Origin of the sequence: Ectopseudomonas chengduensis, from assembly GCF_900102635.1 — a bacterium.
Lineage (GTDB): Bacteria > Pseudomonadota > Gammaproteobacteria > Pseudomonadales > Pseudomonadaceae > Aquipseudomonas > Aquipseudomonas chengduensis.
On the sequence record NZ_FMZQ01000005.1, the window covers coordinates 170,442 to 225,495 of the forward strand.

The following is a 55,054-nucleotide window of genomic DNA, read 5'->3' on the forward strand; positions in this document are numbered from 1 at the left end:
GATCATCGATACCCTGCGTGCCGAGCGCGGTCGCCGCAAGGAGGCCGCCGAACGCCTGGGGATCAGCCCGCGCACCCTGCGCTACAAGCTGGCGCAGATGCGCGATGCCGGGATGGATGTCGAGGCTTATCTGTACGCCAGCTAATGTTGCTGTGCTGAAGGGGATGCGACGGAGGGGGACGCTGCCTGGGTTCCCGCCTTCGCGGGAATGACCTCGAATGATCCATCGCCGTCATCCCCGCGAAGGCGCAGCTACCGTCATCCCCGCGAAGGCGGGGATCCAGCCGCGGTGCTAAAGTTGCCCTGGCTTGTAGGAGCGATTTTTCGTTCGGGCTCAAATCAATCGCTGAATAGGCCTTCATACCTATGGAGGGCCCAATCTGCAAAGGACTGCAGCATGAAACAACCCGCCGTTTACATTATGGCCAGTCAGCGTAATGGCACGCTCTATACCGGAGTTACAGCGGATCTGCTGCGGCGTGTCTGGCAGCATAGAGAGGGAGTCGTTGAGGGCTTTACACTCCGCTATGGAGTGAAGTTGCTGGTGTGGTACGAGCAGCATGAAAGTATGAGTGGCGCGATAGCCAGGGAGAAGGCGATCAAGAAATGGAATCGTGCCTGGAAGCTGCGCCTGATCGAAGAGCGAAATCCGCAAGGGCGCGATCTTTGGTCAGAGATTGTTGGTGAGTCGTCTGGTGCTGCTGGGGCCCCGCCTTCGCGGGGATGACGGTGGCTACCCCATCTATCTGCGTGTTCCCGATCTGATTCCCATAAGCCGCTTTGTTGGCACCCTTGTTGCAGATACCCCTGCATAGCGCCGCTAGTGTCAAAAAGCGGGCAGTGGAGGAAGTCATGAGCCAGGGTGTCGAATTCAATCGCTTGATGCTGGAAATGCGTTCCATGCAGGCTGAGGCCATGGCGCGTCAGAAGCCTGCTGCGAGCGAGCCAGTGCAAGGGGCGCCGAGTTTCTCGGAAATGCTCGGCCAGGCGGTGAACAAGGTCAACGAGACCCAGCAGGCTTCCAATAAACTGGCGACCGCTTTCGAGATGGGCCAGAGCGGGGTCGACCTGACCGACGTGATGATCGCCTCGCAGAAAGCCAGCGTATCCTTCCAGGCCATGACTCAGGTGCGCAACAAGCTGGTCCAGGCTTATCAAGACATCATGCAGATGCCGGTCTGAGGGTTGATTCATGGCTGAAGCAGCAGTAGCAAACGTACCGGCCAAGGCCGAGTCAGGTGAGCCGAAGAAGCCCCTGCTGGGCCTTAGCTTCCTGGAAAATCTCGCCGAAATGTCGGTGCTGCGTCAGCTCGGCCTGCTGGTCGGCCTGGCTGCCAGCGTGGCCATCGGTTTTGCCGTTGTGCTGTGGTCGCAGCAGCCGGATTACCGTCCGCTCTATGGCAGCCTCAACGGTATGGATGCTACCCAGGTGGTCGAAACCCTGACCGCTTCCGGTATCGACTACACCATCGAACCCAACTCCGGCGCCCTGTTGGTCAAGGCTGACGATCTGGCGCGTGCGCGTATGCGCCTGGCAGCTGCCGGCGTGGCGCCGACCGATAACAGTGTCGGTTTCGAGATTCTCGACCGTGAGCAGGGGCTGGGTACCAGCCAGTTCATGGAGGCGACCCGCTATCGCCGCGGTCTCGAGGGCGAGCTGGCACGTACGGTGGCCAGCCTCAACAACGTCAAGGCGGCGCGTGTACACCTGGCCATGCCCAAGGCGTCGGTGTTCGTGCGTGACGAACGCAAGCCGTCTGCCTCGGTGCTGGTCGAACTCTACCCGGGGCGCGCATTGGAGCCCAGCCAGGTCATGGCCATCGTCAACCTGGTGGCGACCAGCGTGCCTGAGTTGGACAAGGGCCAGGTCACGGTGGTCGACCAGAAGGGCAACCTGCTCTCCGACCAGCAGGAACTGTCCGAGCTGAGCATGGCCGGCAAGCAGTTCGACTACACCCGCCGTATGGAAACGCTGTTCACCCAGCGTGTGCACAACATTCTGCAGCCGGTGCTGGGCACCGGTCGCTACAAGGCGGAAGTGTCGGCTGATGTGGATTTCAGTTCGGTTGAATCCACTTCCGAAATGTTCAATCCGGATCAACCCGCGCTGCGCAGTGAGCAACAGGTCAACGAACAGCGTCAGAGCAGTCTGCCGCCGCAAGGCGTGCCGGGCGCGCTGTCCAATCAACCGCCGGGCCCGGCTGCCGCTCCGCAGCAGGCTGCAGGCGCTGCCGCTCCCGCCGGTCCGATAGCGGCTGGTCAGCCGCTGGTCGATGCCAACGGTCAGCAGATCATGGATCCGGCCACCGGCCAGCCGATGCTCGCCCCGTATCCGGCCGACAAGCGTGAGCAGTCGACCCGCAACTTCGAGCTGGACCGGTCCATCAGCTACACCCGGCAGCAGCAGGGGCGCCTGCGTCGTCTGTCGGTGGCGGTGGTGGTGGACGACCAGTTACGTGTCGACCCGGCCACCGGCGAAAGCAGCCGGGTGCCTTGGACCGCCGATGACCTGGCGCGCTTCACTCGTCTGGTGCAGGACTCGGTGGGCTTCGATGCCAGTCGCGGCGACAGCGTCAGCGTGATCAACACGGCGTTCACCGCGTCGATGGGCGAAGAAATTCCGGATATTCCGTTCTACACCCAGCCCTGGTTCTGGGACATCGTCAAGCAGGTGCTCGGCGTGCTGTTCATCCTGGTGTTGGTGTTCGGCGTGTTGCGTCCGGTGCTCAACAACATCACCGGCGGTGGCAGGGGCAAGGAGCTGGCAGGCTCCGGTGATGTGGAGCTTGGCTCGATGGCAGGTCTGGATGGCGAGCTGTCCGATGACCGTGTCAGCCTTGGCGGCCCGCAGAGCATCATGTTGCCTAGGTCTAGTGAGGGGTATGATGCGCAACTGAACGCTATCAAGAGCCTAGTGGCGGAAGACCCTGGCCGCGTCGCCCAGGTCGTGAAAGAGTGGATCAACGCCGATGAGTGACAATCGCACTGCTACCAAGCTGAACAAGGTCGACAAGGCCGCGATTCTGCTGCTTTCGCTGGGCGAAACCGATGCCGCGCAGGTGTTGCGTCACCTCGGGCCGAAGGAAGTGCAGCGCGTCGGCGTGGCCATGGCCGGCATGCGCAATATCCATCGCGAGCAGGTCGAGCAGGTGATGGCCGAGTTCGTCGAGATCGTCGGCGACCAGACCAGCCTCGGTGTGGGTTCCGATGCCTACATCCGCAAGATGCTCACCTCTGCGCTGGGCGAGGACAAGGCGGGCAACCTCATTGACCGTATTCTCCTCGGTGGCAGCACCAGTGGTCTGGACAGCCTCAAGTGGATGGAGCCGCGTGCCGTTGCCGATGTGATTCGCTACGAGCACCCGCAGATTCAGGCCATCGTCGTCGCCTACCTCGACCCGGACCAGGCGGCCGAGGTGCTCAGTCACTTCGATCACAAGGTACGCTTGGACATCGTTCTGCGGGTGTCGTCGCTGAACACCGTGCAGCCGGCCGCGCTGAAGGAGCTCAACCAGATTCTCGAGAAACAGTTCTCCGGCAGCGCCAATGCCACGCGCGCCGCCATGGGCGGCGTCAAGCGTGCGGCGGACATCATGAACTTCCTCGACAGCTCGGTGGAAGGTCAACTGATGGACTCCATCCGCGAAGTGGACGAAGACCTGTCGACACAGATCGAAGACCTCATGTTCGTCTTCGACAACCTGGCCGATGTCGACGACCGTGGCATCCAGGCGCTGATGCGCGAGGTCTCCTCCGAAGTGCTGGTGCTGGCACTCAAAGGGGCCGATGACGCGATCAAGGACAAGGTGTTCAAGAACATGTCCAAGCGCGCTGCCGAGCTGCTGCGCGACGACCTGGAGGCCAAGGGGCCGGTGCGGGTCAGCGATGTGGAAGCGGCGCAGAAGGAAATTCTTACCATTGCCCGCCGTATGGCCGAGGCCGGCGAGATCGTGCTTGGCGGCAAGGGTGGCGAGGAGATGGTTTGACAGGGTCTATTCCCGTTTCGCCACGGCCGCGCCGGAGCCAGTTTTTGCGCGGGGCAAGGCATGAGGAGAGAAGTTTGGTCATTCCAAATGAGCGACGAATAACGCCGCAGCGCGCAAAAACTGGCCCGGCCCTCCGGGTTGCGCGGCAAATGGCGCCATGCTGTGTTGCGGGACTTGGCAAGGGAGCAACCATTCCCTGCGTCCCGCGCCTGCGGAACGCCGCCCGACCATGGCGCCATTTGGCGCAGCAACGCGGCTCGCGTCGAAACGAGAATAGACCCTGATGGCTGCCAAGGAGCCTGATAGCGAGCTGATTCGCGCCAAGGATCTCGGCACGTTCGATCGCTGGGCGCTGCCCAGCTTCGACGCGCCGGGTGACGAACCGGCAGAAGCCGAGGCCGCTGCTGAAGAACATATGCAGCCTCCAGCTGAATCCGAGCAGCAGGACGCCGCACAGGTCGAAGAGGTCGCACTCGAAGATGTCAAACCACTGACGCTCGATGAACTCGAAGCCATTCGCCAGGATGCCTATAACGAAGGCTTCGCCACGGGCGAGAAGGACGGCTTTCACGCCGGCCAGATCAAAGCCAAGCAAGAGGCCGACGCGGCCTTGGCGCTGAAGGTCGGCAGCCTGGAAAAACTCATGACGCAGTTGCTCGAGCCGATTGCCGAGCAGGATCAGCAAATGGAAGTGGCCATGGTACGTCTGGTCAGCCATATGGTGCGCGAGGTGATTCAGCGCGAGCTGAACACCGACTCCAGCCAGATCCGCCAGGTGCTGCGCGAGGCGCTCAAACTGCTGCCAATGGGCGCGCAGAACGTGCGCATTCAGGTCAATCCGCAGGATTTCGACACGATCAAGGCCTTGCGTGAGCGTCACGAGGAAAGCTGGCGCATCCTCGAGGATGACAGCCTGCTGCCCGGCGGTTGCCGTATCGAGTCCGAGCACAGTCAGATCGACGCCAGTGTCGAAACGCGCATGGCGCAGGCGCTCAAGCAATTGTTCGAGCAGCAGCGCGCGCAAGTCTCTCAGCCGCCGGAAGCGGACATCGACCTGGATCTGGATGCCGTCGATGCGCCTTGAGCGGATCAGTTTCGCCAGACGCCTGGCGGGCTATGTCGAAGCGATCAACCTGCCCAGCCAACCCGTGGTGGAAGGGCGCCTGCTGCGTATGGTCGGCCTGACCCTGGAGGCCGAAGGTTTGCGCGCCGCCATCGGCAGCCGTTGTCTGGTGATCAACAGCGACAGCTATCACCCGGTGCAGGTCGAGGCTGAGGTCATGGGCTTCTCCGGTGGTAAGATCTACCTGATGCCGGTAGGCAGTCTCGCCGGTATCGCACCGGGGGCGCGTGTGGTGCCGTTGCCGGATACCGGGCGCCTGCCCATGGGCATGTCGATGCTCGGGCGAGTGCTTGATGGCGCCGGGCGTGCGCTCGATGGCAAGGGCGGGATGAAGGCCGAGGACTGGGTACCGATGGATGGCCCTGCTATCAACCCGCTCAACCGCGACCCGATCAGCCAGCCGCTGGATGTTGGTATTCGTTCGATCAACGGTTTGCTTACCGTCGGGCGTGGCCAGCGCTTGGGCCTGTTCGCCGGTACCGGCGTGGGCAAGTCCGTGTTGCTGGGCATGATGACCCGTTTCACAGAGGCGGAAATCATCGTTGTCGGCCTGATCGGCGAACGTGGGCGTGAGGTCAAGGAGTTCATTGACGAGATCCTCGGCGAGGAGGGCATCAAGCGTTCGGTGGTGGTGGCATCACCGGCCGACGATGCGCCGCTGATGCGCCTGCGCGCGGCGCAGTACTGCACGCGCATCGCCGAGTATTTCCGCGACAAGGGCAAGAACGTCCTGCTGCTGATGGATTCGCTGACCCGTTACGCCCAGGCCCAGCGCGAAATCGCCCTGGCCATTGGTGAGCCGCCTGCAACCAAGGGGTATCCGCCTTCGGTCTTTGCCAAGCTGCCCAAGCTGGTCGAGCGTGCCGGCAATGCCGAAGCCGGCGGTGGTTCGATCACCGCGTTCTACACGGTGCTGAGTGAGGGTGATGATCAGCAGGACCCCATCGCCGATGCTGCCCGTGGTGTGCTCGACGGACACTTCGTCCTGTCCCGCCGTTTGGCGGAAGAGGGGCACTATCCGGCGATCGACATCGAGGCCTCGATCAGCCGGGTCATGCCGCAGGTGGTGCCGCCGGAGCAGCTCAAGCAGGCGCAGCGCTTCAAGCAGTTGTGGTCGCGCTATCAACAGAGTCGCGATCTGATCAGTGTCGGTGCCTATGTCCCGGGCGGCGACGCGGATACCGATCAGGCCATCGCCCGTCAGCCAGTCATGGCTCAGTACCTGCGTCAGGGCCTCGACGAGAACGTGTCAATGGCGCAGAGCCGCGAGCAGCTGGCCGGGGTGTTGGGACAGTGACCTGTTACCGTAGGGCGGGTGTAACCCGCCAGGGCGATCTGGCGGGTTGCACCCGCCCTACGGGGCGCGGATGAGCCTGAGCCGCGCAAAGCGTCTGCAGCCGGTCGTCGAGATGGCAGAAAAGGCCGAGCGCGAGGCCGCGCGCCAGCTCGGGCATTGCCAAGGGCTGGTGGGGCAGGCTGAGGCCAAGCTGGGCGAGCTGGAGCGTTTTCGTGGCGACTACCAGCAGCAGTGGATCAGCGAGGGCAGCAAGGGCGTTTCCGGCCAGTGGCTGATGAACTACCAGCGCTTTCTGGCGCAACTGGAGACGGCGGTCGGCCAACAGCAGCAAAGTCTGGAGTGGCATCGCGCCAATCTTGAAAAGGTGCGCGCTGTTTGGCAGCAACGCTATGCGCGTCTCGAGGGGCTGCGCAAACTGGTCCAGCGCTACATTGACGAAGCCCGATTGGCCGAGGACAAGCGCGAACAGAAACTGCTCGACGAGCTGGCGCAACGCCTGATCGACCGTGGTGAACCCTGAATAGTGGTTGTTTCGTCGCCGACCAGATGCTACACCTTCAAGCGTGAATTGCCCTATCTGGCAAAGTCTCGACAAAGGAGTAGACATGGCCATTACCTCGCAGCCCTCGGCCGACGGGCAAGAGCTGACCATTGTGATTCGAGGACGCTTCGACTTCGCCTCCCACCAGGAATTTCGTGACGCCTACGAGCGCGTCAACCTGACGCCCAAGCGTTATCAGGTCGACCTGCGTGACACCAGCTATCTGGATAGTTCGGCACTGGGCATGCTGTTGTTGTTGCGTGACCATGCTGGCGGCGATTCGGCGCAGATCAGCCTGCTCAACTGCAGCAGTGACGTGCGCAAGATCCTCGCCATCTCCAACTTCGAGCAGTTGTTCAAGATCAGCTGAGCATGCCTGAGCGACTTGCCATTCTGATTGCCGAGGACAACGCGGCCGACCGCATGCTGTTGTCCACCATCGTCAGTCGTCAGGGCCACCGCGTATTGACCGCCAGCAATGGCCTGGAGGCGGTCGCTCTGTTCGAGCAGGAGCGTCCGCACCTGGTGCTGATGGATGCGCTGATGCCGGTGATGGATGGCTTCGAGGCGGCGCGGCGGATCAAGGATCAGGCCGGCGAGGCGCTGGTGCCGATCATCTTCCTCACTTCGCTGACCGAGGGTGAGGCGCTGGTACGCTGTCTCGAGGCCGGTGGCGACGACTTTCTCGCCAAGCCCTACAACCGGGTGATACTCGAGGCGAAGATCGGTGCAATGGATCGTTTGCGCCGCCTGCATGACACCGTACTGCAACAGCGCGACCTGATCGCCCGGCACAACGAGCATCTGCTGCGTGAGCAGCGCGTTGCCAAGGCCGTATTCGACAAGGTGGCGCATTCCGGCTGCCTGGATGCACCGAACATCAGTTACATGCAGTCGCCCTTCGCCCTGTTCAATGGCGACCTGCTACTGGCGGCCTACAAGCCGTCCGGTGGTATGCATGTGATGCTGGGGGACTTCACCGGTCATGGTTTGCCGGCGGCTATTGGCGCGATGCCGCTGGCCGAGGTGTTTTATGGCATGACCGCCAAGGGGCATGCGCTGGCTGAGATCCTCCGCGAGATCAATGCCAAGCTCAAGCGTATCCTGCCGGTGGGGGTTTTCTGCTGCGCCACCTTGCTCAATATCAGCAGCAAGCGCGGTTTGCTCGAGGTGTGGAACGGCGGGCTGCCCGATGGCTACCTGCTGCATGCCGATGGCCGCCCACAGCAGCCGCTGGTGTCCCGTCATCTGCCATTGGGGATTCTCGAGCAGGCAGCCTTCAGTGATCGTTGCGAGGTCTATCCACTGGCGCCGGGGGATCGCATCTTTCTGCTCAGCGACGGCGTACTCGAGGCCAGCGACCGGCATGGTCAGTTGTTCGGTGAGGCGCGCCTGCTCGAGTTGCTGCAAGCCAATCGGCAGCCGCAGGCATTGTTCGATGAGATCCAGCAGGCACTACTGGCCTTTCGAGGCGAGCAGCAAGACGACGTCAGCATGGTTCAGGTCGGGCTTGCCGACGATGAGGAGCGTCCCCGCCCGCTGGCCTTTGCCGACAGTGGGCAGGTCAGTGTGATGGACTGGTCAGCCAGCTTTGAGTTTCGTGCGCTGAGTCTGCGTCACTTCAATCCGCTGCCGTTTCTGTTGCAGCTGCTGCTCGATGTCAGGGCGCTGCGCCCGCGTGGCGGCGAGCTGTATACCGTGCTGGCCGAGCTCTATTCCAATGCCCTGGAGCATGGGGTGATGAACCTGGATTCCTCGCTCAAGCGCGATGCCAGGGGCTTTGCCGAGTACTACCGGGAGCGGCATCTGCGCCTGGCCTCACTGGATGAGGGGTATGTGCGCTTTCACCTGCAGATGCTGCCGCAGGAGCAGGGCGGCCGCCTGATCGTACAGGTGGAGGATAGCGGGCCAGGTTTCGACCCGGCTGGCCTCCCCAGTGCGGCCGACGATGCTCTGTGTGGGCGAGGGCTGGCACTGGTGCGTGAGCTCAGCGATGGCCTCGAGCTTTACCCTGACGGCCGTGGCGTTCGCGTGGAGTTTTGCTGGCTCACTGAGGCATAATCGGCCTCTTGATGTTCAGGGAGTGACCCGGTGTCCGATATCCATCTCGACGATGCTGTGCTGGCTGCCTTGCAGGATGTCATGGAAGACGAATACCCGACATTGCTCGATACCTTCGTCGTTGACTCCGAAGAGCGTTTGCGTATGTTGCATCAGGCGCTGGACGAGGGTAACGCACAGGAGCTGCGCCTGGCTGCGCACAGCTTCAAGGGCAGTTGCAGCAACATGGGTGCGGTATTGTTGGCCGGCCTGTGCAAGGAGCTGGAGGATGCAGGTCGGCGCGAGGCGCTGGAACTGGCTCCGGCCCTGATCGAGCAGATCGAACGTGAGTTCGCCATCGTCCGCATCCTGTTCAAATCCGAGCGTCAGCGCTATCGCGTCTGAGGCCTTTGCCGAAGTTGGCCCGTCCCTTGCTCTGATCCCGTCACGATTCAATCAGACGGAGAGCGTCCATGTCCGCGTTGCCCGATTTACGCCTGCAGGCCACGCCTGAGGTGAAGAGTAAAGCGAAGCAGCCGGCCAAAGCGCCGGAACCCAGGAATAACGGTGCTTCCAGCTTTGCCGAGGTCTATGCAAGGGAGCGTCAGGCCAAGCCTGGCGAGGGTGCTGGCAGCACTGATAAAACCAGCCCGGAGCAGAGCGCTGATACCGCCAGGGAAGAAACCGAGGCTGCCCCGGCTGCCGCCGAGCAGCCTGTGGTTGCCGCGCCCGGCAACTCCTTGCCGGCCCAGGAAGGGGGGGAAGAAGAGCTCGATCCACTTCTGGCGATGGCGCTGGGTGGTATTCAGGTTCCGCTGGAGGAGGCTCCGTTAGCCGAAGTGGCGTCGGATGTGCCGGCTTTGATCATTAGCGGCGCCGCCCCGGCTGCCGCCGAGCAGGGCGAGCCTGTGCTGGAAAATGATGCGCTCGACCCACTGGCGCTGCTCAAGCAGTCGATGGAGGAGGCAGGCAAGGCCCAGGCACCACAGGATGCAGCGGCCAAAAGTACCCGAGTGGCGACCAGTACGGATTTCGCCGCCGCCATGGCAGCCATGGGCAAGGGCGAGCCGCTTGCTGAGAGCAGCGAGGAGTCGATGCTTGAGCTGCCGCTGGAAAGCCTGACCAAGGAAGCATTGGAAAGCCTCAAGGACAGCGTGCAGCCCAATCGCCCGGATCAGTTCGTCAGCAAGCTCAATGCGCTGACGCAGGCGCTCAACCATCAGGCTGGCGCCGCGCAACGCCTGCCACTGGTACCCGGTCAGCCGGTCGCCATGCAACAGGGCGGCTGGAGCGAGGCGGTGGTGGATCGTGTCATGTGGCTTTCCAGTCAGAACCTCAAGTCGGCTGAGATTCAGCTGGACCCTGCCGATCTTGGGCGTCTCGAAGTGCGGGTGAATCTGTCTCAGGATCAGGCCCAGGTGACGTTTGCCAGCCCCAATGCCGGGGTGCGTGATGCGCTGGAAGGTCAGATGCATCGCCTGCGTGAGCTGTTCGCCCAGCAGGGTATGAACCTGGCTGACGCCAATGTTTCCGATCAGTCGCTCAATCGCGGCTGGCAAGGACAGGGCGAGGGTGGGCGTGGCAGTGTGGCTGGACGCGATGAGCGACTGGGCAGTGAGGAATTGCTCACGGGTGTTCAGCAGGAGGTGCATGGCGAGCGCCTGGTTGCCGGTCGTGGGCTGGTTGACTATTACGCCTGAGTGGCACGCGCACCGGATGGCGTTACACAGCATGGCCCGACGATGGGCGTTGCTCCGCTAGACTTGCATTCGCCCGGGTCATCGAAAGGTGCCCGGGCGCATGTATTTTGGGTGACAGCAAGGGCGCGGCGCTGTTAAATCCGCAGCCCGGAGTTAGACAAATCAGCTCATCTGCTGGCATAACACTTGCTCCTAACCCTTTGAATGCGGAATGAACTCCGATAGTGACGGATTATTGGCATGGCTAAGAAAGAAGCGGCATCGGCTGGCGATGGGCAACCCGCCGGCAAGAGCAAGCTCAAACTGATCATCCTCATCGTGCTGGGGTTGCTGCTGGCCGTCGGTCTTTCCGTGGGCGGTACCTGGTTCATCCTCAGCAAGGGTGACAAGAGCGAGGAGGCCAAGCCGGCAGAAGCGGCCGCGCCAGCGGCTCCGGTACAACAGCCAGCTATTTATCAGGACTTGATGCCGGCCTTCGTGGTCAATTTCAATTATCAGAATCGCACCCGCTACCTGCAGGTGAGCATGGCCCTGATGAGTCGCGATGCCGCAGGGATGGAGAAGCTCAAGGTACACATGCCGGTACTGCGTAATCGCCTGGTGATGCTGCTCTCCGGTCAGGACTTCGCCGTGCTGCAAACACCGCTGGGCAAGGAAATGCTGTTGCAGCAGGCGCTGGCCAGCGTGCAGGAGCTGGCGCAGAAGGAAACCGGCAGCACTGTGGTCGAGCAGGTGCTGTTCACCAATTTCGTGTTGCAGTAGCGGGAGCCGAAGATGGCCGTGCAAGACCTGCTTTCCCAGGACGAGATCGATGCGCTGTTGCATGGCGTCGATGACGGCCTGGTGGAAACCGAGGACGCTGCCGAGCCGGGTAGCGTCAAGCAATATGACCTGACCAGTCAGGATCGCATCGTCCGTGGGCGCATGCCGACGCTGGAGATGATCAACGAGCGCTTTGCCCGTTATACCCGCATCAGCATGTTCAACCTGCTGCGCCGCTCGGCCGACGTCGCCGTCGGTGGTGTGCAGGTGATGAAGTTCGGCGAATACGTGCATTCGCTGTACGTGCCTACCAGTCTCAACCTGGTGAAGATGAAGCCGTTGCGCGGCACCGGTCTGTTCATCCTCGATGCCAAGTTGGTATTCAAGCTGGTCGACAATTTCTTTGGCGGTGACGGCCGTCACGCCAAGATCGAGGGGCGCGAGTTCACCCCCACCGAACTGCGCGTGGTGCGCATGGTGCTCGACCAGGCGTTCGTCGACCTGCGTGAGGCCTGGCACGCGGTGATGGATATCAACTTCGAGTACGTCAACTCCGAGGTCAACCCGGCGCTGGCCAATATCGTCAGCCCGAGCGAGGTGGTGGTCGTGTCGACCTTCCATATCGAACTCGACGGCGGTGGTGGTGACCTGCATATCACCATGCCGTACTCGATGATCGAACCGATCCGCGAGATGCTCGATGCCGGCTTTCAGTCCGATGTCGACGATCAGGACGAGCGCTGGATCAAGGCGCTGCGTGAGGACATCCTCGATGTCAGCGTGCCGCTCGCGGCCACGGTCGCGCGCCGCCAGTTGAAGTTGCGCGACATCCTGCACATGCAGCCGGGCGATGTGATTCCGGTGGAATTGCCGGAGCATGTGGTCATGCGTGCTAATGGCGTACCGACTTTCAAGGTCAAACTAGGCGCACACAAGGGCAATCTGGCCCTGCAGGTGCTGGAACCAATCGAACGCCAGCGCTGAAGTGCTGGTCATGCTTCAGGGCCGCTAGGCCCGATGTGAGCGAATAGCTGAAGCCAGGCGAGGAAAAACGATGGCAGACGAAGAAAATACCTCTCCCGAGGAACAGGCTCTGGCCGATGAGTGGGCGGCAGCGCTGGCCGAGGCGGGCGATGCCGGGCAGGACGACATCGATGCGATGCTGGCTGCGCAGGAGACTCCTGCGCCTGCGGCACCGGCCGCTCCGCGTGCGCCGATGGAAGAGTTCGGCAGTGCGCCGCCAAGCAACCTGCCGGCCAATCTCGATGGGCCGAACCTGGATGTGATTCTCGACATTCCGGTGTCCATTTCCATGGAGGTCGGCAACACCGATATCACCATCCGCAACCTGCTGCAGCTCAACCAGGGCTCGGTGATCGAGTTGGATCGCCTGGCTGGTGAACCGCTCGATGTGCTGGTCAACGGCACCCTGATCGCTCACGGTGAGGTGGTGGTGGTCAACGAGAAGTTCGGCATCCGCCTGACGGATGTGATCAGCCCCAGCGAACGTATCAAGAAGCTGCGCTGATTATGACCCGACTTTTAGCGTTGTTGCTTGCGCTGCCCGGGCTTGCGCTGGCAGCAGAGCCTGCGGACAAGGTCGCCACGCCCATGGCCGGCAGCGATGTGGCCGGCCAGCTGGGGCAGTTGCTGCTGGGGTTACTGCTGGTCATCGGCCTTATCTTCGTTCTGGCCTGGCTGTTGCGCCGCGTGCAGCAACTGGCGCCACGCAGCGGGCAGGTGATCAAGCTGTTGGCCACGCAACCGCTGGGGCCGCGTGATCGCCTGGTGCTGGTGCAGGTGGGCAACGAGCAGATTCTGCTGGGATTGTCTGCCGGGCGTATCGCACCTCTGCATGTGCTCAAGGAGCCCGTGCACCTGGCCGATGCCGAGCCCGCTACGCCGGAGTTTGCCCAGCGCCTGATGGAGCTGCTGGGCAAGGATCAGAAGGACAAATCCTGATGTTGCGTTTGTTGCTGGTAGTGCTGCTGAGCCTGGCTGCTTCACTGGCGTTCGCCGAAGATCCGCCGAGTGCCAGTTCGCTGATTCAGCAGGGCAGCAACCCATTGTCGATCCCGGCCATTACCCTGTCGACGGATGCCGAGGGGCAGCAGGAGTATTCGGTCAGCCTGCAGATTTTGCTGATCATGACGGCGCTGAGTTTCATACCGGCGTTCGTCATGCTGATGACCAGCTTCACCCGCATCATCATCGTCTTTTCCATCCTGCGTCAGGCCCTGGGTCTGCAGCAGACCCCCTCGAACCAGATTCTCGTTGGCTTGGCGCTGTTTCTGACGATGTTCATCATGGCGCCGATCTTCGACCGGATTAACACCGATGCCCTGCAGCCCTACCTGAACGAGGAAATCATCGCTCAAGAAGCGCTGAGCCGGGCAGAGGTGCCGATTCGCGACTTCATGCTGGCGCAGACCCGTGAGAGCGACCTGGCCCTGTTCGTGCGGCTGTCCAAACGCACCGACCTGGCCAGCGTGGAGGACGTGCCGCTGACCATTCTGGTGCCGGCCTTCGTCACCTCCGAGCTGAAGACCGCGTTCCAGATCGGCTTCATGATCTTCATCCCGTTTTTGATCATCGACATGGTGGTCGCCAGTATCCTCATGGCGATGGGCATGATGATGCTCTCGCCACTGATCATCTCTTTGCCGTTCAAGATCATGCTGTTCGTCCTGGTCGATGGTTGGGCGCTGATCATGGGCACACTGGCCGCCAGTTTCGGCACCTTATAGCGAGGCTGATGATGACTCCCGAGGTTGCGGTTGATCTGTTTCGTGAAGCGCTCTGGCTGATCGTGCTGATCGTCGGTCTGGCCGTGGTGCCGAGTCTGGTGGTGGGGTTGATCGTGGCCATGTTCCAGGCGGCCACGCAAATCAACGAACAGACGCTGAGCTTCCTGCCGCGCCTGATCGTGATGCTGGTTACCCTGATCTGGGCCGGCCCCTGGCTGGTCAGTCAGCTGATGGAGTACACCCAGACGCTGATCCAGAACATTCCCTACCTGATCGGCTGAGGGTGCCATGTTGGAGTTGAGCGATGCGCAGATCAGCAGCTGGGTGGGCCAGTTTCTGCTGCCGTTGTTCCGCATCGCCGCGATGTTGATGGTCATGCCGATCATCGGCACCCAACTGGTTCCGACCCGTGTGCGCCTGTATCTGGCGCTGGCCATCACCATCGTGCTGGTGCCGGTATTGCCGCCGATGCCGCAGGTTGATGCGCTGAACTTGCGCAGCCTGTTGCTGATACTTGAACAGGTGCTGATCGGCGCCATGTTCGGCTTCATCCTGCAGTTGTTCTTCCACCTGTTTGCCGTGGCCGGGCAGATTATCGCCATGCAGATGGGCCTGGGCTTCGCCTCCATGGTGGACCCGACCAATGGCGTGTCGGTGCCGGTGCTTGGCCAGTTCATGCTGATGCTGGTGACCCTGCTGTTTCTGGCGATCAACGGTCATCTGGTGGCGTTGGAGATTCTGGCGGAGAGTTTCGTCACCTTGCCTTACGGCCAGGGTTTCATGGTCAACCATTACTGGACACTGGCGGGCAAGCTGAGTTGGGTGATCGGCGCGGGCCTGCTGTTGACCTTGCCGGCAGTGACTGCGTTGCTGGTGATCAACCTGGCATTTGGCGTGATGACGCGCGCAGCGCCACAGCTCAATATCTTTTCCATCGGTTTCCCGTTGACGCTGGCCCTGGGCCTGGTGATCTACTGGATCAGCCTTTCCGATTTCGGCAGCCTGTTCCAGGCGCTGGCCAGCGATGCTTTGCAGCAGCTGGGTGAATTCGCTCTGGTGAGGTAGCCATGGCCGAAAGCGAGAGCGGTGCCGACAAAAGCGAGGAACCCACAGGCAAGCGACTTGAAGAGTCGCGCAAGAAAGGTCAGATCGCCCGTTCCAAGGAGCTCAATACCCTGGCGGTCACCCTCACCGGCACCATGGCCCTGATTATCTTCGGTGCCTACATGGGCAACGTGCTGATGGACATCATGCGCGGCAATTTCAGCCTGCCGCGTGAGGTGTTGATGAGCGAGCGCAGCATGGCGCTTTACCTGCTGGCTTCCGGCAAGGAAGCCCTGCTGGCGATGCAGCCATTCTTGATCGCCTTGCTGATCGCCTCTATCGTCGGCCCCATCGCTTTGGGCGGCTGGCTATTTTCCACGGAAGCACTGCAGCCCAAGGCCAGTCGGATGAATCCGCTGGCGGGGCTCAAACGCATGTTCTCGGTTCAGGCGCTGGTCGAGTTGCTCAAAGCGTTGGCCAAGTTCCTGGTCATCCTCGCCGTGGCGCTGGTGGTACTTTCGGTGGATCAGGACGATTTGCTGGCCATCGCCAATGAGCCCATCGAGCCGGCCATCCTGCACAGTCTGAAGGTGGTCGGCTGGAGCGCTTTTTGGCTGTCCTGTGGCCTGATCCTGATCGCCGCCGTGGATGCGCCATTCCAGCTGTGGAGTCACAAGCAGAAGCTGAAGATGACCAAGCAGGAGGTCCGCGACGAGTACAAGGACACCGAGGGCAAACCCGAGGTCAAGGGACGCATTCGTCAGTTGCAGCGTGAAATGGCTGAACGCCGCATGATGCAGGCCGTACCGCAGGCCGATGTGGTGATTACCAACCCGACGCACTTCGCCGTGGCGCTCAAGTACGACCCGGAGAAGGGAGGGGCGCCGCTGTTGCTGGCCAAGGGCGGCGACTTCCTGGCGCTGAAGATTCGTGAGATCGCCCAGGAGCACAAGGTGATGGTGTTGGAATCACCGGGGCTGGCGCGGGCCGTTTACTACTCTACCGAACTCGATCAGGAAATCCCCGCCGGTCTCTATCTGGCGGTGGCGCAGGTGCTGGCCTACGTCTATCAGCTGCGTCAGTACCAGGCCGGCAAGGGCAAGCGCCCCGGCCCGTTACCGGATTTGCCCATCCCGCCAGATCTGCGTCGTGATTCGTAACGTGCGTCTTGGGCGCTGCCCTGTCATTTATGGAACGCTTCTTGCCATTACCCCTTCAGGACGCACTTTCGCGTCAAAAGATTGAATGGTTTGGGGTAGGGACGTGGCAGTAGATCGCGCACAGCTAATCGGTGACGTACGCAGCAACCTTGCAGGTTTGCGCCACGGCAACCTGGGTATCCCCCTGCTGCTGCTGGTCATGCTCGGCATGGTCATGCTGCCGATCCCGCCGTTTCTGCTCGACACTCTGTTCACCTTCAGCATCGCGCTGTCCATCGTCGTGCTGCTGGTCAGCATCTATGCGTTGCGACCGCTGGATTTCGCCGTGTTCCCTACCATCCTGCTGGCGGCCACGTTGTTGCGTCTGGCGCTGAACGTGGCTTCGACCCGCGTGGTGCTGCTCAACGGCCACGAGGGCCACGGCGCGGCGGGGCAGGTGATCCAGGCCTTCGGTGAGGTGGTGATCGGCGGTAACTACGTGGTCGGTATCGTGGTGTTCGCCATCCTCATGATCATCAACTTCGTGGTGGTCACCAAGGGTGCCGGACGGATTTCCGAAGTGAGCGCGCGCTTCACCCTCGATGCCATGCCTGGCAAGCAGATGGCTATCGACGCCGACCTCAATGCTGGCCTGATCGATCAGAACGAAGCCAAGAAACGCCGCAGTGAAGTGGCGCAGGAGGCAGATTTCTACGGCTCGATGGACGGTGCCAGCAAGTTTGTCCGCGGCGACGCCATCGCCGGCCTGCTGATTCTGTTCATCAACCTCATCGGCGGTATCGCCATCGGCGTGCTGCAGCACGGCCTGCCGTTCGCCGAGGCGGGCAAGGTCTACACCCTGCTGACCATCGGCGACGGCCTGGTCGCACAGATTCCCTCCCTGCTGCTGTCCACCGCCGCCGCGGTGATGGTGACCCGTGTTTCCAGCTCCGAGGACATGGGCGCCCAGGTCAACCGGCAGATGTTTGCTTCGCCGCGGGCGTTGGCGGTGGCGGCGGCGATCATGATTGCCATGGGTCTGGTGCCCGGCATGCCGCATTTCTCCTTTATCAGCCTGGGCCTGGTGGCCGCTGGCGCCGCCTACTGGATCGCTAACAAGCAGCGCAAGACCAAGGAAGAGGAGGTCAAGGAGGTACAGCGCCAACAGGAGCTGCTGCCGGCGCAGAAGGCGCAGGAGGTCAAGGAACTGGGCTGGGACGACGTCACCCCGGTGGACATGGTCGGCCTGGAGGTCGGCTACCGGCTGATTCCGCTGGTCGATCGCAACCAGGGTGGCCAGTTGCTGGCGCGGATCAAGGGTGTGCGCAAGAAGCTGTCGCAGGAAATGGGCTTTCTCATGCCCTCGGTGCATATTCGCGACAACCTCGATCTGGCGCCCAACGCCTACCGCTTGACGCTGATGGGCGTCAGCGTGGCCGAGGCCGAGGTGTATCCGGATCGCGAACTGGCGATCAACCCCGGCCAGGTGTTCGGCCCGCTCAATGGTATTGCCGCCAAGGATCCGGCGTTCGGTCTGGAGGCCGTGTGGATCGACCCCACTCAGCGCGATCAGGCGCAGTCGCTGGGCTATACCGTGGTCGATGCCAGTACCGTGGTTGCCACTCACCTCAACCAGATCCTGCACAAGCATGCCCACGAGCTGCTGGGGCACGAGGAAGTGCAGCAGTTGATGCAGTTGCTGGCCAAGAGTTCGCCGAAGCTGGCCGAAGAGTTGGTGCCGGGTTTGGTATCGCTGTCGACGCTGCTCAAGGTGTTGCAGGCGCTGCTGCAGGAGCAGGTGCCGGTGCGCGACATGCGCACCATCGCCGAGGCCATCGCCAGCGTCGCGCCGAAGAGTCAAGATCCCGCCGCGATGGTCGCCGCGGTGCGCGTGTCGCTGGCCCGCGCCATTGTGCAAAGCATCGTGGGGCTAGAGCCGGAGCTGCCTGTGATCACCCTGGAACCAAGGTTGGAACAGATTTTGCTGAACAGTCTGCAGAAGACCGGTCAGGGCAGCGAGGATGGCATCCTCCTCGAACCGGGCATGGCCGAGAAGCTGCAGCGTTCCCTGGTGGAAGCGGCGCAGCGCCAGGAAATGCTCGGCAAGCCGGTGATTTTACTGGTGGCCGGACCGATCCGGGCGATGTTGTCGCGCTTCGCGCGGCTGGCGGTACCCAGCATGCACGTGCTGGCCTACCAGGAAATTCCGGACAACAAGCAGGTCACCATAGTCGCTACGGTTGGCCAGAACTGAGGTAAAGGGTCATGCAGGTCAAACGCTTCTTCGCCGCCGATATGCGGACCGCCATGAAACTGGTGCGTGATGAATTGGGCGCCGATGCCGCGATCATCGGCAATCGCCGTGTCGCCGGTGGTGTCGAACTGACTGCTGCGCTGGATTATCAGGTGCCGGCACCCGTGCGTCCGAACCCGGCGCTGGAAGCCGAGCTGCGCAAGACCCAGGCGCGCATCGCCAGCGCCCAGGCGGAGCTGAGCACGCGTGCCGAGCAGGATGCTGGCAAGGATCGCCAACTGTTCGCCAACGAGTCGTTGTTGGCACCCGAGCTGCCGGCGACTCCGGTCAAGCCGCAGCGCCCGGTCGAGGCCGTAGCGCCTGCTGCGCCGGCGGTCGATCCACGTGCGCTGGATGCCATGCGCTTCGAGCTCAACGGCCTGCGTGAGCTGATCGAAGTGCAACTGGGCTCCATCGCCTGGGGACAACTGCAGAACCGCCGCCCGCAGCAGGCCAATCTGTGGCGCCGCCTGCAGCGCATGGGGCTGTCTGCCGAGCTATCGCAGGCGCTGCTGAGCAAGGTGGCCGGTGTGGCCGAGCCGCGTCAGGCCTGGCGCATGCTGCTGGCGCATCTGGCTCACGCGATCACTACGCCCAAGGTCGAGCCGCTGGAAGAGGGTGGTGTGATCGCGCTGGTTGGCCCGGCCGGCATGGGCAAGACCACTACCCTGGCCAAGCTGGCTGCGCGTTATGTGCTTAAGTACGGCGCGCAACAGGTCGCTCTGGTGAGCATGGACAGCTTTCGCATCGGCGCACAGGAGCAGCTCAAGACCCTGGGGCGCATTCTCGGCGTGTCGGTGACTCAGATCGACCCTGGTCAGTCTCTGCTGCAGGCTCTGGCGCCGCTGGCCAAGAAACGCGTGGTGCTGGTCGATACCGCTGGCCTGCCAGGCAACGATCCGGCGCTGCGTCTGCAGTTGGAGAGCCTGGCCTCGGCACGCATCAAGGCGAAGAATTATCTGGTGCTGGCCGCAACAAGTCAGAGCCAAGTGCTCAAGGCGGCCTACCATAGTTACAAGCGTTGTGGCCTTTCAGGCTGCATACTGACGAAACTGGACGAAGCCGCGAGTCTGGGTGAGGTTTTAGGTCTGGCTATAGGCCAGCAACTGCCGGTAGCCTATGTGACGGACGGGCCGCGGATTCCGGACGATCTGCAGGTGCCGCGTAGCCATCAGCTGGTCAGCCGTGCCGTGGGGCTGCAGGCAGTTGAGGAACCGAGTGAAGACGCCATGGCGCAGATGTTCGCCGGTCTCTACCACAACCCGGCGCAGCGCGCCGGCTGAAATAGCGACAGTGTTGCACCCTCTCGCGCAGGTGCGTGGGAGTGAACGGCCCGAGGGCCACGTCGAAGTTAGACAAGGTGTAGAAAGAACATGGGTATGCATCCCGTACAGGTGATCGCAGTGACCGGCGGCAAGGGCGGTGTCGGCAAGACCAACGTATCAGTCAATCTGTCCATGGCCCTGGCTGACCTTGGTCGTCGGGTGATGTTGATGGACGCTGACCTGGGCCTGGCCAATGTCGATGTATTGCTGGGCCTGACCCCCAAACGCACCCTGGCCGATGTGATTGCCGGTGAGTGCGACCTGCGCGACGTCCTCCTGCAGGGGCCGGGCGGCATCCGTATCGTGCCGGCTGCTTCTGGCACGCAGAGCATGGTCAGCCTCACGCCGATGCAGCATGCCGGGCTGATCCAGGCCTTCAGCGACATCAGCGAGAACCTCGACGTGCTGGTGATCGACACCGCCGCCGGCATCGGTGATGCCGTGGTCAGCTTCGTCCGTGCCGCGCAGGAAATTCTCGTGGTGGTCTGCGATGAGCCGACCTCGATCACTGATGCTTATGCGTTGATCAAGCTGCTCAATCGTGATCACGGCATCAGCCGCTTCCGTGTTCTGGCCAACATGGCGCACAGCCCGCAGGAAGGCCGCAATCTCTTTGCTAAGCTGACCAAGGTGACGGATCGCTTCCTCGATGTCGCCCTGCAGTATGTTGGCGCCGTGCCCTACGATGAGTGTGTGCGCAAGGCCGTGCAGAAGCAGCGCGCCGTCTATGAAGCCTTCCCTCGATCCAAGTGCGCTCTGGCGTTCAAGGCGATCGCTCAGAAGGTCGATACCTGGCCGTTGCCGGCCAATCCCCGTGGCCATCTGGAGTTTTTCGTCGAGCGTCTGGTGCAACAACCGACTGCAGACTCGGCCATATGACAGCAGCTTCTGGACTTCGCATGTACAACAAGGCTCAGGCGCAGGACTCCCAGCACCAGTTGATCGAGCGCTATGCACCGCTGGTCAAGCGCATTGCCTTCCACCTGCTGGCTCGTCTGCCGGCCAGCGTGCAGGTTGATGATCTTATCCAGGCCGGCATGATCGGCCTGCTCGAAGCCTCGCGCAAATACGACTCCGGCAAGGGTGCCAGTTTCGAGACCTTCGCCGGTATCCGTATTCGCGGCTCCATGCTCGACGAGGTGCGCAAGGGTGATTGGGCGCCGCGTTCGGTGCACCGCAACAGCCGTATGGTCAGCGATGCGATTCGTGTCGTTGAGGCAAGAACCGGGCGGGACGCTAAAGATCACGAGGTTGCGGCCGAACTCCAATTGAGTCTGGAAGATTACTACGGCATTCTTGGCGACACTTTGGGCAGCCGCCTGTTTAGTTTCGACGACCTGTTGCAGGACGGCGAGCATGGCGGGTTGCACGAAGACGCCGGACACACTCACCTCGAACCTTCGCGGAACCTCGAAGACGAACGCTTCCAGGCGGCCTTGGCCGATGCCATCGCCGGTTTGCCGGAGCGCGAACGTCTGGTGCTGGCGCTGTATTACGATGAAGAACTGAACTTGAAGGAAATCGGTGAAGTGCTGGGGGTTAGCGAGTCACGCGTGAGCCAGTTGCACAGCCAGTGCGCGGCGCGTTTGCGCTCGCGGCTGAGTGAATGGCGCGCTGGCTGAACGCGGCGTACTCGCAGGCGCAAAACGGTTTCACGATTAAAGGGCGTAGTTGCAAGCGCAATACGTTTGGGACTGTACGGAGGTCGACTTGGACAAGAACATGAAAATCCTCATCGTTGACGATTTCTCGACGATGCGACGGATCATCAAGAACCTCTTGCGGGACTTGGGTTTCACCAACACCGCGGAAGCCGATGACGGCACCTCGGCGCTGCCGATGCTGCAAAGCGGCAGTTTCGACTTTCTGGTGACCGACTGGAACATGCCCGGCATGACCGGCATCGACCTGCTGCGTGCGGTACGTGCCGACGATCGCCTCAAGCACCTGCCGGTGCTGATGGTGACTGCCGAAGCCAAGCGCGATCAGATCATCGAGGCGGCCCAGGCCGGTGTGAATGGCTACGTGGTCAAGCCCTTCACCGCTCAGGTGTTGAAGGAAAAGATCGAGAAGATCTTCGAGCGGGTCAACGGCTGATGTCAGCCGCGAGGGTGCTATGGAACATGATGACTCCACGCTGGGTGACCTCGAGTCGACCCTGAAAAGCAATGCCCGCGATCTGGTCGATAGCCTTGAGCAAGGTAATTTCGGCGCTGCGGTGCAACTGATCAACGAGCTGAACAAGGTCCGCGATCGCGGGCTGTATCACGAGGTCGGCAAACTGACCCGTGAACTGCACAACGCCATTGTCAATTTTCAGCTCGATCCGCGTATGCCGCATGCCCAGGAACTGTCGCAGATCGCCGACGCTACCGAACGCCTGAACTACGTCGTGACCATGACCGAAAAGGCTGCCAACCGGACCATGGATCTGGTGGAGCAGAGCGCGCCGCTGGTCAACGACCTGAGCGATGAAGCGCAAAGCCTGAGCGTCGAGTGGGGTCGTTTCATGCGCCGCGAAATCGGTGCCGATGGCTTTCGTGAGCTGGCCAAGCGTGTCGAGCTGTTCCTCGCCCGTAGCGAGCGAGATGGCGCCAAGCTCTCCGGTCATCTCAACGACATTCTGTTGGCGCAGGACTACCAGGACCTCACCGGCCAGGTGATCAAGCGTGTCACCCAACTGGTGACCGAAGTGGAAAGCAACCTGCTCAAGCTGATGCTCATGGCCAGCCAGGTCGACCGTTTTGCCGGCATTCAGCACAACCACGACGTGCTACGCGCCGAACAGGAAAAATTAAAAGAACCATCGCGGGGTGAAGGTCCGCAGATTCATGCCGATAAGCGTGATGACGTTGCCTCCAACCAAGACGATGTCGACGACCTGCTGTCCAGCCTAGGGTTCTAAGGAGCACACAATATGAGCTTCGGCGCCGATGAAGAGATCCTCCAGGATTTCCTGGTAGAGGCCGGCGAGATTCTCGAACAGTTGTCCGAACAGTTAGTCGAGCTGGAAAGCCGACCGGACGACATGAACCTGCTCAATGCCATCTTCCGCGGTTTTCATACCGTCAAGGGTGGAGCGGGTTTCCTCCAACTCAACGAGTTGGTGGAGTGCTGCCATATCGCCGAAAACGTCTTCGACATCCTGCGCAAGGGTGAGCGTCGCGTCGAGTCGGAGTTGATGGATGTGGTGCTCGAGGCTCTTGATGCTATCAATGGCATGTTCGGCGAGGTGCGTGAGCGCCGCGAGCCGACGCCCGCGTCGCCTGAACTTCTGGCGGCATTGGCACGCCTGGCCGAACCGGGCGGCGCCGAAGCGGCTCCTGCGCCGGTGCAGCAGGCCGAGCCGGAACCCGTGCCGGTGTCTCAGCCAGCTACGCCGTCCGCTGCCGCGGGCGACATCACCGACAGCGAATTCGAGCAACTGCTCGATGCCCTGGGTGACGCGCCGGCTGCCGCCCCGAGTGCACAGACCAGTGCCAGCGATGAGATCACCGATGACGAGTTCGAGTCGCTGCTCGATCAGTTGCACGGCAAAGGGCAGTTCGCCGGTACGGTCGAAACGCCTGCCGCTGCGGTAGTTGCTTCTGCGCCTGCTGGCGCAGCGGCAGGTGATGAGATCACCGATGACGAGTTCGAAGCGCTGCTCGATCAACTGCATGGCAAAGGCCAGTTCTCGGCCACCGCCGAAGCTGCTGCTCCGGTTGCAGCCGTTGCTGCAGCGCCCGCTCCGGCGGGTGATGAGATCACCGATGACGAGTTCGAGGCGCTGCTCGATCAATTGCACGGCAAGGGCAAATTCGTGCCGCCCGCTGAGCCGGCGCCAGCGCCTGCCGCCGCGGCCAAACCTGCAGCAGTGCCCAAGGCCGCCGCGCCTGCCAAGCCCGCAGCAGCCAAACCTGAGCCTGCTGCTGCTCGTGCTTCTGCCGCGCCCGCGCCGGCTGCTGACAAGGCGCCGGCCGCGAGCGAAGCGGAAACCACCGTACGGGTCGACACCGCGCGCCTCGACGAGATCATGAACATGGTCGGCGAACTGGTGCTGGTGCGTAACCGTCTGGTGCGCCTGGGGCTCAACAGCGGCGACGAGGCGATGTCCAAGGCAGTGTCGAACCTCGACGTGGTGACTGCGGATCTGCAGACCTCGGTGATGAAAACCCGCATGCAGCCGATCAAGAAGGTCTTCGGCCGCTTTCCGCGCCTGGTGCGCGATCTGGCGCGCAACCTGAAGAAGGAAATCAACCTCGAGTTGGTGGGCGAGGAAACCGACCTCGACAAGAACCTGGTCGAGGCCTTGGCTGACCCGCTGGTGCACTTGGTGCGCAACGCTGTCGACCACGGCGTTGAAACCCCGGAAGAACGCGAGAAGGCCGGCAAGGCTCGCGCAGGCCGCGTGGTGCTGTCCGCCGAGCAGGAAGGCGACCATATCCTGCTGTCGATCACCGACGACGGCAAAGGCATGGATGCTGACGTGCTACGTGCCAAGGCCGTCGAGAAAGGCCTGCTGGACAAGGACGCGGCCGATCGCCTCAACGAGTTCGAATGCTACAACCTGATCTTCGCCCCGGGCTTCTCGACCAAGACCGAGATCTCCGACGTGTCCGGCCGTGGTGTCGGCATGGACGTGGTGAAGACCAAGATTTCCCAGCTCAACGGCACGGTCAACGTGTTCTCGCAGAAGGGCCAGGGTTCGAAGATCGTCATCAAGGTGCCGCTGACCCTGGCGATCATGCCGACGCTGATGGTGATGCTGGAGAATCAGGCCTTCGCCTTCCCGCTGGTCAACGTCAACGAGATCTTCCATCTCGACCTGTCGCGTACCAACGTGGTCGACGGCCAGGAAGTGGTGATCGTGCGCGACAAGGCGCTGCCGCTGTTCTACCTCAAGCGCTGGCTGGTGCCGCAGGCATTCCAGGAGGGGCAGGGTGAAGGCCATGTGGTGATCGTCACCGTTGGCAGCCAACGCATCGGCTTTGTCGTCGATCAACTGGTCGGCCAGGAAGAAGTGGTAATCAAGCCGCTGGGCAAGATGCTGCAAGGCACGCCCGGGATGTCCGGCGCCACGATCACGGGCGACGGACGCATTGCATTGATTCTCGACGTACCGAGCATGCTCAAGCGCTACGCTCGACGGTTCTGATGTTTCGCGGCGTGGACCCGAGGTCCACGCCGTCTAGGAGTGTGTATGGTAGTCAAGGTCTTGGTGGTAGACGACTCCGGTTTCTTCCGTCGGCGCGTGTCGGAAATTCTGTCTGCTGACCCCAGTATTCAGGTCGTGGGCACGGCCACCAATGGGCGGGAAGCCATTGATCAGGCGTTGGCGCTCAAGCCCGACGTGATCACCATGGATTACGAGATGCCGATGATGGATGGCATCACTGCGGTTCGAAACATCATGCAGCGCTGTCCGACGCCGGTGCTGATGTTCTCCTCGCTGACTCATGAAGGCGCCCGCGTCACGCTCGATGCGCTGGATGCGGGGGCAGTGGATTTCCTGCCGAAGAACTTCGAAGACATCTCGCGCAACCCCGAAAAGGTCAAGCAGATGCTGTGCGAGAAGGTGCACAGCATCGCGCGCAGCAACCGCCGTTTCAGTGCGGCCGCGGTGGCTCCGGCGCCGACTGCGGCTAGTCCGAGCGCGGCGCCGACCAGTCGTCCTGCTGTCTCGACGCGACCTGCTGCACCGGCTCCTGTTGCTGCGCGTCCGGCGGCAGCGGCCGGTGGCGCAGCCCCTACGTCGTCAGCGCCCAAGCGCAAGGCCTACAAGCTGGTGGCCATCGGCACCTCGACCGGTGGCCCGGTGGCGCTGCAGCGCGTGCTGACCCAGCTTCCGGCCAATTTTCCGGCGCCGCTGGTTCTGATCCAGCACATGCCGGCGGCCTTCACCAAGGCTTTCGCCGAGCGCCTGGACAAGCTCTGCCGCATTCAGGTCAAGGAAGCTGAGGATGGCGATATCCTGCGCCCAGGCCTGGCGCTGCTGGCACCTGGTGGCAAGCAGATGATGGTCGATGCGCGTGGCGCGATAAAAATCCTGCCGGGTGACGAACGCCTCAACTACAAACCCTGTGTCGATATCACTTTCGGCTCTGCCGCCAAGTCTTACGGTGACAAGGTGCTGGCCGTGGTACTCACCGGTATGGGCGCCGATGGCCGTGAGGGTGCGCGCCTGCTCAAACAGGGCGGTAGCCAGGTGTGGGCGCAGGACGAGGCCAGTTGCGTGATCTATGGCATGCCCATGGCCGTGGTCAAAGCCAATCTGGCGGATGCGGTCTACGGCCTGGATGACATCGGCCGGCACCTGACCGAGGCCTGCCAGTGACGAACGCTAAGTCGGAAACATGCGCATGGATGTACTGAGCCTGATTGGCGTCATCCTGGCGTTCGTTGCCATTCTGGGCGGCAATTATCTCGAAGGCGGGCACGCTGGTGCCTTGCTCAACGGTCCGGCGGCGCTGATCGTCATCGGCGGCACGCTGGGCGCGGCTTTTCTGCAGGCGCCGGTGCAGGTGTTCAAGCGTGCCATGAGCATCATGCGCTGGATCTTTTTCCCGCCGCGTATCGATCTGGTCGGCGGTATCAATCGTGTGACCGGTTGGAGCATGGTGGCACGCAAGGAAGGCCTGCTCGGCCTGGAGGCAGTGGCCGATGCCGAGCCTGACCCCTATGCGCGCAAAGGTCTGCAGTTGCTGGTCGACGGCGCCGAGCCGGAATCCATTCGCAGCATTCTGGAGGTCGATCTCTATACCCAGGAGGCGCGCGATATCCAGGCCGCCAAGGTGTTCGAGAGCATGGGTGGTTATGCGCCAACCATCGGTATTATCGGTGCAGTGATGGGCCTGATTCACGTGATGGGCAACCTGGCTGATCCGAGCATTCTCGGCAGCGGCATTGCCGTGGCGTTCGTTGCCACCATCTACGGCGTCGGCTTCGCCAACCTGCTGCTGCTACCGATGGGCAACAAGCTCAAGTCCATTGCTCTGCGCCAGTCGCGTTACCGCGAGATGCTGCTGGAGGGCATCCTGTCCATCGCCGAGGGTGAGAACCCGCGCTCCATCGAACTGAAGCTGCAAGGCTTCATGGACTGATGGAGGTATGGCATGGCGCGCAGGCGGCATCATGAAGAGCACGAGAATCACGAGCGTTGGCTGGTCTCCTATGCCGACTTCATCACCTTGCTATTCGCCTTTTTTGTGGTGATGTACTCGATTTCCTCGATCAACGAAGGCAAGTACAAGATCCTCTCGGAGTCGCTGACGGGCGTGTTCAATCAGCCTGAACGCTCGATCAAGCCGATTCCGGTCGGTGAGGAACGGCCGCGCACCAGTGAGCCTGATAACACCTCGATGGACGACCCCAGCTCGGATTCGGCCCTGCAAAGCATCGCCTCCAGCGTGCGCGAGGTGTTTGGCGAGCTGATCAAGAGTGATCAGCTGACCATACGCGGCAACGAGATGTGGATCGAGATCGAGCTCAGCTCCAGTCTGTTGTTTCCCAGTGGTGATGCCATTCCAAACAATCAGGCGTTCGACATCATCGAGAAGCTCGCCAAGATTCTGGCGCCTTATCAGAACCCGATAAAGGTGGAAGGTTTCACCGACAACGTGCCAATTCAGACAGCGCAGTATCCGACCAACTGGGAGTTGTCTGCGGCGCGCGCGGCGAGCATCGTGCGTATGCTGGCCATGGATGGTGTCGACCCTTCACGTCTGGCTGCTGTCGGTTACGGCGAGTTCCAGCCGGTAGCGGACAATGCCACAGCCGAGGGCAGGGGGCGTAATCGCCGGGTCGTGCTGGTGATTTCGCGCAACCTCGACACGCGACGTGGCGCTGGCAGTGCCGCGACCCAGCAGTCAGAGGCTGGCACGCAACCTGCACCAGCGCCTACGTCGGGGGTTCCACAGTCGTGAGCCGTCAAATCCCAGTCGCCTGCTGCGTGCGTGCGATAGCCATTCTCGGCCTGAGCGCCTCTTGCCGGGAGGATGAGAGAAAATGAAAGTCTGGGCAGTAGCCAATCAGAAGGGTGGGGTCGGCAAGACCACCACCTCCATCGCCCTGGCAGGCCTGTTGGCCGATGCCGGCAAGCGTGTGGTCGTGGTCGATCTCGATCCGCATGGGTCGATGACCAGTTATTTCGGTCATGACCCCGATGCGCTGGAGCACAGTTGCTTCGATCTGTTCCTGCATCAGGGCAATGTGCCGCAAGGCCTGCCCAAGCAGCTGCTGCACAGCACCAGTCACGAGAATATCTCCCTGTTGCCGTCGAGCACCGCGCTGGCCACGCTCGAGCGCCAGTCACCGGGGCAGAGTGGCCTGGGTCTGGTAATCGCCAAGAGCCTGGCGCAGCTGTGGGAAGATTTCGATCATGCTGTCATCGACAGCCCGCCACTGCTCGGCGTACTGATGGTCAATGCCCTGGCAGCCAGCCAGCAACTGGTGATTCCGGTACAGACCGAGTTCCTCGCGGTGAAGGGCCTGGAGCGCATGATCACCACGCTGGCGATGATCAACCGTTCGCGCAAGCAGGCCTTGCCCTACACCATCGTGCCGACGCTGTTCGACCGTCGTACCCAGGCGTCCATGAGCACGCTGCGGGTGCTGCGCAATACCTATCCCGAGCACCTGTGGCCGGCCTATATTCCGGTCGATACGCGCTTGCGTGATGCCAGTCGGGCAGGGCGGACGCCTTCGCAGTTCGATGCGGGCAGCCGTGGCGTGATCGCCTATCGGGCACTGCTCAAGCATCTTCTGACTCATCACCCGGCGGCGCAGGTGGCTTGAAATGAGCGTCTGTGTTGAACTGCGACACTCAAGTCGGAGCATGCAGCGGCCGATAGGCTGTCAAGATCTTATTCCGGGTTCCAGTCATGAGCCGTAACCTCGCCACCGCCACGCGTTCCCAGTTGGCCCTGCAGTCCTACCTTGACGGGCTGCTACAGGAGGCCGCTGCCGAACTGGAGATGTCCGTCAGCCTCGACGAGTTCGAGGCCGCTGTGCTCGAGGAGCAGGTGCGCGATGCGCGGCTGGTTGAGCCGGTTGTGCCCGCTAGCGTGGTTGAACCGCTGGTACAGATGGACGTCGCACCGGTTGAATTACTCGCGCCGATACAAGCTCCGCTCATCGACGAGGCGCCGCCGGCGCTTGCTCCCGCTGCCGAGCTGGCGCCACAGCCGGCTGCGCTGTTGGCCGATGGTCGCCCTGCCTGGGCCGAGGAGCCGTTCGAATGCCTGCTGTTCGACGTTGCCGGGTTGACCCTGGCCGTGCCATTGATCTGCTTGGGGTCGATTTACCCACTGGAAGGTCAGGAGCTGACACCGCTGTTCGGGCAGCCGGATTGGTTCCTCGGTATCCTGCCGAGCCAGGCCGGTAACCTGAAGGTGCTGGACACTGCGCGCTGGGTGATGCCGGAGCGTTACCGAGATGACTTCCGCGAAGGCCTGCAGTACGTGATTTCGGTGCAGGGCTACGAGTGGGGGCTGGCCGTGCATCAGGTCAGCCGTTCGATTCGCCTGGACCCGAGCGAGGTCAAGTGGCGCAGTCAGCGTACCCAGCGGCCCTGGCTGGCCGGCACGGTGATCGAGCACATGTGCGCGCTGCTCGACGTCGCGGCACTGGCCGAGCTGATCGCCAGCGGCGGGGCGAAACGCCTGAATGGCGGCAAACTGCATTGAGAATTGGTGAGCCAGTGCCAACGGGCTCTTATAGTTGATGACAAGCGGGTCGACCCGCGCATGCCGCACTGAGCGGTTTTTGATGAGGCTAGGGACATGAAGAAAAGTTCTGCACAGGGTGCCGAAGATCCGATTCTGCAGTGGGTGACCTTTCGCCTGGATAACGAGACCTACGGCATTAACGTGATGCAGGTGCAGGAAGTCCTGCGTTACACCGAGATCGCCCCGGTACCGGGTGCTCCGAGCTATGTGCTGGGCATCATCAACCTGCGTGGCAACGTGGTTACCGTAATCGATACCCGCCAGCGTTTCGGCCTGGGTTCGGCGCCGGTCACCGACAACACCCGTATCGTCATCATCGAAGCGGACAAGCAAGTGGTCGGCATCCTGGTCGATAGCGTGGCCGAAGTGGTCTACCTGCGTCAGTCCGAGATCGAGACTGCACCGAACGTCGGTAACGACGAGTCGGCCAAGTTCATCCAGGGCGTGTGCAACAAGAACGGCGAGCTGCTGATCCTGGTCGAACTGGACAAGATGATGTCCGAGGAAGAGTGGTCGGAGCTGGAGAGCATCTGAGCCATGTCCGAGTTCGCCATGCTTGCCGCGGCCCTGGCCTTCGTGGCGCTGCTATGCGTGGCATTGGGCATCGTCTGCAAAGGCCTGTACCGCAACCAGCAGCGCCTGCTGGTTGAGCAGGCCAAGCGTGACGCCGTGCGCGATGCGCGGATCAGGGAGCTGAGCAAGCGTCTCGACGCCTACCTGACCGGCAGCATTCGCATGGGCGAAGAGCTGCATGAGCTGCGCCGAGTAGTGGCGCCGCTGCCGGACAAGGTCAGCCAGATCGAACAGCGTGACCCCAGCAGCCTGTCGTTCACCCAGGCTGCTCGCCTGGTGGGCATGGGCGCCAGCGTCGATGACCTGACCCAGTCCTGTGGCCTGAGCAAGGCCGAGGCCGAGCTGATCAGCCGCCTGCACCAGCCCAAAAAACCGTAGGAGCGGCTTCAGTCGCGAAGCTTTGAACCGCTTGGCAACAGCTAACGCAGACATAGCCAAGCTTTTTCTTGCCCTGCATGTGTTCCGTCGCGAAATCAGCGAGTCGGCCCGCTCAAGCGGGGTAGCGTCGGCGTCACGTCGCGCTCGCCGTCCTGCCCCTGCTCGAAACCTTCCGGTGTCTTGCCCTGCAAGTACCAGGCGAAGGCGATGATCTCGGCAATGCAGCGATACAGCGCTTGCGGAATGGCGTCGCCCAGTTCCAGGCGCGCCAGCAGACGCACCAACTCGGCATTTTCGTAAATGGGCACTTCGTATTCGCGAGCGATGGCGAGGATGGCTTCGGCCAGTTCGTCATCACCCTTGGCGCTGAGTATTGGCGCGGTTTGCCCGTCATAGTTGAGGGCGATGGCCTGACGCGCTTCGGACTGCGACTTGCGGCTCATGCGGTTTCGTCCACCCAGCGTTGTTCCAGCGAGGTCTTCGGCCCTTGCGGCGGCATGCCCTGGCTGCAGGCCAGTTCGCCGACTTCCAGGCCCGCGGCTTGCAGGCGCTCACGCAGGTTGCCCAGTTCGGCGTTGATCAGCGATGCGGTATCGGCGCGTTCGGCCCATAACTGGCTGGAGAGGCTGCCGCGTAGCAACTGAGCCCGAACCTGCAGTGGGCCAAGGTGGTCGAGATCGAAGGCCAGTTCCACGCGCCAGAGTGTTTCCTTCTGTTCCGCTTTTTCCGCCTTGGCGCTGTCTTCGCGCTGCAGTTTGACCTGCAGCGGAATCACCTCCTGCTGATGGCGCATGGGCAGCTCCAGCTGCCAGGTGGTCAGCAGGTTGCCGTTGGCGTCGACCTGGGTTTGCGCGAGGCTCGACAGTTGGTGGGTCTGCAGCCGTGAGACGGCCGCTGCGGCGAGCTTCAGCAGGGTTTCCAGGTCGGCTTCGCCATCCATGTTCTGCAGCAAGCGTGAGGGCAGGGGAAAGGTCAGCGCCTGTTGGCGTGCCGACCCGGCAGCGCCTGCGCCGAGCAGTTGCCGGGCCAGGTTGGGCAGGTTCTGGCCGAGGGCGTTCTGCAGGCCGGCAAGGGGACCGGAAACCCCTGGCAGTTGCGGCATCAGCTGGGCGATCAGACGCAGTAGGTTGGCCTTCAGGTCCTGCGGCAGTGTACCGGTCTGGCCCTGCAGCAGTTTGGCTTCGAGCAGCACACCGCTGCCTTCGAGTGCCTGGGCCAGGCCCTTGGCGGTACTCAGCTGGGTGCTGTCGGGGAGGGCGCCAAGTAGTTTGTCGATACTGCCGCGCAGGGCTTCATCGCCGCCGCTCAGCTTCTGCAGGCCCTTGAACAGACCCTCCAGCGATGCCTGGCGATTCTGCTGGGCGGCCAGTTGCTGGCCCAGTACCAATTGATCGAGGCGGCCACTGAGCGGCAGGAAGGCGAGGCTCTGGCTGCCCTGCACCTGCGCGCTGAGCAGGCTGCCGAGCGGCAGCGCCTGCGGACTGTCGAGCGCCAGCTGGCTGCCGGCGAGCGGGGTATTGAGCAGGTTCACCACCAGGCGATAGATTGTCTGCGCATTCTGTGTCGGCAGCGGGGCGCTGCTGACGACCTTGCCCTGCACCAGCGTGCCGGGTGGTAGTTGTTGCAGGTCAAGGCTGGTCAGCGGCTTGTCACCGCCAGCCTGCAAGGCCAGCGCCAGGCGAGTCTCGGACAGTGCTGTGACCACCAGTGCGCTGCCCTGGGCCAGTGGCCTGGGGCTTTCGGCTTGCAGAGTCGCCTGCTTGCCACCGGCGAGGGTCAGTTTGAGCAGCAGTTGGAAGCTTTGCGCCTGCTCACGAATCGCCACGACTTCGGCCTTGGCGCTTTCGCCGGCCGCCAGCATGCCTTCCAGCGGCTGCAACAGACGCACGGCCATGTCTGCGGCAGTCGCAGTGTTGCGAATCACCGGCACGGCAGGGGGAAGCGGGCGTGGGCTGCTGATTTCGCTCATGGGCTCTCACGTATCTGATGGTGTACTGCTTCGCGAGTACAGCCTAAGGCCGATTTGCCTGCGACAGATTAACACCCTGTCGAAAATGCTGACTGCGGGGACAGTGACGCGACATGTATAATGCCGTCCCGTTGCGCAGCGCACTTCCGGCACGCGTCAGTATAGCGGCCGGAGCACCGTCGACTTTAACCCTGCCAGGTATCGATGACCCGTCCCGTTCCCCTTCTCGAAGCCGTGGCGCTCAGCTGTGAGCGGGACTGGCGCATGCTCTTCGAGCAGTTGCACTTCGCTCTGCAGCCAGGCGACATGTTGCAGATCAGCGGCCCCAACGGCAGCGGCAAGACCAGCCTGTTACGGCTGATCGCTGGCCTGCGTCAGCCGACCTCCGGCGACATCCTTTTGCAGGGCCAGGCCCTGGCCGAGCAGCGCAGTGAACTGGCGCGCAACCTGTTGTGGATTGGCCATGCCGCCGGCATCAAGGGCCTGCTGACTGCCGAAGAGAACCTGGCCTGGCTCTGCGCGCTGCATCGCCCGGCCAATCGCGAGGCGATCTGGCAGGCGCTGGAAGCGGTCGGCCTGCGCGGTTTCGAAGATGTTCCCTGCCATACCCTGTCGGCCGGCCAACAGCGCCGTGTCGCGCTGGCACGCCTTTATCTGCTCGACACGCCGCCGCTATGGGTGCTCGATGAGCCTTTCACTGCGCTGGACAAGAGTGGCGTGGCGCAACTCGAAGCGCACCTGGCCGGCCATTGCGAGCGTGGTGGCGTCGTGGTGCTGACTACTCACCACAGCCTGCAATGCACACTGGCGACCTATCGCAATCTGGATCTGGGGCAGTACGCCGCATGAGCAACGTTTTCACTCAACTGCTGTCGCGCGAAATGCGCCTGCTTGCTCGTCGTCCGTCCGACCTGGCCAACCCCCTGGTATTCTTCGCCATCGTGATTGCGCTGTTCCCGCTGGCGGTGGGGCCAGAGACGCAATTGTTGCAAACCCTTTCTCCGGGTCTGGTCTGGGTCGCAGCCCTTTTGGCCGTGCTGCTCTCGCTGGACGGGCTTTTCCGCAGTGATTTCGAGGATGGCTCGCTGGAACAGTGGGTCCTTTCGTCGCACCCCCTGCCTCTTCTGGTGTTGGCCAAGGTGCTGGCACACTGGCTTTTCAGTGGTCTGGCGCTGGTTTTGCTGGCGCCTGTGCTGGCGCTGATGCTTGGTCTGCCTGGGCGTTGCCTGCCGGTACTGCTGATTTCCCTGCTACTCGGCACCCCGGTGCTGAGCCTGCTCGGCGCGGTGGGCGCGGCGCTCACCGTTGGTCTTAAGCGCGGCGGCCTGCTGCTGGCGCTGCTGATCCTGCCGCTGTACATCCCGGTGCTGATTCTTGGCAGCGGGGCGCTGCAGGCGGCCTTGCAAGGACTGCCGGCTAGCGGTCACCTGTTGTGGCTGGCCAGCCTCACCGCCCTGGCGGTGACCCTGACACCTTTTGCGATTGCCGCCGGTCTGACCATCAGTGTCGGCGAATAAGAACGAACCGTGATGTAGCCCGGATGCAATCCGGGAGCTCTCGACAGCCTCCCCGGATTGCATCCGGGCTACGTGTAGATGATGAGTCGACTGAATGAACTGGACGTGGTTTCACAAGTGGGGTTCGCCCAAGTGGTTCTATGAGATGAGCGGCCGCTGGCTGCCTTGGCTCAGTATCGCTGCTGTGTTGCTGATCGCCGCTGGCCTGATCTGGGGCCTGGCGTTCGCGCCGCCGGACTACCAGCAGGGCAATAGCTTTCGCATCATCTACATTCATGTTCCGGCGGCTTTCCTGGCGCAGTCGATCTACGTGACCCTGGCGATCGCCGGCTTGGTCGGGCTGGTGTGGAAGATGAAGCTGGCCGATGTCGCCCTGCAGCAGGCTGCCCCCATCGGCGCCTGGATGACCGCCATCGCATTGCTCACGGGGGCCATCTGGGGCAAACCGACCTGGGGCACCTACTGGGTATGGGACGCGCGCCTGACCTCGATGCTGATCCTCCTGTTCCTGTATTTCGGCGTCATCGCCCTGGGCAATGCGATCAGCAACCGCGACAGCGCTGCCAAGGCCTGTGCCGTGCTCGCGATCGTCGGTGTGGTCAACATTCCGATCATCAAGTACTCGGTGGAATGGTGGAACTCACTGCACCAGACCGCCACCTTCAAGATCACCGAAAAACCGGCCATGCCGATGGAGATGTGGCTGCCGCTGCTGCTGGCGGTGCTGGGGTTCTACTGCTTCTTCGGCGCCGTGCTGCTCTATCGCATGCGTCTTGAAGTGCTCAAGCGTGAAGCGCGCAGCAGTTGGGTGAAAGCCGAAGTGCAGACATTGGTGGAGGGCAAGGCATGAGTTTCGCGTCGTTCTCCGAGTTTCTCGCCATGGGCACTCATGGTGTATTCGTCTGGAGTGCCTACGGCGTCAGCCTGGCGATCCTGGCGTTGAATGTGGTGCTGCCAATCCTGGCGCGCCGCCGTTACCTGCAAGACGAGGCGCGTCGTTTGCGCCGGGAGAAATCGAAGTGAATCCGGTTCGCAAGAAACGCCTGTACATCGTTCTGGCCATCCTCTGTGGCGTCAGCATCGCCGTGGCGCTGGCGCTGACCGCGCTGCAGGAGAACATCAACCTGTTCTACACCCCGAGTCAGATCGCCAATGGCGAAGCCCCGGAGGGTACGCGCATTCGTGCCGGTGGCCTGGTCGAAGAGGGCTCGGTGAAGCGCTCCCCCGATACCCTGGAAGTCGACTTCGTCGTCACCGACGGCGCCCACGGCGTGACCATTCGCTACAGCGGCATCCTGCCGGATCTGTTCCGTGAGGGGCAGGGCATCGTCGCTCTGGGCCGGGTCAATGCTGAGGGCGTGTTGGTGGCCGACGAGGTACTGGCCAAGCACGACGAGAACTACATGCCGCCTGAAGTCATGCAGGCCCTGGAAAAGAGCGGAATGATGCAGAAGCACAATGAGGCCCAAGCCGCCAAACAGGGCTATCAGCAGGAGAGCGCACAATGATCCCCGAGCTCGGCCATCTGGCGATGATTCTGGCGCTGTGCCTGTGCCTGGTACAGGCGACGCTGCCGCTGATCGGTGCCTGGCGCGGTGACCACCAATGGATGAGCCTGGCGCAGCCGGCTGCCTGGGGTCAGTTCGCCTTTCTGTTGTTTTCCTTCATCTGCCTGACCTACGCCTTCATGGTCGACGATTTCTCCGTCGCCTACGTGGCCAACAACTCCAATACGGCACTGCCCTGGTACTACAAGTTCAGCGCGGTATGGGGCGCGCACGAAGGCTCTCTGCTGCTGTGGGCGCTGATTATGGCTGGCTGGACCTTCGCCGTGGCGATCTTCTCGCGCCACCTGCCGGAGGAGATGCTGGCCCGCGTACTGGCAGTGATGGGCATGATCAGCATTGGTTTTCTGCTGTTCCTGATCGTCACCTCCAACCCCTTCGAACGTCTGCTGCCGAACTCGCCGGCTGATGGCCGCGACCTCAATCCCTTGTTGCAGGACTTCGGCCTGATCGTCCATCCGCCGATGCTGTATATGGGCTACGTCGGTTTCTCGGTGGCCTTTGCCTTCGCCATCGCCGCATTGCTCGGCGGCAAGCTCGATGCGGCCTGGGCGCGCTGGTCGCGGCCCTGGACTACCGTTGCCTGGGCTTTCCTTGGTATCGGTATCGCTCTGGGTTCCTGGTGGGCTTACTACGAGCTCGGCTGGGGCGGCTGGTGGTTCTGGGATCCGGTAGAGAACGCCTCCTTCATGCCCTGGCTGGTGGGTACTGCGCTGATTCACTCGCTGGCAGTCACCGAGAAGCGTGGCGTGTTCAAGAGCTGGACGGTGTTGCTGGCCATCGCCACCTTCTCCCTCAGCCTGCTCGGCACCTTCCTGGTTCGCTCGGGCGTGCTCACCTCCGTGCATGCTTTTGCCACCGACCCGGAACGCGGCGTGTTCATTCTCGCCTTCCTGCTGGTGGTGGTGGGCGGTTCGCTGGCGTTGTTCGCCGTGCGCGCGCCGGTGGTCAAGAGCCAGGTCGGCTTTGGCTTGTGGTCGCGTGAGGCGCTGCTGTTGGTCAACAACATCGTGCTGGTGGTGTCGGCCGCGATGATTCTGCTCGGCACCCTCTACCCGCTGGTGCTCGATGCGCTGACCGGCGCCAAGCTGTCGGTCGGCCCGCCTTACTTCAACGCGCTGTTCCTGCCGCTGATGGCACTGCTGATGGCGGTGATCAGTGTCGGCGTGCTGGTGCGCTGGAAGGATACCCCGCTGAAATGGTTGGGCAGCATGCTGGCACCGGTGCTGGTGGCCAGCGTGGTGCTGGCGGTAGTCGCCACTTTCCTGCATGGCGATTTCCACTGGGCCGTTCTGGCCGTCTGCCTGCTGGCCTTCTGGGTGATCCTGGCTGGCGTGCGCGACATCCTCGACAAGACCCGGCACAAGGGCCTGCTAAAAGGCCTGCCGAGCCTGGGCCGCAGCTACTGGGGCATGCAGATGGCGCACTTCGGTTTCGCCGTATGCGCCCTGGGTGTGGTGCTCACCAGCCTTGGCAGCTACGAGCGCGATCTGCGTATGGCGCCGGGTGACTCGGTGGAATTGGGCGGCTATCGCTTCCAGTTTGAGGGCGCGGTGCATCATGAAGGCCCCAACTTCATTTCCGACAAGGGCACGGTGCGTGTGTTCGACGGCGAGCGGCAGATCAGCGTGCTGCACCCGGAGAAGCGCCTGTACACCGTGCAGCAGGCGACCATGACCGAGGCGGGCATCGATGCCGGCTTCACTCGCGACCTGTTCGTCGCCCTCGGCGAGCCGCTGGAGCAGGGCGCCTGGGCCGTACGCATTCACATCAAACCGTTCGTCCGCTGGATCTGGCTGGGCGCGCTGCTGATGGGCTTCGGCGGCTTCCTCGCTGCAGCCGACAAGCGCTACCGCATCAAGGTCAGAACCCGCGTGCGCGAAGCCCTGGGCATGCAGGAGGCCAGCGCATGAGACGCCTGCTTCTGCTGTTGCCGCTGCTGGCCTTTCTGGCGATTGCCGTATTCCTCTATCGCGGCCTGTTCCTCGACCCGTCCGAGTTGCCCTCGGCGCTGATCGGCAAGCCGTTTCCGGCTTTCAGCCTGCCGGCGCTGGACGATCCCGAGCGCACCCTCAGCGAGGCCGACATCAAGGGTAGGCCGGCGCTGGTCAATGTCTGGGCCACCTGGTGCCCGGCTTGCCGACACGAGCATCCGGTGCTGAACAAGCTGGCCGAGGCCGGCGTGGTGATCCATGGGGTCAACTACAAGGATCAGCGCGAGCCGGCGCAGCAATGGCTGCGCGATCTGCACAATCCCTATCAGCTCAATATCGAGGATGCCAAGGGCAGCCTGGGATTGGATCTGGGGGTGTACGGCGCGCCGGAAACCTTCTTCGTCGATGCCAAGGGCATCATCCGCCACAAGTTCGTCGGCACCATCGACGAGCGTGTCTGGCGTGAGAAGCTGGCGCCGATCTACCAGCAATTGGTTGACGAGGCCCAGCCATGAAGCGTCTGTTGATTTCTGCCGGTTTGGCGCTGGGGCTGTTGGCCAGCGCGCAGGCCGCCATCGATACCTTTGAGTTCGCCAACGACGCCGAGCGTCAGCGCTACCGCAGCCTGATCGAAGAACTGCGTTGCCCGAAGTGCCAGAACCAGAACATCGCCGACTCCGATGCGCCGATCGCCACGGACCTGCGCAACGAGATCTTCCGCATGCTCGAAGAGGGCAAGAGCAACGAGGAAATCATCGATTTCCTGGTCTCGCGCTATGGCGACTTCGTGCTCTACAAGCCGCCGCTGACCAGTCGCACGCTGCTGCTCTGGTACGGCCCGGCCGGCATGTTGGTAATCGGCTTCGGTGTGCTGGGGGTGATTCTCCTGCGCCGTCGCAGCCAGAACAAAGACCGCTCTGCTGCTGGCCTCTCCGTCGATGAGCAGGCGCGCCTCGCCGCATTGCTCGAGCAAAACTCTCAGGACAACAAAGACCGATGATCGATTTCTGGTTGCCCGCCGGGCTGCTGTTGCTGACTGCCCTGGCTTTTCTGTTGATTCCGGTACTGCGTATTCGCAAGCTGCAGGCCGAAGAAGACCGTACCGCACTCAACGTCACCCTCTATCAGGAGCGCCTGCAGGAGCTGGAAAACCAACTCCAGGCTGGCGTGCTCGATGAAGCGCAGATGGAGGCCGGTCGTGCCGAGGCGGCGCGCGAGCTGCTGGATGATACCGAAGGCGTGCAGCGCCGCAGCAGCGTGCTCGGCGGCAAGATTCCGCTGGTGTCGGCGCTGCTGGTGCCGGTGCTGGGGGTTGCCCTTTATCTGCACTGGGGCGCTGTCGATGAGGTCGTACAGACTCGCCAACTGGCCGCTGCGCAGCCGCAAAGCATCGAGGAGATGACTGCGCGCCTGGAGCAGACCGTGCAGCAACAGCCGGAGTCTGCCGAGGCCTGGTACTTCCTCGGTCGTACCTATATGGCGCAGGAGCGTGCCGGCGATGCCGCCAAGGCCTTCGAGCGTGCCGTTGAGATCGCCGGGCGTGCCCCGGAACTGCTCGGCCAATGGGCGCAGGCGCTGTATTTTGCCGAAGGCAAACAGTGGAGCGAGCGACTGCAGGCGCTTACCGACGAAGCGCTGCAGGCTGATCCGGAAGAGGTCACCAGCCTCGGTCTGCTGGGTATCGCTGCCTACGAAAGCCAGCGCTATGCCGATGCCGTGCGCTACTGGGAGCGTCTGGTCGCCGTGTTGCCGGAGCAGGATCCGTCCCGTGCGGCCATCGCCGGTGGTATCGAACGTGCCCGCCAGCAGATGGCTGAGGGCGAGCAGCCCAGCGCTGCAGCCGAGCCGGACGCCAAGGTTCAGGCGCTGCAGGTCAGCGTATCGCTGGCGCCCGACGTGCAGCAGAACGTGCAGCCGGACGATGCCGTGTTCATCTTTGCCCGTGCCCTCAGTGGCCCGCCGGTGCCGTTGGCGGTCAAGCGCCTGAAGGTTTCCGACCTGCCGGCGCAAGTCAGCCTGTCGGATGTGGATGCGATGATGCCACAGCTGAAAATCTCCCAATTCGATCAGGTGCAACTGGTGGCGCGTATATCGCGCGCCGGCAATGCCACTCAGGGTGAGTGGATCGGCCAGAGCGGTTCTGTAGCCAACTCGGCCACTGACGTACAGACGCTACTGATCGACAGCCGTGACGGGCAGCCATAGTGAAGCGTTTGGTGCTGGCCTGCGTACTCGGGCTTGGCCTGAGCGGCTGCGTATTGCAGCAACCGAGTACACCGGTTGGCCAGTTGCCGCCGGTGCAGCAGCCGTCGCACCCGCGCTATGCGCCGCCGCCTGGGGTAAAGAGCCACTGGAATCCGGGTTTGGGCGTCTATGTGGTCGAAGGCGCACGTGATCTGTACTACCGCGAGCGTATCTTCTACCGCTGGGACGGCGGCTGGAGCTGGTCGTCGCAAGCCGGCGGGCCGTGGAAGGATACCGACAGCTCCGGCATTCCACCGGGGTTGTTTCGTCAGTATCAGAATCGCTGATCGGCCGTCACACGCGGGGCGACGGTTGTAAACCTCCGTATCGATCAGGTGAGTTTCAACCCAGGCTTATACCCCAGCCTCCATATATGAAAACGGCGCCCGAAGGCGCCGTTTTTGTTGGTGCGATTCAGGCTCAATGCGCCCAGATCAAGCCCACCAGCAGGTAGCTGATCACTGTCACCAGCACCACGCCGAACAGGTTGAGGGCGAAGCCCGCTCTGATCATCGACTGTATCTTCATATGCCCGGTGCCGAACACGATGGCATTGGGCGGCGTTGCCACCGGCATCATGAAGGCGCAACTGGCAGCGATGGCGGCAGGAATCGCCAGCAGCTCGGGCGGCATGCCCTGCGACACGGCCAGCGCACCCAGCAGCGGCAGGAAGGCCGCGGCGGTCGCTGTGTTGGAAGTGATCTCGGTGAGGAAGATGATCACCAACACCACCACGCCGACCATCGCGATCACTGGCAGGGCGCCCAGTGCGCCGAGGCTCTGTGCGATCCACTCGGCCAGGCCGGTGCTGCGGATTACACCGGCCAGCGACAGGCCGCCGCCGAACAGCAGCAAAACGCCCCAGGGCAGCTTGCTGGCACTTTCCCAGTTCATCAGGAACACGCGCTGTTTGGCATCCACCGGGATGATGAACAGCGCCAGTGCCGCTGCGATGGCAATGCTGGTGTCGTTGACGCCCGAGATCCAGTCGGCGATCAGCGGCTGGAATATCCAGGCCAGTGCCGTGACCACGAACACCAGCGCCACCAGCTTCTCGCCACGGCTCAGCGGGCCGAGTTCGGCCAGCTCGCTGCGGATCAGCTGCGTGCTGTCGTGCCCGGCCAGGTTGAAGCCACCTCGCGTCAGCCACCACCAGGTAAAGGCCAGCATCATCACCGCCACCGGTACGCCCAGCAGCATCCACTGGCCAAAGCCGATCTGTACGTCGTAGTTGTCGGCGAGGAAGGCAGCCAGCAAGGCGTTCGGCGGTGTACCGATCAGCGTTGCGATACCGCCGATGCTGGCGGCGTAGGCGATGGCCAGCAGCAGGGCGGTGGCGAAACGCTCACGATCGGCTTCGTCGGTGCTCTTCTCGCTGGTGAGCATGCCGATTACCGAAAGGCCGATGGGCAGCATCATGATGGTGGTGGCGGTGTTGCTCACCCACATGCTGAGGAAGGCCGTGGCCATCATGAAACCGGCGATTTGCCTGCTGGGCTTGCTGCCCATGGCCAGCAGTGTCATCAGCGCGATGCGCTTGTGCAGGTTCCAGCGCTCCATGGCCAGGCCCAAAACGAAACCACCGAGGAACAGGTAGATGGTCGGGTTGGCGTAGGGCGCGGTGGCTGCATTGAGACTGTCGATGCCCAGCGCCGGGATCAACAGGATCGGCAGCAACGAAGTGGCCGGGATCGGAATGGCTTCGGTCGACCACCAGGTGGCCATCAGCAGGGCCAGGCCGATGGTAGCCCAGGCTGTGCTGGAGAGGCCGGCTGGCGGCTCGGTGACCAGGCAGACGAGCAGTAGCAAGGGGCCCAGGATCAGGCCAATCCAGGCGGCCTTGGCAGGTGCCGTGGATTCATTGGTGGTAACGGCCATGGCGCGCTTCCTTCAGCTAAAAAAGGCGGGCTTTATAGCCCATAGGGCGACTTTATGACCACGCGGTGGTTGATCGGTTTTGCTTCAGTCTGTTTCAGGCCTGCTTGGCGCCGCCGATGACGGCTCGGCCTGTCTGCTGAACAGTGGTCCACCGCAGCGACTACAGAACGCCGCGCTGTATTCGTGGCGGTTCTTCCGGCAATGCGGGCAGTCGTGCTCCATCAGCCCGTCCTGGCGCATGGCGTTGGCCAGTTCGGCGGTGAAAATGCCGGTGGGCACGGCGATGATCGAGTAGCCGGTGATCATCACCAGCGTGGCGAGCATCTGGCCTACGGGTGTTTGCGGGGTGATGTCACCGAAACCCACAGTGGTCAGCGTCACCACTGCCCAGTAGATACCGGTGGGAATGCTGGTGAAGCCATTGGCTGGGCCTTCGATGACGTACATCAGCGCGCCATACACGGTGACCAGGGTCGAGACGCACACCAGAAACACCACGATCTTCTGCTTGCTGCCGCGCAGCGCTACCAGCAGGAAGTTGGCCTGGGTCAGGTACTGGCGCAGCTTGAGCACACGGAAGATACGGATCATGCGGATGACGCGGACGATCATCAGGTACTGCGCATCGGCGAACATCAACGCCAGGATCGCAGGCAGCACTGCGAGCAGATCCACCAGGCCGAAGAAACTGAAGGCATAGCGCATCGGCTTGGGCGAGCTGTACAGGCGCAAGCCGTACTCGATGGCGAACAGCGCGGTGAAAAACCACTCCAGCGCGCCGAACACATCGGCGTACTGGTTGTGGAAGTGCTCGATGCTGTCGAGCATCACCACTATCAAGCTGGCGAGGATGGTCACCAGCAGCCAGTTGTCGAAGCGCTGCGCTGCGGGCGTGCTGGTTTCGAAGATGATGATGTAGATGCGTTGACGCCAGCTCTGCCGGTTCTCCATGGCCAAGGTCCAAATTACGCGAAAGGGCACAGCCTAGGCAGGAAGGCAGAGTGAGGGCAAGGCCGTGGTTGTGCTTGCTGCTCTGTTCTCAATCCCCTTCCAGCGAAGACTCCTCCCGCGGATCACCGAGCACGAAGGTTTCACCGGTGACCGCTGTAATCCGTGCGGTGCCCAGATTGAGTAGCTGCCACTGCCATTCACCGTAACGGGTGCTCAAGGTGCCATGGGCCTGGCAGGGGCTGTGGAGGTACCAGTCGTGCTCCTGGCGGTGGGTGATGAGGAGGGCGTGACGCAGGAAATCGGCGACCATTGCTTCTCTGACCTTGAAGCTCTGGCAGTTGTCTTGCTCCGGGCCGAGTCCATCTGCGATCACCACGATATCGCTGACCGGGCCGATCAGGCTCGGGTTTGACTCTGCGCAGGTCGTAGCGGTTGCCAGTAGCAAGCTGAGGCCGAGAATTCGTCTGTCCATGTTCCGCGCGCTCCCTTTGCGGTCGGTTGCGCGATTCTAGAATGTCGGGGTGCTGTCCTTGACTGCCTTTTGCCAACTTTGTGCACCGGCCCTGATCAGCCAGCAGGCGAGGATGAAAGGCATGGTCAGTGCCGGTAGTCCGAGGGCGCTGAAGCCGGGTTGCAGCAGCAGGGCGAGCAGGATGCCGAGGGCCGGTACCAGTGGGCTACGGTGTACCTGGGCCATGGCGATGGCGGCGAGGGTGGCGTTATAGCCATAGAGACCGGCGAGGGCACCATCGCTGGGCCAACCATGGAAAATCGCCAGGGCGAAGCCGCTGCTAGAACCCAGCAGCGCCCACAGCGCCATGCGGCCATCGGCCAGGCGCAAGCCGAGCAGCAGGCACAGGCCGGCCAGTGGCGAGTCGAGGAAGATGACCTGGCCCAGGCCGCGCAGCACGGCGAGCATCAGTTGCAGGAAGTTCAGTTCCGGTGCGCTGGGCGCGCTGGTGGGGGTTGCAAGTGGCATCTGCAACTGGGTGACCAGAGCCAGCAACAGCCAACCCAGCAGCACGAAGGGAAAGGTGAAGGCGGGCAGCCAGCTATGCTGGCGCATGCGCCGCATCCAGGGTGCCAGCAGCAGGCTGGACAGGGCGGAGCTGGCGATGATCAGCCCGGGCAGCAGCGGTGTCCATGGCAGTTTCAGGCTGAGCAGTAGACCGAGCAGGATGCCGTTGTAGCCGTACAGACCAATGGCGATGTCCGCTTCCGGGTAGCCGCGGCGCTGCGCCACCCACGTCGAGGTCAGGCCGCCGAGCAGGGCACCGGGTAGCAGCTCGGGTGCGCCGATAAGGATGGCAATCAGTACCAGCAGGCCGCAGCCGGGGTGCTGTTGCAGGAATATCTGGGCGAAGCCGCTGAGCAGGGCGCGCAGGCTGAGCAGGGCAGGGTGTGAGGTTGGTAGTGGAGGCATGATGTATGCGCCAAGAGAGCCCTCTCCCCCAGCCCCTTTCCCGCACGCGGGAGAGGGGAGCCGTCCGTGTCGTTTGGAGGAGCCGTGTAGGGTGCGCCGTGCGCACCACAACCGCCTTGCCATAGCAGGTGCGCAAGGCCTAGGCGGCCCCGCGACATCCTACGTTGGCTTTATGCGTAGCCCGGATGAAATCCGGGAATCAGGAGTCGAGCATTCCCCGGATTTCATCCGGGCTACGATTCTTTATTGCGTTGAGAATCGCCGGCTCAATGCAGGGTTTCGATCCTCAGGCTGTTGGTGCTGCCGGGCTGGCCGAAGGGTTCGCCGGCGGTGATCACCACGGTTTCACCACGCTGGGCCATGCCCTGGGCCTGGGCGATTTCCAGCGCGGTGCTGGTGACTTCCTCGACCTTGCGCAGGCGCTCGTTGACCACCGAATAGATGCCCCAGGCCACGGTCAGGCGGCGGGCGGTGGTCAGGCTCGGCGTCAGGCTCAAGATCGGCGCCTTGGGTCGCTCGCGCGAGGCGCGCAGGCTGCTGGCACCGGATTCGCTGTAGTTGACCAAGGCCGCGACTGGCAGGATCGAGCTGATGCGGCGGATGGCGCAGCTGATGGCGTCGCTGGCGGTGGCTTCGGCCTGTGGGCGGCCAACGTCGAGCTGGCTCTGGTAGTCCGGGCCGTTTTCCACCTGGCGGATGATCTTGCTCATCATCTGCACGGTTTCCAGCGGGTAGTCGCCGGAGGCCGTTTCGGCCGACAGCATCACCGCATCGGCGCCTTCGGCCACGGCGTTGGCCACGTCGGTGACCTCGGCGCGGGTCGGTGCCGGCGAGAAACGCATGGATTCGAGCATCTGCGTAGCGACCACCACCGGACGGCCGAGCTGGCGGCAGGTGCGCACGATGTCCTTCTGGATGCGCGGCACGTTCTCGGCCGGCACTTCCACGCCCAGATCGCCGCGCGCCACCATGATGGCGTCGCACAGACGGGCGATTTCTTCGAGATGCTGCACTGCCGAGGGCTTCTCGATCTTGGCCATCAGGAAGGCCTTGCCCTGGATCAGCTCGCGGGCTTCGACGATGTCTTCCGGTCGCTGCACAAACGACAGCGCCACCCAGTCCACGCCCAGCTCCAGGCCGAAGGCCAGGTCGCGGCGGTCCTTTTCGGTCAGCGGCGACAGTTGCAGTACCGCCTCGGGCACGTTGACGCCCTTGCGGTCGGACAGCTCGCCACCGGCGATGACGCAGGTGTCTACGGCATCGGCCTGTTTGCCGGTCACCTTCAGGCGCAGGCGGCCGTCGTCCAGCAGCAGGCTCATGCCCGGCTGCAGGGCTTCGATGATTTCCGGGTGGGGCAGGTTGACGCGGCTGGCGTCGCCTGGCGTGGCGTCCAGATCCAGGCGCAGGTTCTGGCCGTTGACCAGCTGTACCTTGCCTTCAGCAAAGCGGCCGACGCGCAGCTTCGGCCCCTGCAGGTCCATAAGGATGCCGATGGGCTGGTTTAGCTCGCGCTCCACCTCGCGTACCCACTGGTAGCGCTGGGCGTGGTCGGCATGTTCGCCGTGGCTGAAGTTGAGGCGGAACAGGTTGACCCCGGCTTCCACCAGCTGGCGGATATGCGCGGCATCGCGGATGGCCGGGCCGAGGGTGGCGAGGATCTTTACTTTCTTGTCGGCGTTCATTGGGCAGGGCTCTAGGGGATGTTGACGTTTCGGCGCGAGTCGCGTTGCTGCGCCAAATGGCGCCAGGCTAGGCACGGGACGCAGGGAATGGTGTCCCCTTGCCAAGTTCCGTAACGACGCATGGCGTCATTTGCCGCGCAACCCGGAGGGCCGGGGCTGTTTTTGCGCGCTGTGCTACTCGTCATTTATTTGGAATACAAATCTCTTTTCACACCTTGTCTCGCGCAAAAGCAGGTTCCGGCGCGGCCGCGAGCGGAGCGTCAACAGCCCCTACAATCAGGATGGCGCGGAAATCGTTGACGTTGGTACGGGTCGGGCCGGTGACGATCAACTCGTCGAGGGCGGCGAAGTAGCCATAGCCGTTGTTGTCGTCCAGCTCGTCGCGGGCGCTCAGGCCCTTGATGCCGGCACGGGCATGGCTGTAGGGCGTCATGATGGCGCCGGCGTTGTCTTCGGAGCCGTCGATGCCGTCGGTGTCGCCGGCCAGCGCGTAGACGCCGGGCAGCCCCTTGAGGCTCTCGGTGAGGCTGAGGAGAAATTCGGCGTTGCGCCCGCCGCGGCCGTTGCCGCGCACGGTGACGGTGGTTTCGCCGCCGGAGAGAATCACGCACGGCGGCTTGATCGGCTGGCCGTGCAGTTGCACCTGACGGGCGATGCCAGCATGCACCTTGGCCACGTCGCGCGATTCGCCTTCCAGGTCGCCAAGAATCAGCACCGGCAGGCCGGCGGCTTCGGCCTTGGCCGCGGCGGCGTCGAGCGACTGCTGCGGGGAGGCGATCAGCTGGAAGTGGCTGCGGGCGAGCACCGGGTCGCCCGGCTTCACCGTTTCCGAGCGTGGATCCTGCAGCCAGGCGCGCACGTTGGCCGGGATGTCGATTTCATAGCGAGCGAGAATCGCCAGGGCTTCGGCCGAGGTGGTCGGGTCGCCCACTGTGGGGCCGGATGCGATCACCGTGGCCTCGTCGCCGGGCACGTCGGAGATGGCGTAGGTGTAGACCGTGGCCGGCCAGCAGGCCTTGGCCAGGCGGCCGCCCTTGATCGCCGAGAGGTGCTTGCGTACGCAGTTCATCTCGCCGATGGTGGCGCCGGATTTGAGCAGCGCCTTGTTGATCGCCTGCTTGTCCTGGAGGCTGATGCCCTCTGCCGGCAGCGCCAGCAGCGAGGAGCCGCCGCCGGAGAGGAGGAAGATCACCCGGTCGTCTTCGGACAGGTTCGACACCAGCTCCAGCACGCGGCGGGCGACGCGCTCGCCGGCATCGTCCGGCACCGGGTGCGCGGCTTCCACCACCTCGATCTTCCTGCAATCGGCGCCGTGCTCGTAGCGGGTCACCACCAGACCGCTGACCTCGCCTTGCCATTCCTGCTCGATCACCTCGGCCATGGCCGCGGCGGCCTTGCCGGCGCCGATGACGATGACACGACCGCTGCGGTCGGCGGGCAGATGGTCGGCCAGCACCTGGCGCGGATGCGCGGCAGCGATGGCGGTGGCGAACAGGTCGCGCAGCAGGCGTTGCGGGTCGAAGGTCATGGCGGTGTTCTCTTGTTCTGGGGGTGACGCTGGATGATCGTTCCCACGTCCGCGTGGTAACGCCTGGCGAGACGCTCAGGCGACTGCTGTTGTGTGACGCGGAGCGTCACGGGATGCATGCCCACGCAGAGCGTGGGAACGATCAATGTTCTCTCGGTGGATCGATTCCAGTCCCCAGGCGCCGCGTGGCAGCGCCTGGGGACTGGAATCGACCAACCTGGCAATCGGGCCGTGACACCTCCTGCCAGGAAGGTCGAAAGGGTGGGCCAGAAGCAAAGCCCCTCTCCCTAACCCTCTCCCATAAATGGGAGAGGGGACTGGTTTGGCGTACGCTGAAAATCCGTATAACGCCGAGCTGCTTGTCTCCCCTCTCCCGCATGCGGGAGAGGGGTCGGGGGAGAGGGCGCTCTGTTACTCGCCGCGGATATTGAAGTTGGCCATATGCTCCAGGCCCTTGATCAGGCCAGAGTGGTCCCAGCCGCTGCCGCCGAGTGCTGCGCAGGTGCTGAACACTTGCTGGGCATTGGCGGTGTTGGGCAGGTTCAGGCCCAGCTCGCGAGCGCCGGACAGCGCCAGGTTGAGGTCCTTCTGGTGCAGGCTGATGCGGAAGCCCGGGTCGAAGGTGCCCTTGATCATGCGCTCGCCGTGCACTTCGAGGATCTTCGAACCGGCGAAACCGCCCATCAGCGCTTCACGCACCTTGGCCGGATCGGCGCCGTTCTTGGCGGCGAACAGCAGGGCTTCGGCCACCGCCTGGATGTTCAGCGCGACGATGATCTGGTTGGCCACCTTGGCGGTCTGGCCGTCGCCGTTGCCGCCGACGCGGGTGATGTTCTTGCCCATGGCCTGGAACAGCGGCAGGGCGCGTTCGAAGGCGTTCGGGCAGCCACCGACCATGATCGACAGGGTTGCGGCCTTGGCACCGACTTCGCCGCCGGACACCGGGGCGTCCAGGTAGGCGGCGCCGGTGGCCTTGATCTTCTCGGCGAAGGCCTTGGTGGCGGTGGGGGAGATCGAGCTCATGTCGATCACCACCTTGCCGGTGCCGACGCCCTGGGCGATGCCGTTGTCACGGAACAGCACGTCTTCGACCTGCGGGGTGTCCGGGACCATGACGATGATGAATTCGGCTTCCTGGGCCACTTCCTTCGGGTTGGCCAGGGCGATGCCGTTGTCGCCCAGCAGGTCGGCCGGCGCCTTGTCGAAGTGCTCGGAGAAGAACAGGGTGTGGCCGGCCTTCTGCAGGTTCTGCGCCATAGGCTTGCCCATGATGCCGGTGCCGATGAATCCGATTTTAGCCATGAGAGATAACCTCGTTGAATTGTTGAATCAGGTGCACAGCCCTGTAGGAGCGGGTTTACCCGCGAAGCAGGCACCGCGGTGACTGGCACCGGCTTCGCCGGTGTTCGCGGGTGAACCCGCTCCTACAGAGGTCCGCTGTCGCCTGTCAGATCGCGTTATGGGTTTTCAGCCAGCCGAGGCCGGCGGTTGTGGTGGTCAGCGGCTTGTACTCACAGCCGATCCAGCCCTGGTAGCCGATGCGATCCAGGTGCTCGAAGAGGAAGCGGTAGTTGATCTCGCCGGTGCCCGGCTCGTTGCGGCCCGGGTTGTCGGCCAGCTGCACGTGGTTGATGGCGGCCAGGTTGCTCTCAACCGTGCGGGCCAGGTCACCTTCCATGATCTGCATGTGGTAGATGTCGTACTGCAGGTACAGGTTGGTGCTGCCGACCTTGTCGCGGATGTCCAGGGCCTGCTTGGTGGTGCTGAGGTAGAAGCCGGGGATGTCGCGGGTGTTGATAGCTTCCATGACCAGGCGGATACCGGCGCCGGCCAGCTTGTCGGCCGCATAGCGCAGGTTGTCGACGAAGGTCTTTTCCACGGTGGCGCAGTCCAGGCCCTGCGGGCGGATGCCGGCCAGGCAGTTGATCTGCTTGTTGCCCAGCACCTTGGCGTAGGCGATGGCCTGGTCGACGCCGGCGCGGAATTCCTCGACGCGATCCGGGTGGCAGGCGATGCCACGCTCGCCCTTGCCCCAGTCGCCGGCCGGTAGGTTGAACAGCACCTGCGTAAGCGCGTTGGCGTCCAGGCGGGCCTTGATCTCTTCCACCGCGAAGTCATAGGGGAAGAGGTATTCCACGCCGCTGAAACCGGCTTCGGCGGCGGCGGCGAAACGGTCCAGGAAGTCCACTTCGGTGAACAGCATGGACAGGTTGGCAGCAAAACGGGGCATGGTTGGCTCCTTTTGTTTGTCTCCCCTCTCCCATTTATGGGAGAGGGGCCGGGGGAGAGGGGATTGGTTGCATCAATCCAGCAGCGAGATGGCGGTCGGCGCGTCGACGCCGCGCTCGGCCAGTTCCTCGAACTCGTTGATGGCGTTGATCTCGGTGCCCATGGAGATGTTGGTGACGCGCTCCAGGATGATCTCCACCACCACCGGTACGCGGTGCTCGGCCATCAGGCGCTTGGCTTCGGCGAAGGCGTTCTGCAGCTCGTTCGGGTCGAACACGCGGATCGCCTTGCAGCCCAGGCCCTCGACCACGGCGACGTGATCGACGCCGTAACCGTTGAGCTCCGGCGCGTTGATGTTCTCGAACGCCAGCTGCACGCAGTAATCGATGTCGAAGCCGCGCTGCGCCTGACGGATCAGGCCCAGGTAGGAGTTGTTCACCAGCACGTGGATGTACGGCAGGTTGAACTGCGCGCCGACGGCCAGCTCCTCGATCATGAACTGGAAGTCATAGTCGCCAGACAGTGCCACGACCTGACGCTGCGGGTCGGCCTTGACCACACCCAGGGCTGCCGGAATGGTCCAGCCCAGCGGGCCGGCCTGGCCGCAGTTGATCCAGTGGCGCGGCTTGTACACGTGCAGGAACTGCGCGCCGGCGATCTGCGACAGACCGATGGTGCTGACGTAGCAGGTGTCCTTGCCGAAGGCTTCGTTCATCTCTTCGTAGACGCGCTGCGGCTTGGCCGGCACGTTGTCGAAGTGGGTCTTGCGCTGCAGGGTGCGCTTGCGCTCGCGGCAGGCTTCGACCCAGGCGCTGCGGTCCTTCAGCTTGCCAGCGGCTTTCCACTCGCGGGCAACCTCGAGGAAGGCGTCCAGCGCGTTGCCGGCGTCGGAGGCGATACCCAGGTCCGGGTTGAACACGCGGCCAATCTGGGTCGGTTCGATGTCGACGTGGATGAACTTGCGGCCCTCGGTGTAGACGTCGACCGAGCCGGTGTGGCGGTTGGCCCAACGGTTGCCGATGCCGAACACCAGGTCGGAAGCGAGCAGGGTGGCGTTGCCGTAGCGGTGCGAGGTCTGCAGACCGACCATGCCGACCATCAGCTTGTGATCGTCCGGAATCGCGCCCCAGCCCATCAGGGTCGGCACCACCGGTACACCGGTCAGCTCGGCGAACTCCACCAGCTTGTCTTGCGCGTCGGCATTGGAGATGCCGCCACCGGCGACCAGCAGCGGGCGCTCGGCGTCGTTGAGCATGGCGATGGCCTTCTCGGCCTGGACGCGGCTGGTGGTCGGCTTGGCCACCGGCAGCGGCTCGTAGGCGTCGATATCGAATTCGATCTCGGCCATCTGCACGTCGAACGGCAGGTCGATCAGCACTGGGCCGGGGCGGCCGCTGCGCATTTCATGGAAGGCACGCTGGAAGGCGCGCGGCACCTGGCCGGGTTCCATCACGGTGGTGGCCCACTTGGTTACCGGGCCGACGATGCTGGTGATGTCGACCGCCTGGAAATCTTCCTTGTGCATACGCGCACGCGGCGCCTGGCCGGTGATGCACAGAATCGGGATGGAGTCGGCCGAGGCCGAGTACAGACCGGTGACCATGTCGGTGCCGGCCGGGCCCGAGGTGCCGATGCACACGCCGATATTGCCGGCATTGGTGCGGGTGTAACCCTCGGCCATGTGCGAAGCGCCTTCGACGTGACGGGCCAGGACGTGATCGATGCCACCGAGTTTCTTCAGTGCGGCATACAGGGGGTTGATGGCAGCGCCGGGGACGCCGAACGCGGTATCGACGCCTTCGCGGCGCATAACCAGTACGGCTGCCTCGATTGCTCTCATTCTGGCCATAATCTTGTGCCTCTTTTGTTATCAGATTGTATACAAAACACCTGGCTCGGATTCTATGCAGGCCATGACTTCGCGGTCAACATTTTTTCCGATGCAGCCTGTCGCCTGGGCCAAATTCTTTTGAAACGCCCGTTTGACGGGGTTGGCAGTGCAAGCGAAGAGATGTGTCGCGATTAATGTATACAATAAAAAATAATATTGTATGTAGTGGTTGAATTTTTTGTTTCTGGTGGGATAGTGAGGGCGAGCTTTGGATTGCCTAGGGCTGTCGGCGTGCGCAGTGCCGGTTTCGCTCCGGGTGTTTCGTTCCCTTCGTCACTTCAGGAGTCACCAGCATGAGCAACTTGAACCTGCAAACCGCCAACGCCATCGGTAACCGCGCGCTGGCCGTGGGCCGCGAGATAAAGGCGGCGCCGCTGACCGTCGCCGTACTGGATGCTGGCGGGCATCTGATCAGCCTGCAGCGCGAGGACGGCGCCAGCCTGCTGCGCCCGCAGATCGCCATCGGCAAGGCCTGGGGCGCGCTGGCCCTGGGCAAGGGCTCGCGCCTGATCGCCGCCGACGCGCAGCAGCGCCCGGCCTTTATCGGGGCGGTGAACAACCTGGCTCAAGGCAGCCTGGTACCCGCGCCGGGAGGGGTATTGATTCGCGATGAACGCGGCGAAGTGATCGGCGCCGTCGGCATCACCGGCGACACCTCGGATATCGACGAGCAGTGTGCGGTGAGTGCGCTGGAGTCGCTCGGCCTGAAGGCGGATGCGGGGGTGTAGGGTTCCAGAGCAGTCGTAGGGCTGACCGGATCGCCGGCCGCTCGTAGCGACGCGAACAGTCAGCCATTGCAACGGCGTACTGCTGCGCGAGTACGGCCTACGGGATGTGGTCTGAAGGCCGAAGCTGGACGTGAAATCTCAGGGCAGGCGTAGGGCGGACTCAGCGAGCGCCAGCGAGCAGTCCGCCAAAACCCGGAAATGGCGTACTGCGCTCGAGCGCTCGGCGTATGCACGCCCTACGGTGACGGATGTCGGGAAACCCTACAACGGAACAGTCGCCTAGGCGCTGGTCACCAGTTCGGAGGCCATCGACGGCATCGGGCTGACATCACAGCCTTTGAGCACCAGGCGAATGATGGTCTGCGCGGCGGCTTCGTAGTCGGCGTCGTCCAGGCTGGCCTTGCCGGTGACGGTGGAGATCTGCCAGTCGAAGTCGGCGTAGGTCTGGGTCGCTGCCCAGATGCTGAACAGCAGGTGATGCGGGTCGACTTTCGCCATCAGGCCCTGATCGATCCAGCGCTGGATGCAGGCGATGTTGTGCTTGGCCTGGGCGTTGAGCTGTTCGGTCTGTTCCGGCGACAGGTGCGGCGCACCGTGCATGATCTCGCTGGCAAATACCTTGGAGGCATGCGGCAGTTCACGGGAGATGCGGATCTTCGAGCGGATGTAGGCGGTCAGCACTTCGCTCGGATGGCCCGGCTGGTTGAAGGGGGCAGAGGCGGCCAGCAGTGGCTCGATGATGCTTTCCAGGACCTCGCGGTAGAGGTTTTCCTTGGACTTGAAGTAGTAGTAGACGTTGGGCTTGGGCAGGCCTGCCTTGGCCGCAATGTCGCTGGTCTTGGTGGCGGCGAAGCCCTTGTCGGCGAACTCTTCGCTGGCTGCGCGCAGGATGAGCTCTTTGTTACGCTCGCGAATGCTGGTCATAAGGCCCTGTGGTTTGCTCTGCCGCCGGGCGGCGGTCGGGCATGGTAGCACCGGCTTTGCGCGAGGCTCAAGCCAGCGGCCACGGGCTGCTCAGCGTTTAACTGACTCTCGGGTCAAATTTCTGTATACAAGAATTCGCTTTTCTGTTTCTATCGCGCATAGCGTTATCCATGACAAAAAGTCTCGGCGCGTGACGCTGCAGGAGACCCACCGTGAATACCCATCAGCTCGTCGACCCATTCGGTCGGCGCATCACCTACCTGCGTTTGTCGGCGACCGATCGCTGCGATTTTCGCTGCACCTACTGCATGAGTGAAGACATGCAGTTCGCGCCGCGTGCGCAGATTCTCAGCCTGGAAGAGCTGTATGCCGTGGCCGACGCCTTTATCGGGCTGGGCGTGCGGCGTATTCGTATCACCGGTGGCGAGCCATTGGTACGCAAGAATCTGCTGAGCCTGTTGCAGCGCCTGGGTGAGCGTGACGAGCTGGATGACCTGGCCATTACCACCAATGGCTCGCAACTGGCGGAGATGGCCGCGCCGTTGCGCGCGGCGGGTGTGCGGCGCTTGAACATCAGCCTGGATTCACTGCAGCGCGAGCGCTTCGCCGCCTTCACCCGACGTGACAAGCTCGACCAGGTGCTGGCCGGCATCGACGCCGCGCGTGCCGCAGGCTTCGACAGGATCAAGCTCAACAGTGTGGTGCAGAGCGGGCGCAACGACGATGAGGTGCTGGATCTGGTCGAGTTTGCCGTCGAGCGCGGGCTGGATATCAGCTTCATCGAGGAAATGCCGCTGGGCAGCGTGGTCAGCCACAGCCGCGAGCAGACCTTCTGCTCCAGCGATGAGGTGCGCCAGCGCATCGAGCAGCGCCATGCACTGGTGCGTAGCAGCAAGGTCACTGGCGGGCCATCGCGCTACTGGCAGGTGGTCGGTACGCAGACCCAGGTAGGTTTCATCTCGCCGCACAGCCACAACTTCTGCGGCGACTGCAACCGTGTGCGTGTCACCGCCGAGGGCAAGCTGGTGCTCTGTCTCGGCCACGACAACGCGCTGGATCTCAAGCGCCTGCTGCGCGCGCATCCGGGTGACAGCGAGCGCCTACGCCAGGCACTGATCGAGGCGTTGCGTCTGAAGCCCGAGCGGCACCATTTCGCCACCGACGAGCAGGTGCAGGTGGTGCGCTTCATGAGCATGACCGGCGGTTAGTGTCGCGAGACGAATAATCTGTTGCCTATGGGCCGAGACCGCCACATCAATTACAGCAGGCTGCAGAGTCCTTGTAGGAGCCGCGCCCCGCGGCGCATGGGCCGGTTCAGACGACTGAAAAGCTTCGCCCCGAGGCGGGGCTCCTACTCAGGCCTGACGCCTGACCGACATCTAATGCCTGACGCGACACTAAGCCCTCACTGCAATCTCAAAACAACAATAAGGAGGCTTTCAATGCAGCCCGTACGACTGTGCCTGTTTTCCACCATTATGCTGACGCCCGCTGCCCTGGCGCAGACCTATGTAGTCGGCGTCGAGGACCTGCCATTCGCCCCGCACTACAGCCTCGATGGCGAAGGTCAGTACCGTGGCTTCGCTCGTGAGGTGCTGGACGCTTTCGCTGCCGACAGCGGTATCAGCCTGAGCTACAAGGCGCTACCCGTGGATCAGTTGCTGCCTGCCCTGCAGCGTGGCGAGATCGATCTCAAGTATCCCGACAGCCCGTACTGGGCCGGCGCGCAGAAAGCAGGCATGACCTTGCACTACAGCCAGGCGGTGGTCGATTACGTCGACGGCGTGCTGGTGGCGCCGCAGCGGCAGGGCCAGGCGTTGGAGAACATCCGTCGTCTGGCCATGGTGCAGGGCTGGACGCCGCGTGGATACGAAGATGCCATCGACAGTGGGCAGATCCAGCTGAGCTACAGCGATGATCTACGCCAGATGATTCG

The 55,054-nt window shown here is 62.9% G+C and carries 59 protein-coding genes (2 of these 59 only partly in view); 47 read left to right on the forward strand and 12 right to left on the reverse strand.

The window, feature by feature from the left end; genetic code table 11:
• The 34 genes from fleR to BLS08_RS10665 form a co-directional block, all read left to right on the forward strand.
• Positions 1-145, forward strand: partial view of a sigma-54-dependent response regulator transcription factor FleR gene (fleR, locus tag BLS08_RS10500; RefSeq protein WP_055986431.1) — the end only. It extends 1,271 nt beyond the left edge of the window; 145 of the gene's 1,416 nt are visible here — the last part of the coding sequence; its start codon lies off the left edge, out of view; the stop codon is at positions 143-145.
• 252 nt (positions 146-397) lie between these two features.
• Complete coding sequence (locus BLS08_RS10505) at positions 398-727, forward strand: GIY-YIG nuclease family protein (protein WP_055986427.1); 330 nt, start codon at positions 398-400, stop codon at positions 725-727.
• A 125-nt stretch (positions 728-852) separates the two neighbouring features.
• The gene (gene fliE / locus BLS08_RS10510; protein ID WP_013714978.1) at positions 853-1,182 is read left to right on the forward strand and encodes a flagellar hook-basal body complex protein FliE; all 330 of its coding nucleotides are present in this window, start codon (positions 853-855) and stop codon (positions 1,180-1,182) included.
• A gap of 10 nt (positions 1,183-1,192) precedes the next feature.
• On the forward strand, positions 1,193-2,977 hold the full coding sequence (gene fliF, locus BLS08_RS10515) for a flagellar basal-body MS-ring/collar protein FliF (protein WP_055986424.1): 1,785 nt from the start codon (positions 1,193-1,195) through the stop codon (positions 2,975-2,977).
• Entirely contained in the window at positions 2,970-3,986 is a 1,017-nt protein-coding gene (fliG, locus tag BLS08_RS10520) for a flagellar motor switch protein FliG (RefSeq protein ID WP_055986421.1), read from the forward strand. The genes fliF and fliG overlap by 8 nt, the downstream gene beginning before the upstream one ends.
• Positions 3,987-4,269: 283 nt before the next feature.
• On the forward strand, positions 4,270-5,070 hold the full coding sequence (fliH, locus tag BLS08_RS10525; protein WP_055986418.1) for a flagellar assembly protein FliH: 801 nt from the start codon (positions 4,270-4,272) through the stop codon (positions 5,068-5,070).
• The gene (fliI, locus tag BLS08_RS10530) at positions 5,060-6,406 is read left to right on the forward strand and encodes a flagellar protein export ATPase FliI (RefSeq protein ID WP_055986414.1); all 1,347 of its coding nucleotides are present in this window, start codon (positions 5,060-5,062) and stop codon (positions 6,404-6,406) included. Before fliH ends, fliI begins: the two co-directional genes overlap by 11 nt.
• A 70-nt stretch (positions 6,407-6,476) precedes the next feature.
• A complete protein-coding gene (fliJ, locus tag BLS08_RS10535; RefSeq protein WP_003460736.1) occupies positions 6,477-6,926 on the forward strand; it encodes a flagellar export protein FliJ in 450 nt (149 codons plus the stop codon).
• An 85-nt stretch (positions 6,927-7,011) separates the two neighbouring features.
• The gene (locus tag BLS08_RS10540) at positions 7,012-7,317 is read left to right on the forward strand and encodes an STAS domain-containing protein (RefSeq protein ID WP_003460737.1); all 306 of its coding nucleotides are present in this window, start codon (positions 7,012-7,014) and stop codon (positions 7,315-7,317) included.
• Positions 7,318-7,319: 2 nt separating this feature from the next.
• Positions 7,320-9,008, forward strand: coding sequence for an ATP-binding SpoIIE family protein phosphatase (locus BLS08_RS10545; RefSeq protein WP_055986410.1), 1,689 nt, complete (start codon positions 7,320-7,322; stop codon positions 9,006-9,008).
• Positions 9,009-9,038: 30 nt separating this feature from the next.
• Complete coding sequence (locus BLS08_RS10550) at positions 9,039-9,392, forward strand: Hpt domain-containing protein (protein WP_003460751.1); 354 nt, start codon at positions 9,039-9,041, stop codon at positions 9,390-9,392.
• Positions 9,393-9,460: 68 nt separating this feature from the next.
• Positions 9,461-10,687, forward strand: coding sequence for a flagellar hook-length control protein FliK (locus tag BLS08_RS10555; protein WP_003460752.1), 1,227 nt, complete (start codon positions 9,461-9,463; stop codon positions 10,685-10,687).
• Between the two features lie 240 nt (positions 10,688-10,927).
• Positions 10,928-11,449, forward strand: a complete 522-nt coding sequence (gene fliL, locus BLS08_RS10560) for a flagellar basal body-associated protein FliL (protein ID WP_003460755.1) — start codon at positions 10,928-10,930, stop codon at positions 11,447-11,449.
• 12 nt (positions 11,450-11,461) lie between these two features.
• Positions 11,462-12,433 (forward strand): flagellar motor switch protein FliM, encoded by a 972-nt coding sequence (fliM, locus tag BLS08_RS10565; protein WP_003460756.1) that lies wholly within the window; start codon positions 11,462-11,464, stop codon positions 12,431-12,433.
• Positions 12,434-12,503: 70 nt separating this feature from the next.
• The gene (gene fliN / locus BLS08_RS10570) at positions 12,504-12,977 is read left to right on the forward strand and encodes a flagellar motor switch protein FliN (RefSeq protein ID WP_055986408.1); all 474 of its coding nucleotides are present in this window, start codon (positions 12,504-12,506) and stop codon (positions 12,975-12,977) included.
• 2 nt (positions 12,978-12,979) lie between these two features.
• Entirely contained in the window at positions 12,980-13,411 is a 432-nt protein-coding gene (fliO, locus tag BLS08_RS10575; RefSeq protein WP_055986405.1) for a flagellar biosynthetic protein FliO, read from the forward strand.
• Positions 13,411-14,196, forward strand: a complete 786-nt coding sequence (gene fliP, locus BLS08_RS10580; protein ID WP_003460762.1) for a flagellar type III secretion system pore protein FliP — start codon at positions 13,411-13,413, stop codon at positions 14,194-14,196. The genes fliO and fliP overlap by 1 nt, the downstream gene beginning before the upstream one ends.
• 11 nt (positions 14,197-14,207) lie before the next feature.
• Positions 14,208-14,477 (forward strand): flagellar biosynthesis protein FliQ, encoded by a 270-nt coding sequence (gene fliQ, locus BLS08_RS10585; RefSeq protein ID WP_003460763.1) that lies wholly within the window; start codon positions 14,208-14,210, stop codon positions 14,475-14,477.
• Between the two features lie 7 nt (positions 14,478-14,484).
• Positions 14,485-15,261, forward strand: a complete 777-nt coding sequence (gene fliR / locus BLS08_RS10590) for a flagellar biosynthetic protein FliR (protein WP_003460764.1) — start codon at positions 14,485-14,487, stop codon at positions 15,259-15,261.
• 2 nt (positions 15,262-15,263) lie between these two features.
• Positions 15,264-16,400: a flagellar biosynthesis protein FlhB gene (gene flhB / locus BLS08_RS10595; RefSeq protein WP_003460765.1), complete on the forward strand. Its 1,137-nt coding sequence runs from the start codon at positions 15,264-15,266 to the stop codon at positions 16,398-16,400.
• 85 nt (positions 16,401-16,485) lie between these two features.
• A complete protein-coding gene (gene flhA / locus BLS08_RS10600; RefSeq protein WP_055986398.1) occupies positions 16,486-18,633 on the forward strand; it encodes a flagellar biosynthesis protein FlhA in 2,148 nt (715 codons plus the stop codon).
• An 11-nt stretch (positions 18,634-18,644) separates the two neighbouring features.
• Positions 18,645-19,955 (forward strand): flagellar biosynthesis GTPase FlhF, encoded by a 1,311-nt coding sequence (gene flhF / locus BLS08_RS10605; protein ID WP_055986396.1) that lies wholly within the window; start codon positions 18,645-18,647, stop codon positions 19,953-19,955.
• A gap of 90 nt (positions 19,956-20,045) precedes the next feature.
• Entirely contained in the window at positions 20,046-20,876 is an 831-nt protein-coding gene (gene fleN, locus BLS08_RS10610) for a flagellar synthesis regulator FleN (protein ID WP_003460771.1), read from the forward strand.
• On the forward strand, positions 20,873-21,619 hold the full coding sequence (gene fliA / locus BLS08_RS10615) for an RNA polymerase sigma factor FliA (RefSeq protein WP_055986394.1): 747 nt from the start codon (positions 20,873-20,875) through the stop codon (positions 21,617-21,619). The genes fleN and fliA overlap by 4 nt, the downstream gene beginning before the upstream one ends.
• 100 nt (positions 21,620-21,719) lie before the next feature.
• Positions 21,720-22,094, forward strand: coding sequence for a chemotaxis response regulator CheY (locus tag BLS08_RS10620; RefSeq protein WP_169886842.1), 375 nt, complete (start codon positions 21,720-21,722; stop codon positions 22,092-22,094).
• A gap of 19 nt (positions 22,095-22,113) precedes the next feature.
• Positions 22,114-22,902: a protein phosphatase CheZ gene (locus BLS08_RS10625; RefSeq protein ID WP_003460774.1), complete on the forward strand. Its 789-nt coding sequence runs from the start codon at positions 22,114-22,116 to the stop codon at positions 22,900-22,902.
• Between the two features lie 12 nt (positions 22,903-22,914).
• Positions 22,915-25,134 (forward strand): chemotaxis protein CheA, encoded by a 2,220-nt coding sequence (locus BLS08_RS10630; RefSeq protein ID WP_055986390.1) that lies wholly within the window; start codon positions 22,915-22,917, stop codon positions 25,132-25,134.
• Between the two features lie 45 nt (positions 25,135-25,179).
• On the forward strand, positions 25,180-26,313 hold the full coding sequence (locus BLS08_RS10635) for a protein-glutamate methylesterase/protein-glutamine glutaminase (protein ID WP_055986388.1): 1,134 nt from the start codon (positions 25,180-25,182) through the stop codon (positions 26,311-26,313).
• Positions 26,314-26,338: 25 nt separating this feature from the next.
• Complete coding sequence (locus tag BLS08_RS10640; protein WP_055986384.1) at positions 26,339-27,079, forward strand: flagellar motor protein; 741 nt, start codon at positions 26,339-26,341, stop codon at positions 27,077-27,079.
• Between the two features lie 12 nt (positions 27,080-27,091).
• The gene (gene motD / locus BLS08_RS10645) at positions 27,092-27,901 is read left to right on the forward strand and encodes a flagellar motor protein MotD (protein WP_003460778.1); all 810 of its coding nucleotides are present in this window, start codon (positions 27,092-27,094) and stop codon (positions 27,899-27,901) included.
• Positions 27,902-27,983: 82 nt separating this feature from the next.
• On the forward strand, positions 27,984-28,772 hold the full coding sequence (locus BLS08_RS10650; RefSeq protein ID WP_003460780.1) for a ParA family protein: 789 nt from the start codon (positions 27,984-27,986) through the stop codon (positions 28,770-28,772).
• Positions 28,773-28,858: 86 nt separating this feature from the next.
• Positions 28,859-29,662 carry a CheW domain-containing protein gene (locus BLS08_RS10655; protein WP_055986381.1) on the forward strand — a complete coding sequence of 268 codons (804 nt, stop codon included), beginning with the start codon at positions 28,859-28,861 and terminating at the stop codon, positions 29,660-29,662.
• A 96-nt stretch (positions 29,663-29,758) separates the two neighbouring features.
• Positions 29,759-30,238, forward strand: a complete 480-nt coding sequence (locus BLS08_RS10660) for a chemotaxis protein CheW (RefSeq protein WP_003243242.1) — start codon at positions 29,759-29,761, stop codon at positions 30,236-30,238.
• A gap of 3 nt (positions 30,239-30,241) precedes the next feature.
• Positions 30,242-30,655, forward strand: coding sequence for a DUF2802 domain-containing protein (locus tag BLS08_RS10665; protein WP_055986378.1), 414 nt, complete (start codon positions 30,242-30,244; stop codon positions 30,653-30,655).
• Positions 30,656-30,750: 95 nt separating this feature from the next.
• Here BLS08_RS10665 and BLS08_RS10670 read toward each other — a convergent pair whose 3' ends face one another.
• Both BLS08_RS10670 and fliK read right to left on the reverse strand, forming a co-directional pair.
• Positions 30,751-31,098 carry an EscU/YscU/HrcU family type III secretion system export apparatus switch protein gene (locus tag BLS08_RS10670; RefSeq protein ID WP_055986375.1) on the reverse strand — a complete coding sequence of 116 codons (348 nt, stop codon included), beginning with the start codon at positions 31,096-31,098 and terminating at the stop codon, positions 30,751-30,753.
• Positions 31,095-32,624 (reverse strand): flagellar hook-length control protein FliK, encoded by a 1,530-nt coding sequence (gene fliK, locus BLS08_RS10675; RefSeq protein ID WP_055986372.1) that lies wholly within the window; start codon positions 32,622-32,624, stop codon positions 31,095-31,097. Before fliK ends, BLS08_RS10670 begins: the two co-directional genes overlap by 4 nt.
• Before the next feature lie 204 nt (positions 32,625-32,828).
• Here fliK and ccmA point away from each other — a divergent pair, with 204 nt between their 5' ends.
• The 10 genes from ccmA (at position 32,829) to BLS08_RS10725 (ending at position 40,171) form a co-directional block, all read left to right on the forward strand.
• Positions 32,829-33,473 (forward strand): cytochrome c biogenesis heme-transporting ATPase CcmA, encoded by a 645-nt coding sequence (gene ccmA / locus BLS08_RS10680; protein ID WP_055986369.1) that lies wholly within the window; start codon positions 32,829-32,831, stop codon positions 33,471-33,473.
• The gene (gene ccmB, locus BLS08_RS10685) at positions 33,470-34,141 is read left to right on the forward strand and encodes a heme exporter protein CcmB (RefSeq protein ID WP_003460796.1); all 672 of its coding nucleotides are present in this window, start codon (positions 33,470-33,472) and stop codon (positions 34,139-34,141) included. Before ccmA ends, ccmB begins: the two co-directional genes overlap by 4 nt.
• Positions 34,142-34,235: 94 nt before the next feature.
• Positions 34,236-34,991, forward strand: coding sequence for a heme ABC transporter permease (locus BLS08_RS10690; protein ID WP_021489620.1), 756 nt, complete (start codon positions 34,236-34,238; stop codon positions 34,989-34,991).
• Positions 34,988-35,164, forward strand: coding sequence for a heme exporter protein CcmD (ccmD, locus tag BLS08_RS10695; RefSeq protein ID WP_003460798.1), 177 nt, complete (start codon positions 34,988-34,990; stop codon positions 35,162-35,164). The genes BLS08_RS10690 and ccmD overlap by 4 nt, the downstream gene beginning before the upstream one ends.
• The gene (gene ccmE, locus BLS08_RS10700) at positions 35,161-35,649 is read left to right on the forward strand and encodes a cytochrome c maturation protein CcmE (RefSeq protein ID WP_055986366.1); all 489 of its coding nucleotides are present in this window, start codon (positions 35,161-35,163) and stop codon (positions 35,647-35,649) included. The genes ccmD and ccmE overlap by 4 nt, the downstream gene beginning before the upstream one ends.
• Entirely contained in the window at positions 35,646-37,619 is a 1,974-nt protein-coding gene (locus BLS08_RS10705; RefSeq protein WP_055986363.1) for a heme lyase CcmF/NrfE family subunit, read from the forward strand. The genes ccmE and BLS08_RS10705 overlap by 4 nt, the downstream gene beginning before the upstream one ends.
• A complete protein-coding gene (locus BLS08_RS10710) occupies positions 37,616-38,155 on the forward strand; it encodes a DsbE family thiol:disulfide interchange protein (RefSeq protein ID WP_055986360.1) in 540 nt (179 codons plus the stop codon). The genes BLS08_RS10705 and BLS08_RS10710 overlap by 4 nt, the downstream gene beginning before the upstream one ends.
• A complete protein-coding gene (locus BLS08_RS10715) occupies positions 38,152-38,640 on the forward strand; it encodes a cytochrome c-type biogenesis protein (protein WP_055986357.1) in 489 nt (162 codons plus the stop codon). Before BLS08_RS10710 ends, BLS08_RS10715 begins: the two co-directional genes overlap by 4 nt.
• Complete coding sequence (gene ccmI, locus BLS08_RS10720) at positions 38,637-39,845, forward strand: c-type cytochrome biogenesis protein CcmI (RefSeq protein ID WP_055986354.1); 1,209 nt, start codon at positions 38,637-38,639, stop codon at positions 39,843-39,845. Before BLS08_RS10715 ends, ccmI begins: the two co-directional genes overlap by 4 nt.
• The gene (locus BLS08_RS10725; RefSeq protein ID WP_055986351.1) at positions 39,845-40,171 is read left to right on the forward strand and encodes a hypothetical protein; all 327 of its coding nucleotides are present in this window, start codon (positions 39,845-39,847) and stop codon (positions 40,169-40,171) included. The genes ccmI and BLS08_RS10725 overlap by 1 nt, the downstream gene beginning before the upstream one ends.
• A gap of 133 nt (positions 40,172-40,304) precedes the next feature.
• Here the strand turns inward: BLS08_RS10725 and BLS08_RS10730 are convergent, their stop codons facing one another.
• The 9 genes from BLS08_RS10730 to gcl form a co-directional block, all read right to left on the reverse strand.
• Complete coding sequence (locus BLS08_RS10730) at positions 40,305-41,762, reverse strand: SLC13 family permease (protein WP_055986348.1); 1,458 nt, start codon at positions 41,760-41,762, stop codon at positions 40,305-40,307.
• Between the two features lie 84 nt (positions 41,763-41,846).
• Positions 41,847-42,713 carry an ion transporter gene (locus BLS08_RS10735; RefSeq protein WP_055986346.1) on the reverse strand — a complete coding sequence of 289 codons (867 nt, stop codon included), beginning with the start codon at positions 42,711-42,713 and terminating at the stop codon, positions 41,847-41,849.
• Between the two features lie 88 nt (positions 42,714-42,801).
• Positions 42,802-43,185 carry a hypothetical protein gene (locus BLS08_RS10740; protein ID WP_055986343.1) on the reverse strand — a complete coding sequence of 128 codons (384 nt, stop codon included), beginning with the start codon at positions 43,183-43,185 and terminating at the stop codon, positions 42,802-42,804.
• 36 nt (positions 43,186-43,221) lie between these two features.
• Entirely contained in the window at positions 43,222-44,136 is a 915-nt protein-coding gene (locus tag BLS08_RS10745) for an urea transporter (protein ID WP_055986341.1), read from the reverse strand.
• Positions 44,137-44,402: 266 nt separating this feature from the next.
• Positions 44,403-45,818: a pyruvate kinase gene (gene pyk / locus BLS08_RS10750; protein WP_055986338.1), complete on the reverse strand. Its 1,416-nt coding sequence runs from the start codon at positions 45,816-45,818 to the stop codon at positions 44,403-44,405.
• A 208-nt stretch (positions 45,819-46,026) separates the two neighbouring features.
• Positions 46,027-47,346: a glycerate kinase type-2 family protein gene (locus tag BLS08_RS10755; protein WP_055986336.1), complete on the reverse strand. Its 1,320-nt coding sequence runs from the start codon at positions 47,344-47,346 to the stop codon at positions 46,027-46,029.
• Between the two features lie 411 nt (positions 47,347-47,757).
• Positions 47,758-48,648, reverse strand: a complete 891-nt coding sequence (locus tag BLS08_RS10760) for a 2-hydroxy-3-oxopropionate reductase (RefSeq protein ID WP_055986333.1) — start codon at positions 48,646-48,648, stop codon at positions 47,758-47,760.
• A gap of 145 nt (positions 48,649-48,793) precedes the next feature.
• The gene (gene hyi, locus BLS08_RS10765; protein WP_055986330.1) at positions 48,794-49,576 is read right to left on the reverse strand and encodes a hydroxypyruvate isomerase; all 783 of its coding nucleotides are present in this window, start codon (positions 49,574-49,576) and stop codon (positions 48,794-48,796) included.
• 72 nt (positions 49,577-49,648) lie between these two features.
• Positions 49,649-51,424, reverse strand: a complete 1,776-nt coding sequence (gene gcl, locus BLS08_RS10770; RefSeq protein ID WP_055986326.1) for a glyoxylate carboligase — start codon at positions 51,422-51,424, stop codon at positions 49,649-49,651.
• A gap of 335 nt (positions 51,425-51,759) precedes the next feature.
• On the opposite strand from gcl, the gene BLS08_RS10775 reads away from it, so the two are divergent.
• On the forward strand, positions 51,760-52,194 hold the full coding sequence (locus tag BLS08_RS10775) for a GlcG/HbpS family heme-binding protein (protein ID WP_021489605.1): 435 nt from the start codon (positions 51,760-51,762) through the stop codon (positions 52,192-52,194).
• Between the two features lie 279 nt (positions 52,195-52,473).
• On the opposite strand, the gene BLS08_RS10780 is transcribed toward BLS08_RS10775, so the two are convergent.
• Positions 52,474-53,118, reverse strand: a complete 645-nt coding sequence (locus BLS08_RS10780; RefSeq protein ID WP_055986324.1) for a TetR/AcrR family transcriptional regulator — start codon at positions 53,116-53,118, stop codon at positions 52,474-52,476.
• Between the two features lie 212 nt (positions 53,119-53,330).
• Here BLS08_RS10780 and moaA point away from each other — a divergent pair, with 212 nt between their 5' ends.
• Positions 53,331-54,326 carry a GTP 3',8-cyclase MoaA gene (gene moaA / locus BLS08_RS10785; RefSeq protein ID WP_055986321.1) on the forward strand — a complete coding sequence of 332 codons (996 nt, stop codon included), beginning with the start codon at positions 53,331-53,333 and terminating at the stop codon, positions 54,324-54,326.
• Between the two features lie 234 nt (positions 54,327-54,560).
• Positions 54,561-55,054: the 5' portion of a substrate-binding periplasmic protein gene (locus BLS08_RS10790; protein ID WP_055986318.1), read on the forward strand. Its footprint extends 346 nt past the window's final position; only the first 494 of its 840 coding nucleotides appear in the window; the start codon lies at positions 54,561-54,563; the stop codon falls past the right edge of the window.

Bases quoted from the DNA above. Each gene is read 5' to 3' on its own strand.
- BLS08_RS10505 (WP_055986427.1), top strand. From the start codon at position 398: ATGAAACAACCCGCCGTTTACATTATGGCCAGTCAGCGTAATGGCACG.
- fliE (WP_013714978.1), top strand. From the start codon at position 853: ATGAGCCAGGGTGTCGAATTCAATCGCTTGATGCTGGAAATGCGTTCC.
- fliF (WP_055986424.1), top strand. From the start codon at position 1,193: ATGGCTGAAGCAGCAGTAGCAAACGTACCGGCCAAGGCCGAGTCAGGT.
- fliG (WP_055986421.1), top strand. From the start codon at position 2,970: ATGAGTGACAATCGCACTGCTACCAAGCTGAACAAGGTCGACAAGGCC.
- fliH (WP_055986418.1), top strand. From the start codon at position 4,270: ATGGCTGCCAAGGAGCCTGATAGCGAGCTGATTCGCGCCAAGGATCTC.
- fliI (WP_055986414.1), top strand. From the start codon at position 5,060: ATGCGCCTTGAGCGGATCAGTTTCGCCAGACGCCTGGCGGGCTATGTC.
- fliJ (WP_003460736.1), top strand. From the start codon at position 6,477: ATGAGCCTGAGCCGCGCAAAGCGTCTGCAGCCGGTCGTCGAGATGGCA.
- BLS08_RS10540 (WP_003460737.1), top strand. From the start codon at position 7,012: ATGGCCATTACCTCGCAGCCCTCGGCCGACGGGCAAGAGCTGACCATT.
- BLS08_RS10545 (WP_055986410.1), top strand. From the start codon at position 7,320: ATGCCTGAGCGACTTGCCATTCTGATTGCCGAGGACAACGCGGCCGAC.
- BLS08_RS10555 (WP_003460752.1), top strand. From the start codon at position 9,461: ATGTCCGCGTTGCCCGATTTACGCCTGCAGGCCACGCCTGAGGTGAAG.
- fliL (WP_003460755.1), top strand. From the start codon at position 10,928: ATGGCTAAGAAAGAAGCGGCATCGGCTGGCGATGGGCAACCCGCCGGC.
- fliM (WP_003460756.1), top strand. From the start codon at position 11,462: ATGGCCGTGCAAGACCTGCTTTCCCAGGACGAGATCGATGCGCTGTTG.
- fliN (WP_055986408.1), top strand. From the start codon at position 12,504: ATGGCAGACGAAGAAAATACCTCTCCCGAGGAACAGGCTCTGGCCGAT.
- fliO (WP_055986405.1), top strand. From the start codon at position 12,980: ATGACCCGACTTTTAGCGTTGTTGCTTGCGCTGCCCGGGCTTGCGCTG.
- fliP (WP_003460762.1), top strand. From the start codon at position 13,411: ATGTTGCGTTTGTTGCTGGTAGTGCTGCTGAGCCTGGCTGCTTCACTG.
- fliQ (WP_003460763.1), top strand. From the start codon at position 14,208: ATGACTCCCGAGGTTGCGGTTGATCTGTTTCGTGAAGCGCTCTGGCTG.
- fliR (WP_003460764.1), top strand. From the start codon at position 14,485: ATGTTGGAGTTGAGCGATGCGCAGATCAGCAGCTGGGTGGGCCAGTTT.
- flhB (WP_003460765.1), top strand. From the start codon at position 15,264: ATGGCCGAAAGCGAGAGCGGTGCCGACAAAAGCGAGGAACCCACAGGC.
- flhA (WP_055986398.1), top strand. From the start codon at position 16,486: ATGGTTTGGGGTAGGGACGTGGCAGTAGATCGCGCACAGCTAATCGGT.
- flhF (WP_055986396.1), top strand. From the start codon at position 18,645: ATGCAGGTCAAACGCTTCTTCGCCGCCGATATGCGGACCGCCATGAAA.
- fleN (WP_003460771.1), top strand. From the start codon at position 20,046: ATGGGTATGCATCCCGTACAGGTGATCGCAGTGACCGGCGGCAAGGGC.
- fliA (WP_055986394.1), top strand. From the start codon at position 20,873: ATGACAGCAGCTTCTGGACTTCGCATGTACAACAAGGCTCAGGCGCAG.
- BLS08_RS10620 (WP_169886842.1), top strand. From the start codon at position 21,720: ATGAAAATCCTCATCGTTGACGATTTCTCGACGATGCGACGGATCATC.
- BLS08_RS10625 (WP_003460774.1), top strand. From the start codon at position 22,114: ATGGAACATGATGACTCCACGCTGGGTGACCTCGAGTCGACCCTGAAA.
- BLS08_RS10630 (WP_055986390.1), top strand. From the start codon at position 22,915: ATGAGCTTCGGCGCCGATGAAGAGATCCTCCAGGATTTCCTGGTAGAG.
- BLS08_RS10635 (WP_055986388.1), top strand. From the start codon at position 25,180: ATGGTAGTCAAGGTCTTGGTGGTAGACGACTCCGGTTTCTTCCGTCGG.
- BLS08_RS10640 (WP_055986384.1), top strand. From the start codon at position 26,339: ATGGATGTACTGAGCCTGATTGGCGTCATCCTGGCGTTCGTTGCCATT.
- motD (WP_003460778.1), top strand. From the start codon at position 27,092: ATGGCGCGCAGGCGGCATCATGAAGAGCACGAGAATCACGAGCGTTGG.
- BLS08_RS10650 (WP_003460780.1), top strand. From the start codon at position 27,984: ATGAAAGTCTGGGCAGTAGCCAATCAGAAGGGTGGGGTCGGCAAGACC.
- BLS08_RS10655 (WP_055986381.1), top strand. From the start codon at position 28,859: ATGAGCCGTAACCTCGCCACCGCCACGCGTTCCCAGTTGGCCCTGCAG.
- BLS08_RS10660 (WP_003243242.1), top strand. From the start codon at position 29,759: ATGAAGAAAAGTTCTGCACAGGGTGCCGAAGATCCGATTCTGCAGTGG.
- BLS08_RS10665 (WP_055986378.1), top strand. From the start codon at position 30,242: ATGTCCGAGTTCGCCATGCTTGCCGCGGCCCTGGCCTTCGTGGCGCTG.
- BLS08_RS10670 (WP_055986375.1), bottom strand. From the start codon at position 31,098: ATGAGCCGCAAGTCGCAGTCCGAAGCGCGTCAGGCCATCGCCCTCAAC.
- fliK (WP_055986372.1), bottom strand. From the start codon at position 32,624: ATGAGCGAAATCAGCAGCCCACGCCCGCTTCCCCCTGCCGTGCCGGTG.
- ccmA (WP_055986369.1), top strand. From the start codon at position 32,829: ATGACCCGTCCCGTTCCCCTTCTCGAAGCCGTGGCGCTCAGCTGTGAG.
- ccmB (WP_003460796.1), top strand. From the start codon at position 33,470: ATGAGCAACGTTTTCACTCAACTGCTGTCGCGCGAAATGCGCCTGCTT.
- BLS08_RS10690 (WP_021489620.1), top strand. From the start codon at position 34,236: ATGAACTGGACGTGGTTTCACAAGTGGGGTTCGCCCAAGTGGTTCTAT.
- ccmD (WP_003460798.1), top strand. From the start codon at position 34,988: ATGAGTTTCGCGTCGTTCTCCGAGTTTCTCGCCATGGGCACTCATGGT.
- BLS08_RS10705 (WP_055986363.1), top strand. From the start codon at position 35,646: ATGATCCCCGAGCTCGGCCATCTGGCGATGATTCTGGCGCTGTGCCTG.
- BLS08_RS10710 (WP_055986360.1), top strand. From the start codon at position 37,616: ATGAGACGCCTGCTTCTGCTGTTGCCGCTGCTGGCCTTTCTGGCGATT.
- BLS08_RS10715 (WP_055986357.1), top strand. From the start codon at position 38,152: ATGAAGCGTCTGTTGATTTCTGCCGGTTTGGCGCTGGGGCTGTTGGCC.
- ccmI (WP_055986354.1), top strand. From the start codon at position 38,637: ATGATCGATTTCTGGTTGCCCGCCGGGCTGCTGTTGCTGACTGCCCTG.
- BLS08_RS10730 (WP_055986348.1), bottom strand. From the start codon at position 41,762: ATGGCCGTTACCACCAATGAATCCACGGCACCTGCCAAGGCCGCCTGG.
- BLS08_RS10735 (WP_055986346.1), bottom strand. From the start codon at position 42,713: ATGGAGAACCGGCAGAGCTGGCGTCAACGCATCTACATCATCATCTTC.
- BLS08_RS10740 (WP_055986343.1), bottom strand. From the start codon at position 43,185: ATGGACAGACGAATTCTCGGCCTCAGCTTGCTACTGGCAACCGCTACG.
- BLS08_RS10745 (WP_055986341.1), bottom strand. From the start codon at position 44,136: ATGCCTCCACTACCAACCTCACACCCTGCCCTGCTCAGCCTGCGCGCC.
- pyk (WP_055986338.1), bottom strand. From the start codon at position 45,818: ATGAACGCCGACAAGAAAGTAAAGATCCTCGCCACCCTCGGCCCGGCC.
- BLS08_RS10755 (WP_055986336.1), bottom strand. From the start codon at position 47,346: ATGACCTTCGACCCGCAACGCCTGCTGCGCGACCTGTTCGCCACCGCC.
- BLS08_RS10760 (WP_055986333.1), bottom strand. From the start codon at position 48,648: ATGGCTAAAATCGGATTCATCGGCACCGGCATCATGGGCAAGCCTATG.
- hyi (WP_055986330.1), bottom strand. From the start codon at position 49,576: ATGCCCCGTTTTGCTGCCAACCTGTCCATGCTGTTCACCGAAGTGGAC.
- gcl (WP_055986326.1), bottom strand. From the start codon at position 51,424: ATGGCCAGAATGAGAGCAATCGAGGCAGCCGTACTGGTTATGCGCCGC.
- BLS08_RS10775 (WP_021489605.1), top strand. From the start codon at position 51,760: ATGAGCAACTTGAACCTGCAAACCGCCAACGCCATCGGTAACCGCGCG.
- BLS08_RS10780 (WP_055986324.1), bottom strand. From the start codon at position 53,118: ATGACCAGCATTCGCGAGCGTAACAAAGAGCTCATCCTGCGCGCAGCC.